This window comes from Aquabacterium sp. (genome assembly GCF_029946005.1).
Taxonomy (GTDB): Bacteria; Pseudomonadota; Gammaproteobacteria; order Burkholderiales; family Burkholderiaceae_C; genus Aquabacterium.
The window spans coordinates 1-48,982 of record NZ_JAQSDR010000011.1 but is presented as its reverse complement, the minus strand read 5'-3'; the positions used below and the strand labels follow the sequence as shown (position 1 = coordinate 48,982).

Below are 48,982 nucleotides of genomic sequence, written 5' to 3'. Positions count from 1 at the left end.
GCCGCTACGCGGTGGACCGCCACCATAGGAGCCCCGCCCGCCTCCGACTCATCCCCGCCCCGCGATGCCCAGACAAAGCAACCCGCCCACCGCAAGCCACCACCAGCCGCAGGCCCTACCGAACCGCAAAGTGCCGCACCAATCCCGTCAACAGTACCTCGATGAGGGTGCTCAAGTGCCGCTCATTGGGCACCTCGGGGAACCAAGGATCATCCGGCCCCATCACCAGCTGACGCGCCGTGAACCCGTGGATCCCCTCCCAGTAGATCTGCGTCATCAGGTCAACGTCGGTGTCCACGCTGGACACCTCGCCCGTGGCCGCCCATTGCGCGAACAAGGTGCGCGAAAAGGCATACGGGTCTTCGGCCGGATCGCCATGCTGAACTTGGGCCACTTCATTGGCCGCGTGCGGGCGCTTTTGCATGAACACAAAGGCGTACTCGTCCGGGTGCTTGAGGCCGAAGTCCACATAGGCACGGCCCATGGCGCGGAGGCGGTCCAGCGGCTTGCTGTGCGCTTCGCTGGCGCGGCGCATGGCGTTGGTCAGCTCCAGCAGGTCTTCGCCCATGGCCTGCGAGATCAGCATGGCCTTGTCCTCGAACAGCGAATAAACCACCGTCGTGGAATAACCCGCCAGCTCGGCCACCTTGCGCAACGAGATCTCGCCCAGGCCGCCTTTCTTGATCAGCTTGCGGACCACCTTGATGATGCTTTTGCGGCGCTGTTCGGCCTCACGTTGCTTGCGCAGCTCCTTCACGCTCTGGGTCACGAATGCGGTCTCCGTTTTTGTTGATGGGGCTTGTTCAGCTTTTTAGCACCAGATCATCACCATCACGCGCAGCGGCACCCACCTTCACCAGCTGTTGCGCAAACCGCTCGCTCAGCATGGCCGGATCGTGCGGGTAGTGGTCGTGCACCACCGTGTTGAAGATCTGGCTTTGCTGGATCAGCTGGGCAATGTCGGCCAGGCTCAGGCGCTGATGGGCCATCAGCTTGAACGCCAGCAAGGCCTTGATGGCGTTGTCAGCGTTTCGCTTGGGGTCGTCCATCAGCCACTGGATGCGCGAATGGGCCGTTTGCAGAGCGGCATCGACCTCAGTGAAAGGCGCGCCATGGCCAGGGATGACCAGCCTGGGCGACAGCTGCGCGATCAGGTCCAGCGTGGCTTGCTGGCGGGCAAAGCCGGGCTCGCCCACCAGCTCCGAGAAGATGATGCCAAAGCCTTTTTCCCACAGGGCATCGGCCGAGATCAGGATGCCCCAGGCCTCGCACCACAGCATCACCATGTCGTGATCGTGCCCGGCGGCGGGCAGCACCTGCCACTCATGCGCGCCCAGCCGGAGGGTGCCGGGCACGGTGAGCACCGCGTCATGGAGGAAGCGTTCGCAGTGCTGGCCGGTGGGGGTGTAGCTCAGGCGAACTTCATCCCACATGATCACGGCATCTTGCAGGCCGGGCGGGATGATGATCTGGCAAGCGGGGAAATGCGCTTTCAACACGGCATTGCCACCTGCATGGTCGGAATGCAGGTGGGTGTTGATGATGCGCTGCAAGGGCTGGCCCCGCAGGGCGGCCTGGATCAGCGCCAGGGTCTGGGCGCTCTCGCTGCCATAGCCGGTGTCCACCACCGTGGGCAGCTCGGGATCGTGAAAAACGATGTGGTTGGACGACAGCCAACCGCGTTCCAACACCTGGATGCCATCCGGCAGTTGCATGTCCATTCACCCCAGCCCTGCCATGTGCAGTGGGGGCGATCTTACGGCAGGGCGGCGCCTGCCGTGGGCAAGCCGATTCAGGCAGCGCGGCGGGCGCGGGCGCGGGCGCTGGTCATGCGGGGCACCGACTTGGGCGCTTGCAGTTGCTCCCAGTACGCCACGGCCTTGCCCACCCACTCACGGTAGGCGGGTTCTTCAGGGGCGTAGTAGGGGATGCCGCGCGCGGCAAAGGCTTCAAGCTCTTCGGCCACCGCGTGCGGGGCCTCGACCACCTCCAGCTCCAGGGCGTGCAGGGCATGCACGCGCTGGATGGGTTCGGGCGCCATCAATTGGGCGCGCAGGGTTTGAGCGGTCGTCTTTTGGCCCATGAGCCTTCTCCGTGAGTGGTTTCACTTCGGATAACGGCTCAGACCCCCTTCAGGTTGAGCCCGGCTTACTTGAAAACCACCTGCACCGTGGAATCCGGCACGGCTTGGGCGGCAAAGTCCTTGTAAGCCTGGGCGTGGGCTGGGGTGCAGACGTTGCCCACCGTGCGGTCGTCAAACACGCGTTTGACGGTCAACACCTGCTCCTTGAACTGGTAGGTGGCGCTGTACGACAGCTTGTCGCTGTCCAGCTTGACGTCCTTGGGCAACTGGTCGATGCGCATATTGGCCGGCAACTGATAGCGGTATTCCTCGATCGAATGGCCGCTGGAGCAGGCGGTTTCCACCGCTTCGTCCACCACCTGGCTGGCGGCCGCCACGTAGTCGGCCACCGGGCTTTCGCTGTAGAACATGGGCGTGATGGTGAAGCTGCCGGGCCCGGGCAGTTTCACCCATTGGTCAACCTTGAACTGCGTGCGGTAACCATAGGTGTCGCGCAAGGCACGGGCGTTGTCCTTGACCATGCTGCCACTGCCCTTTTGGCCACCAGACTCGAAGAAGGTCTTGACCATGTCGGCCGACTGCACCTGCGTCAGCTGGCGCAAACGCATGCGGGCGTTCACCGCGAACAAGCCGCGCAGGGCCACGTCCACCGTGCCCGAGGCCGAGCCATCGGCCTGCACGATCACCTCGGTCTTCATGACCTGCTGGTTGAAGCCCACCGGCGACACGGGCGTCTTCAGGCCATCCTTGTGGCCATCGGCCAGCAGCACGGGCTTGCCTTCATCGGCAAAGGGCAACATGCCGAAGGGCACGCTGTCTGCGGTGGTATCCAGGTACAGGTCCAGGCTGGGGATGTGGTTGATGACCTGGTTGACCAGAGACGCCACCGGCACCTTGGGCAAGCTGTAAGCCGTGCCCGCGTTGATCAGGGCCTGGGTGCTGGCAATGCCTTTGGCCTTCAACAGGGCTTGCAACAAGGTCGCGTGGTCCTTGCAGTCACCGGTGCGCTTGTCCAGGATCGCGTCCACGTCGTGGGGCACCACCGAGCCCAGACGCAGGCACGGCCCGGTGTTGCCGATGTTCAGGGTCACCCAGTCGTACAGGGCCTTGGCCACCTCGCGGGGCGCTTGCTTGACGTCCTGCGTGATCTGCTCGGCCAGTTGCCGAACCTTGGGCGTCACAATAGCCTTGGCTTGGGCGGGCACGCCATAGGCCTTGGCCAGGTCGCCCTGGTTGCGGAAGGTGGAGAACAGCACCCCGGCCTCTTCTTCCAGCTCGTGGCCCGACAGCTTGGGCGGCGCGCTCTTGAGGGGTTGCGGGTTGTCCCAGGCCCATTCAACCACCTTGCGGCCCGCCTTCTCGGCACGCTTGACCTCACGGAAGCCACGCGCCTGGTCTTGTGACCACATGCTGGCAGGCACGTCGATCTTGATCCTCACATCATCGTAAGCATCGGTCTTGGGAAAGCTCTCGTTGATCGAGAACTGGCCGGCGAACAAGGGCTTGCTGGTGGTCACGCGGTAGGCCAGCACCACGGTGTCGCCCACCGCCACGTCAGGAAACACAATGCTCAGGTCCTGCAGGCCTGACGTGGTGTCGGGTGCGTCCTTGAAGCCGGCTTTGGGCACCTTCAGGCGTCGGCCATCGGCCTTGCGTGTGTAGGCCTCGGTCACGGTGACCTTTTGCAGCTGGCGGTCGTAGGACACGGAGGTGCGGCTGGCCCCGGCCACCATCTCAGGCTTCAACACGGCCATGGACCACGCGCGGTCTTCGCGGTGGGAGCCATCCGGGTTGACGGTGTAGTTGGCGGCATAGTGCGTCACGCGCGAGGCCAGGGATGGCGTTTGTGCCGTGTCGGCCGCCCAAGTGGCGCCAGACCAGGTCAGTGCGACCACCAGGGCCATGGCTTGCAAATGATTGGATTTCAAAGTGTTTTCCGTTGGAGCCCATGCAAGCCCGCAATCTAACCGAATGCCTTGGGGCTTGAATGCGGTGTTTACCTTTCGTCACGTCAACGCGGGGGGTCTGGAGCGCGTTGAATCAACATCCTCAATCATCCCAAAGACCCCCACATGACCAAGACCCTCGCCCTCGCTGCCGTGCTGACCGCCTTCGCCGCCAGCTCATTCGCCCAACCTGCCGCCCCGGCTTCGGCCCCCGCAGTGGCCGCCAGCGGCGCGGTTGCCAAGAAGCACGATGGCAAAGCCCACAAACACGAAGTGCCCGCGCGTGCCGCCTCGGCCGCGGCGTCAAAATAAAACAGGGGCAACCCCAAGCCGCTGCGGCAAAGCGCCAATGCAAGCCTGTTTTTGCAAAAATCTGTGAAGATACTGGCACCGGGCGAGACCCGGTCCTCGACACGGCGCTTGGCCGCGTTTGAGACAACATGACCGACTGTAGGAGACCGACATGAAAAAACTGTTCGCTTTGGCGCTGGCCGCTTGTGCCATCACCCCCGTGATGGCGCAAACCAACGTGGGGGTGTCCATCGGCATCAACCAACCCGGGGTGTACGGCCGGATCGACATTGGCAATGGCGGTTATGGTCAGCCTCAACTGGTCTACCCCCAGCCGGTGATCATCGCGCCGCCCGCCGTGGTCTATGAGCGCCGCCCCATCTACCTGTACGTGCCACCAGCGCACCAGCAAAACTGGCGTCGCTATTGCGGCCGCTACCAGGCTTGCGGCCAGCCGGTTTACTTCGTGCAAGAACAATGGGTGCGCAACCGCTGGCAGCATGAGCACCCCGGCAACGGCCGTCCTGGCTGGAACAACCGTGACGACCGCCATGATCATGACCATGACCGAGGGGGCAAGAAGGACAAGGGTCACGGCAATGGCCATGGCAACGGTCACGGCAAACATGGCCGTGACTGAGGTCAGAGCATCTCTTCAGGCGCAAAGGGCGAGAGCAGCTTGATGCCAAACTTGAGCCAGGCTTTGGCCTCTGGTTCGCTCTGATCCAGCAAAGCGGGATCGGGTGGCGTGGTGTTCCATTGCACCCGCTGCCCATCGCCCAAGGAGAGGTGGTAGCTGCCCCGGCTCACCTCGTCAAACAGCAGGGCCAGTTGTTGCGCGATCTCCGGGCTGTGCATCAGCACGCCCATCTCTGAATTGAGTTTGGCCGAGCGTGGGTCCAAGTTCATGGACCCGACCAAGGCACGCTGCCGATCCATGACCACCACCTTGGCATGCAATGACGCGTGCGAGGATCCAAACGAACCCAGCTTGGCCTGCCGGGCATTCAGCAGGGGCCGCAACTCGTGCAGCTCCACGCCCATGGCCAGCAACTGCGTCCGATAGCGGGCATAGCCAATGTGCACGGCAGGCGCGTCGGTCGTGGCCAGTGAATTGGTCAGCACGCGCACCTTCACCCCCCGATCCCGCAAGCCCTTGAACAGCTCCAGCCCCCGCACACCTGGTACGAAGTAAGGCGAGATCACGATCAGCTCCTCACGGGCCGAGCGGATGAGGCGGTCCACATCGTCGGCAATGGCTTCGGCGTTGGTGGGTTGGCCCTCGCTCTGGATCTTGGAGGGCTTGTCGGCCAACACCGTGGCCCGCGCCCACACCAGTTTCAAGCGGCCCTGCTTCAGGTCGCGGGCAAAGTCCGTGTCGGGGATCACCACCGGGGCCACAGTCGGCTTGCTGGCGGCATCGGCCTGGGAGGCGGGCCCGGTCAAGGTGGATGGGTCCACCAAGGCGGTGACCGGGTAGGCCATGGGGTCGTTCCAGAATCGGTCGAACGTGGCCGACAAGGCGCGCACCGCGGGGCCCGCCACGATCATGTCGATGTCCAGGAAGTTGCTGTCCTTGCTTTGCACGAAGTAGGCATCGCCCAGGTTGCGCCCCCCCGTGATGGCCAGGGTGTTGTCGGCCACAAACATCTTGTTGTGCATGCGGTGGTTGATGCGGCTCATGTCGGTGATGGACGCCAGCAAGCGGCTGATGGTGCCGATCCGTCCCGCCGGGAAGGGGTTGAACAGGCGCACCTCGATGTTGGGATGGGCCGTCAGGCGCAGCAGGCCTTGGTCCTGCCCGGCCGTGTTCAGGTCGTCGAGCAACAAGCGCACGTGCACGCCCCGATCGGCGGCCGCGCGCACCCGCTGCATCAGGCTGCGCGAAGACCCATCGCTGTGGATCAGGTAGTACTGCAGGTCGAGTGTATGGCGGGCGTTGTCGGCCAGGGCGGCCAGCGAGCCCAAGGCGTCATCGCCCGACGCCAGCAGGCGCAGGCCCGACACGTCGGGACCAGGGGCGCTCGCACTTGTCAGGCGGCCCAGTTCGGTCGCTTTGTAGTCGGCCAAGGCGTGGGCGTCGGGGCGGGGCACTGGCTCGGGCAAACTGGCACAGGCCGTGGTCAAGGTGGCCAAGCTCAGCACCCAAAGCAGGCGGCGTGCCCATCGGGCAATGCTGCAAGGCACCGCGTTGGCGTCAATCAGCATGAATGAGGTCATGGGGGATCAAGGGACATGTTGAACGGCCAGCGTAGCAGAACGGCCCGACACGTGCGCTCAGGTGAGGGTGCTTCACTGGCACAATTTCCGGCATGACGATTCCTTTGCTGCTGCTGGAAGACGACCCGGCCATTGCCCGCACCGTGGCCTATGCGCTAGAACGTGAAGGCTTCACGGTTGACCACGTGGGGCTGGTGCGCGAAGCCATGCACAAGCTGGCCAATCCGCAACACCCTTACGCGGCGGCCATCCTCGATGTGGGCCTGCCCGATGGCAGTGGCCTGGACCTGTGCCGCGACCTGCGGCGTGATGCGGTCCGCAATGGCCGCCTGCCCATCGTCATGCTCACCGCGCGTGGTGAAGAGCTGGACCGCGTGCTGGGCCTGGAATTGGGCGCCGACGACTACCTGACCAAGCCTTTCAGCACGCGCGAGTTGTGCGCCCGCTTGCGTGCCTTGTTGCGCCGCACGGCACACACCCCCACGCCAGAACCCAAGCGCGACGAAGCCACCCTGGTTTGCGACGAAGCTGGCCAGCGCATCCGCCATGGCGACACCTGGTTGCCCCTGACCCGGCGCGAGCATGGCCTGCTGATGGCCTTGCTCAAGGTGCCCGGCCGCATCTGGTCGCGTGAGGCCCTGCTGGACGCCGTGTGGGGCCTGGACGCCGACAGCACCGACCGCACCGTGGACACCCACATCAAGACCTTGCGCGCCAAGTTGCGCGAGGCCTGCGGCGATGTCGAGCTGATCGTCACCCACCGTGGCCTGGGCTACGCCATCGACCCGGCGCGCCTGTGAAACTCGGCCTGCGCCTGCTGCTGGGCTTCTTCCTGATCACGGGCATCGCGGCCTTCTTCGTGATGCGCGTGTTCGTGGCCGAGGTGCGCCCCAGCGTCAGCGAGGTGATGGAAGACATGATGGTGGACACGGCCAACATCCTGGCCGAGCTGGCCGTGGATGACCTGGCCGCCTTGCCCGCTGGCGGCACGCTGGACCAAAGCCGCTTTGCCCTGCGCGTGAAGGACTACGCAGCCCGGCCAGTGGACGCGCGCATCCGGGGTCTGAGCAAGCAAACCATGGACTTTCGCATCTACCTGACCGACGTCAGCGGTCGCGTGGTGTTCGACACCGGCTTTCGCGACAACGTGCCACCCGCCACCGGCCAGGACTACTCGCAATGGCGCGATGTGACGCGCACCCTGCGCGGCGAGTACGGCGCCCGCTCCACGCGCCTGGTCTACAGCGACGATCAAAGCTCGGTGATGTACGTGGCCGCGCCCGTCAAGCAGGGCACGCGCATCGTCGGTGTGTTGACCGTGGCCAAACCCATGAGCACGGTGCAGCAGTTCATCCACCGGGCCGAGCGCGACATCCTGGTCAAAGGCTTCTGGCTGCTGGGCCTGTCGCTGGCCATTGGCGTGGCCGTCACCGGCTGGATCGTGTGGTCGGTGCGCCGCTTGCGCCACTACGCGCAGCATGTGCAGCTGGGTCAGCGGCAGCCGCCGCCTGAACTGCCGGGTGAACTGGGCGACCTGGCCCAGGCCATGGAGGCCATGCGCGATCGGCTCGATGGCCACGAGCATGTCGAGCAACTGGTGCGCGCCATGACGCACGAGTTGAAGAGCCCGCTGGCCGCCATCGGCGGTGCGGCCGAGCTGCTGCAGGAAGAGTTGCCCGCTGCCGACCGACACCTGTTTGCCCAGCAGATCCGCGACCAGGCCGACCGCCTGCACGTGCTCGTCGAGCGGCTGCTGGAGCTGTCCAAGCTCGAACACCGCCACAGCCTGGACCACCAGGTGATGCTGGACCTGGGTATGTGCGTTGAGCAGGCCATCCAAGCCGCCACAGCACGCCTGGAGCAACGCCAACTGGCCCTGGTCTGGCATCCGATGGACGGCCTGGCCCCCGTACGAGGCGAGCCCGATTTGCTCGCCATGGCCATCAGCAACCTGCTGGAAAACGCCGTGGACTTTTCAAGCCCCGGTGGCCGGGTCGAAGTCACGATGACGCGGGGCAAGGGCCACATCGAGCTGTCGGTGCGCGACCATGGCCCCGGTGTGCCCGACTACGCCCTGGCTCGCCTGGGCGAGCGCTTCTACTCCACACCCCGCCCCACCGCACCCGGCGAGACACCTCGCAAGGGATCGGGCCTGGGCCTGGCAGTGTGAAACCCTGTTTCATGCGATGTCATCCTCTTTGCTCAAACGCCACGCCTGCGCTTGGCCTGGGCGGCCCAAGGCGCCTGTCAGCCAAGCCCTCAAACCCATGGCGACACACCAGGTGGCTGCCATCAACACGCAGCAAGCCATCAGTGCGCCTCCAGCGGGCTCACGCTTAAACAGGTCCGCCCCAACAGCGGCACCACCAGGCACACACTGCCCAGCCCATCTGCCTGAACCTGATCCACGCCAGCCCCTTTGACGCGATAGCGCGCGTGCGCCCGGAGGCCCGACACCGTCACGCGTTGGACACCATCGCCCAGCCCGCCGTACAGCACCGCCTGCAGCGAGCCGGTGGACGCATCAGCGTGGGCCGAGGCCACCAACACATCGGGGTAGCGCAGGCCCTCCAGCCTGGGGCTGCGGCCTTCCTCGGCGCCAGCGGTGGCCAGTGGGGCGGTGATCAGTTGCCTGAAGCCATCGCGAGCACCCGCCAGCGCCATCAATTCGACCCCATGCGCCCACACCGACGCCTTGGCCCGGTGAATGACGCCATCCTTGAGCGTGCTCGGGCACTCGTCTTCCAAGGCGGCCAGGCAATGTGCGGCCACGGACTCGTCACCCAGTTCAGCGGCGGCCAAGGCCGTGGCGGTGTAAGCGCTGGCCCTTGAGAAGCCATAGTTCCCCGTATCGATGGGCCAGAACGCTCGGCGCCTGAAGCGGCCACCGCCATCGAACAAACGGCGCCTGAGCAGCAACCATTGGCGACGCGCCAGATCAGGCGCCAGCGCGTTCAAGAAATAGCAGGGCATGGCCAGCGGCATGGCACCGCCGATGGCCGGCAAGGCCAGACCAGTGCGGGCCGAACGGCAGGGCACATAGCGGCCCATGCCGTCCAGGAACTCCGCCTCCAGGTGGTGGCGAAATGCCATGGCATGGGCGCGCCACTCGCTCAGCCCGTGCTGGGCATCGTGGGCCAGCACAGCGCTGGCGCCCATCATGTTGCACAGGGGGTAGACCCAGTTGGGCTCGCAAGCGATCAGGTAGTAGGGCGATGGCTGGTAGGCCCGCGTCAGGCTGGCCGTCAGGGAAGCGAAGTCGTGCGCATAGCTGTGCCCCCGGGGATGGGTGAGGCGCAGCGCACCCTGCTTTGAAAACTCGGTGCAGCCAGTACTGGCCTGATACAAGGCCATCTGCAACGCGACAAAGCCCGTGTACATGATGTTCTCTCGGGCCACCGGGTCCGGGTCGCCACGCAGATTTCCCCAGCGATTTTCCAAGGCCCAATAGGCCCAGACCCGGTGGTGTGCCTGCTTGAGCAGCAGCTGGCGCTGGGCCTGCCTGGCGTAGCCCGTGAAGGCCGGTGTAAAACGCGCCTGCGTCAAGGCCAGGCCGTAGCCCAGAAAGTTGAGCTGGTAGCGCAAGGCGGCAGTCTGGAACTGGTCGCGCTGCTCGAAGCCCTCGAAGGCCTCATCCGCTTGCAGGGCCCGGTCCAGCGCGAAGCGCAGGCGCTGCAGGTGCGCCAACGACATTTCCGGCAGCTCACCCCGCCGTGGTGGGGGTGCCGTGAAGACCTGGCCGAGGCGCCCCCTTTGCTGGTCAAGGTAGCCGTTGTCGAGGCGCCTTTGTCGGCGTGCGAACGCGAACCAGGCCAGCATCGTCAACGCCAGCACCAAGGCCGCCCAGCCCATCGACGCATACACAACTTTGAGCAGCCCGCCCTGGATGGCGCCATGGCGCATGCTGGCGGCGCACACGGCCGAGGTGAGCCAAACCACTGGCGGGGCCAGCAGGTTGCCCGTGCCAAACCAGATCAGCAAGGAGAAAGCAAAGGCCCCGAGGCTGCACAAAGCCGCCAACCCATGCCCGATGCCGCTGCTGGTGCAAATGTCAGCATGCGCAAGGAAGCCTGCACCTGGCAACAACAGGCCCAGGCCGAAGATCTGCAGTGCATCTTGGCGGGCCAGCAGCAGCAAGGCCGAACCCAGCGCCACCAGCGTGAGGTATGCACCCAGCAAGCGCGCGAGTTGGCGCGTGGTGGCCGGGCCCCAGAGCCGCGTGCAAGGCGGCAGCAGCGCCCATTCATCATCAGCTTCAACCGCACCCATGCAAGCTCACCTCTTTGCAAACCAGCCCATCAATCAGTTCAGTCTGATGGGCTGGTGTGAGGTCTTGATGAGGTGTGTGAAGTGGGGGTGAAGTCTCTCGTTGAGCTCAGCTGGCCAGGCCGCGCCCGCCCCTGCGTTGGCCTGTGCCGTACTCATTGGGTTGCCGCACCGCCCGGTGCACGTCTTCGCAGGTCATGCCAATGCCCTGCAGAAACTGGTCACGCAATTGCAGCACGGTGTCCACCGAGTCGTCCGGCGCATCGATCAGGTAGCCCTGGATGCGCTCCATCTCTTCGATCTGACCTTCGCTGAAGGTGGGCTTGGCCCACAGCGGCAGCATGGCGCAAGCGGTGAAGCCCCAGGCCGAGGGACGGTGATGCACCTCCTGGGCCAACATCAGCTGGCTCAATTCTTCCAGGTCACTGGCGTCCAGGTCTTCGACCAGGCCATGTTCAATCACTTGGGCGGCCACCACCCGTGGCTCGGCCACGTCGATCACCACACGGCACATCAGCAGGTCGCCATGGGGGTTCAGGCGGTGTCGCCAGTGGCCCTGGTACAAGCAAGCGGGGGCAATCCGTTGATCGCTGTCTGACGATACATTGTCAAGCCAGTTCATGCGCCATCCTCCGTGAGATCGATCGGTTTCAGGAAGGTGCCCCTGCGGCATTGCAAGGGCCACTGATGACCATCATGCAGAAATCGGGCCCACTTTGGTGGCTCAAATTGGCATTGAAAACCCGATCCGGGGTTTTCCTGCAACGTGGCGGCACAAGTCCACGATCCGGCGATATGCTGTTGGGCCCCCGGGGGTTTCAGCCCTTGACGGATCCCTCGCCTGGCTCACAGCTCGCTGTGCTTCCTGCTGTTGCCGCGTGATTGCTCGACGGGATACCGCTGCGCATTGATCACCATCTTGCGGCGGGCCGCCTCCATCAGGTCAATGTTCAAGGCCGATGACAACTGCACCAGGTAGAGCAGCACATCGGCCATCTCGAAAGCCACGGCCTGGCGCTTGTCGGCGTCGAGTTGGCGGCTTTGTTCTTCGGTCAGCCACTGGAAGTGTTCAAGCAGTTCACTGGCTTCCACTGTCAAGGCCGAGGCCAGATTTTTCGGCGAATGAAACGGCCCCCAATCGCGGGCTTGCGCGAACTGGGTCAAGTCTTGGGCCAGTTGTTGGAGAGGGTCATTCATGGGTTCAGGCGATGTCCGTGAAAACGCCAGCACAGGCAGAATGCCGGTCACCCTCATTTTGCAGCCTATCCGTGATCCCCTTCCAAGCCTTGCTCGATGCCATCGCCACCCTCGAGCTGCCCGCCGAGGCCCAACGCGTCTTCCATGGCCGAGGCGGATTGTTCCCAGGCTGCGAGCAATGGTCGCTGGATTACTTCACGCCCGTCTGGCTGTTGACCAGCTTCCAACCGGTGAACGATGAAGAACTGGCCCCCATCCAGGCGGCCCTGGCGCAACGCTGGGGCCGGATCGCGCCAGGCCAGGCGTTCAATTTCGCGCTCCAGACCCGCGACGATGCTCGCGCAGAAACGCGCCTATTGTCAGGCGAGGTGCCCGATCCCCACGTGGTCAGCGCACAAGGCGCGCTTTATCGGGTGCACTTGCTCAGGGGCCTGAACCACGGTTTCTTCCTGGACATGGCCGAGGGTCGGCGCTGGGTCCACGAACACATCACGGCCCGCCCAGGCTTGAAGAAAGTGCTCAACCTGTTCGCCTACACCTGCGCCTTCTCGGTGGTGGCTTTGCAAGCCGGTGCCCGGCAGGTGATCAATGTGGACATGAGCGGCGGCGCCCTCTCCATCGGCAAGCAGAACCACCAGCTCAACGGCTTGAGCAGCGATGCCAGTTTTTTGCCGCACGACATCTTCAAGTCCTGGGGCACGATCAGCCGCCGGGGCCCTTACGACCTGATCATCCTGGACCCACCCAGTTATCAAAAAGGCAGCTTCGTGGCCGAGAAGGATTACGCCAAGCTCATGCGCCGACTGCCTGATTTGCTGGCACCGGATGGGCACGCCCTGCTGTGCCTGAACTCGCCCAGGCTTGGCGCGGCGTTCTTGCAAGAACAGATGGCAGCGCTGGCACCGGAGCTGGCCTTTGTGGAACGCGTGGCCAACCCGGCGGTGTACGCTGATGTGTCCAGCGATCGCGCCTTGAAGGTGCTGGTTTACAAGGCCCCCTCGCTGTGAAGATCTCCCAACGCGCCCAAGCCATCGCGCCCTTTTTGGCCATGGAGTTCGGCAAGCGCGCCGCCGCGCTCGAAGCTGCGGGCCACCGCGTGATCCGACTCAACCTGGGCGAGCCCGACTTTGGCGCGCCCCCCGCCGTGCGCGCCGAGCTGCAACGCGTCGCCGGCAGCCACACCCCCTTGCCCTACACCGGCGCCCTGGGCCTGCCCGCTTTGCGCGAGGCCATCGCCGGTTTCTACCAACAAGCGCATGGCGTGAACATCAGTCCCGAGCGCGTGGTCGTCACGGCCGGGGCCTCGGCTGCACTGCTGCTGCTCACGGCCGCGCTGGTGGACCCAGGCGACGAGGTGCTGGTGGGCGACCCGTCCTACCCCTGCAATCGGCAATTCTTGAACGGTTTTGGTGCCGATGTGCGCCTGGTGCCCACCGACGCGGCCTCGCGCTTCCAGCTGGACCTGGCCGCCGTGCAGCGCCACTGGAGCGAAAGCACACGCGGCCTGATGATCGCCACGCCGTCCAATCCCACGGGCACCTCGGTGCCGACCGCCGAACTCGTCGCCATCTGCGATTGGGCACGTCAGCACGGTGCCTGGCGCATCGTCGACGAGATCTACCTGAACCTGAGTGATGTGGATGCGGCCTCCGGGCAGGCCGCACAAACCGCGCTGGCCTTTGATGCGGGCGCTTGTGTGATCAACAGCTTTTCCAAGTACTTCGGCATGACGGGCTGGCGCCTGGGCTGGGCCGTGGTGCCCGACGAGTTGGCGCCCGCGATGGAGCGCCTGGCCCAGAACTACTACATCTGCGCGCCCACCCCAGCGCAGATGGCCGCGCTGGCCTGCTTCACGCCGGAGTCCATCGCGGTGTGCGAGGCGCGCAAGCAAGAGTTCGCCGAGCGGCGGGCGCTGGTGCTGCAAGGGCTTGAACAGATCGGCCTGCCCGTGCCCGTGCCGCCGGATGGCGCGTTCTATGTCTACATTGACGTGAGCGGCACCGGGCTGGATGCGATGCAGTTTTGCGAGCGCGCGCTGCAAGAAGCCCATGTGGCCTTGACCCCCGGGCATGACTTTGGCGTGAGTGGTGCGTCGCGCCACGTGCGCTTGTCGTACGCAGCTTCGCAGGCCGATCTGCACGAAGGCTTGCACAGGCTCAAGCGCTTCATGGCCACGGTTTAAGCTGGCAGCAAAGGCACCAGGAAGGCCCGGTCCACCGCCAGGTTCTCAGTCGCCAGCCGCTGAAAGTCCTGGGACACCGGCAGGTCCAGTTGGCCCTGCTGCACCGCGGCCCAGAATCGATGCGCGGCTTGGGCCGCCAAGGCCCAGACGTCGGGCTTGGCGCCAATGGTGCTGAGCTTGGGCACGATGGGCGTCAAGGCCGGGTCCACCCCGCCGCCGATCGACGCGTAACGCATGGGCAGGATGTCGTAGGCCGGTGCGATGCCGCTGTACTCGCCGTCTTCGCCCAGCAGCACCGAGATGTTTTCGAAGTGCCGATCGGTGTTGCCGATGAGCTCGCTGAAAGCCGCCATCACATCCACATGCAACACGTCCGCCGCCGACAGGTACCTGGCTTGCTGGCAGCGCGCGGCAAACTCCGACCAGGTGTCTCGCGCGCCAAAAAACTCGTCATCGATGGCGCCCGCAGACAGCATCCCAACGCGCCCGTGGGCCCCGATCCGGTCAAAGCGTTGAACCTCCAGGAAGACGTAATCGTTGGAGGCCAGCAGCTGGGTCTTGGACGCAGGCACGCCGACAGCGGCCAGTGACTGCAAGGCCAGGTGCTCGAAGGGCAACAGCTCCGCCATGCGGCTGCCGCGCCGGGCGAACTTCACAATGGCATGCCCCATGTCTTCCACCAGGCTGAGGAACTTGGGCTGCTCACCGCCCGCGCTGGAGCCATGGGCCGAATCCTTGAGCTGGTTCGCCATGTCCACATAGTGGGCCAGCTTCTGCGCCTGGGGCGTGGGCGCCAGATGGCGGAAATCCATCTCTCGCTGCAGCGAAGCGGTGCCGTAGACCAGGTTGCCCGCCAGGTTCAGCCCACGGGTGAAAAGGTAGGCAATGCGGTGGTCGTCGCCCCAGTCCTTCAGGCTCTCGGGGAACTGCGTGTCCAGGGCGGACGCGGCACGGGCCACTTGCCGCCCCAGGAAGCCGGAAGGCGATGAGAAGGCCATGTACGGCGGCAAACCTTCGTACAGGATGGTGGTCTTCGCGGGTGTTCGCTCCAGGGTTGCGCCCCCCGTCAGGAACTCGACCTCGGCAAAGGTCTCCATGGCGCCCGTGTTCGAAATCCTGAAAATCGTTTGACGCGGGTTGAGCCCCCCGGGCAGGTCGCGCAAGCGGCCGTATTTGGGGGTTCGGTCACCCGACACCCTGAAGGTGGTGAACAGGGCAGGAAAGGCTTGAATAGTTCGCGACAGGGTCGGCTGGCTGATGCCGAGCGCATTCACCAACTCTTGAGCCGAGCGGGGGCCGGAGCGCATGTGGCGCTCCAACTCCTTGATTCGCTGGGAATGGTCGTGCTCAGATCCTGAAACCATGGCCAATCTGAATATTCCGTGAATAGTTCATTTTATTTTACAGAGTAATTCTAGTTTTGACCATGCGGGGCACCGCTGGTGCCATGGCCCAGCATGGCCTTTTTCCTGGCATACAGTCCGTCAGCGCTTTTTTTCATCCCGCCATGACCCGTCAAATCAAACAAGCCCTGCTTTTGGTGTTGCTCTCGCTGCGCGACATGCTGGCCTCGGCCGGCCCGGTGCTGCTGCTGGCCTTGAGCCTGTTGGCGGGCACCTACTGGTGGCTCGACCCGCAACCCCCGCGCACCGTCACGCTCGCCACCGGGCCCGCGGGCAGCGCCTATGCCGAGTTCGGCCAACGCTACGCCCAGGCCCTGGCGCGCGACGGCATCCAGGTGAAGCTGTTGCCCACCGATGGCCCGGTGGGCAACCTGCAAGCCCTGCGCGAACGCCGTGCCGACGTGGCCTTCGTGCGTGGCGGCAGTGGCAACATGGGCGAGCGCGCCAACGCCGACATCATGTCGCTCGGCGCGCTGTTCTACGAACCGCTGTGGCTGTTCTACCGCCCCGCCGCACTCAACGGTGCGGCAAGCAACAACAAGGGCGCCAGCCAAGACACCCCACTCACCTCGCTGACCCAGTTGCGCGGCCTGCGCGTCAACATGGACCAGCCCGGCAGTGGCGTGCCCGACCTGATGCGCCGCCTGCTCGAAGCCAATGGCCTGACGCCTGATGCCGTCACCGCCAGCGAGATGGACCCGGACGCCGCCGCTCAGGCCCTGCAGGCGGGCCAACTCGACGTGCTGGTGCTGGTCACCGCGCCAGAATCCCCGGTCGTGCAGCGCCTGTTGAAGCAGCCCGGCATCGCGTTGGCCGACCTGCCCCAGGCGGATGCCTTGTCCCGGCGCCTGCCCTTCCTGCAAACGGTGACGCTGCCGCGCGGCATGGTGGACCTGGCCAGCGAGCTGCCGCCCCAGAGCATCGGCCTGCTCGCCGCCACCACGGCCTTGCTCACGCGCGAAGACACCCACCCCGCCTTGCGCCAGCTGTTCGCGCAATCGGCTCAAAGGATCCATGGCGGCGCAGGCTGGTTCAATGGCGTGCGAGATTTTCCAAACACCCGCACCAGCGAGCTGCCCGTCAGCCCCGAGGGCGACCGCGCCATCAACGGCACGCCGCCCTTCTATCAGCGCTACTTGCCCTTCTGGGCCAGTAACCTGCTCGAACGCATGTGGCTGGTCATCGGCGGCTTGATCGTGCTGCTGCTGCCCCTGTCACGCGTGGTGCCGCCGCTGTACACCTACCGCGTGCGCCAGCGCGTGTTCCGCTGGTATGCGCGCCTGCAGCAGGTGGAGGCACACATGGAAGATGGTGATGCCGACCCCACCGGGCTGCTCAACGAGCTGGACGAACTTGATCGCGTGGCGGCGCAGATCACGGTGCCGCTGGCGCATGCGGATGAGTTGTACGCCTTGCGGAACAACATTGAGCGGACGCGGAGACGGTTGTTGGGACGGGCGGGTGGCCGCATGGCGGATGCGGCCTAGCGTTCCCGCTGGTTGCAATCTTGCGCCGACGCCGAGGGCCGACCGCGTCTTGGGCTGGCAAAATTGACCCCCATGAAACCTCAGCAAACCCTGCAGATCATCGCCACGTCGGCCTCGGCCTTGCTTAGCCCAGAGCAAAAGCGCTTCAACAAACTCACCGAGCAGATCGACAAGGCTCGCGCCAAACTGGCCGCCTGGCACGCCAACTTGCCGCCGTTTTTGAGCGTTCGGCAAGAGCGCGTGCTGCCACTGGCGCGCACGCTCCAAGCCACGCAGGTCGGCTGGATTCGTGCGGTCGACCTGTTGCTTGACGAGAAAGGTTGGAAGAAGGCCGAGCGATCAACCTTGCAAGATGTTTTGTGTGAAGCCATTGACGCGGTGATCGGCCAGCTCGACGAGGACGAAGCGCAAGAGATGCGCACGCTGTACGACAAGCACGCCGACCACCTTTTTGAGGACGCGCAAGCCGAAGACCGCCAGGCCTTCATCGACATGGTGCAAGACATCGCGGGCATTGACCTGGGCGACGATGCGCAAGACCAGCCTGAAGAGGAGTTGATGGCCCGCATGCAAGAAAAATTGGCGGCGCGAGCTGCAGAGGCCGAGGCGATGGGCCACGGTGCGCAGCCCCAGGCCAAACTGAGCAAAGCGCAGGCCAAAAAACAGGCCGAGGCCGAGCTCACCAACCAGTCCCTGCGCGAGATCTACCGCAAGCTGGCCAGCGCCTTGCACCCCGACCGCGAGCCCGACGCCGACAAGCGCGAAGCCAAGACGGCCTTGATGCAGCGCGCCAACCAGGCCTATGCCAACAAAGACCTGATGGCGCTGCTGAGCCTGCAAATGGAGACCGCCCAGATCGACGCCAACAGCATGGCCAGCACCGCCCCGGCGCGGCTCAAGCTTTACAACAAAGCCCTGGCCGAGCAACTGGCGGACATCCAGTTCGAAACCCGCCGATTGGAAGAGGGCTTGCGCATGGACCTCGGCCTGCCGCCCCGCCTGCCCTTGCATCCCGACAAACTCATCAAGGTTGTCGACTTTCAAGTGGCGCAGTTGAGCCATGCGCAGATGGACTTTGAGCGCGATCTGCTGACCTTCAAAGACCGCGCGGCCACCAAGCGCTGGATCAAGCGAGAACAGGAGCGGTTCGGGATCGATGCCTTGTCGAACGATTGGTTTTGAGGCCTAGGCCCTCAACCGAGGCGGGCCAACTCGCCCTGCTTGGCCACCATCCCAATCGGCTGCAGCAGCCAGTCCAGTTCACCCTCGGTCAAGCGCGTGGCGCCCGCCAGGGCATCCCCGTGCAGGCCCTGGGCCAACGCCGCCTTGCGCTCTTGCATGGCCACAATGCGTTCTTCCAGGGTGCCCTGGGCCACCAGCTTGTAGACAAACACGGTGCTTTGCTGGCCCAGGCGGTGAGCCCGGTCGGTGGCCTGGTCTTCCGCCGCAGGGTTCCACCAGGGATCAACGTGAATGACGGTGTCGGCCTGCGGCAGGTTCAAGCCCACGCCGCCGGCCTTCAGGCTGATGAGGAACAAAGGCACTTCGCCCGACGTGAAGCGAGCCACGATGTCTTCACGCTTCTGGCTCTGCCCGGTCAGCTTGACCCAAGTCAGCGAAGTCTTGGCCAGCGCCTTTTCAATCAAGGTGAGCATCGAGGTGAACTGCGAGAACACCAGCACCCGCCTGCCGTCTTCGATCATGGCGGGCAGGTTCTCCATCAGCCAGTCCATCTTGGCCGAGGCCTTGACTTTCTTGGCGGCCTCCAGCGGCACCAATTGCGGGTCGCAGCACACCTGGCGCAGCTTGAGCAAGGCATCGAGCACGGCGATCTGTGAGCGGGCCAGGCCCTTGCTCTGCAGGGCTTCGCGCACCTTGGCCTCGGTGGCCACGCGGATCACTTCGTACAGATTGGCCTGCGCGGGCTGCAGTTCGATGTGCTCGATGGCCTCGATCTTGGGCGGCAGTTCGGTGGCCACCGCCGCCTTGGTTCGCCGCAGCATGAAGGGCTGCAGGCGCGCGCGCAGCAAGGCCAGGCGCTGGGTGTCGCCATGCTTTTCAATGGGCGTGCGGAACAGCTGCTTGAAGCGCGTCTCGTGGCCCAGGTAGCCGGGCATCAAGAAGTGGAACAAGCTCCAGACCTCGCCCAGGTGGTTCTCCATGGGCGTGCCCGTGAGGCACAGGCGCTGCTTAGCCCGCAACTCGATCACGATGGCGGCCAGTCGCGTTTTTGAGTTCTTGATGGCCTGGGCCTCGTCCAGCACCACGGTGGACCAGGTCTGCTTGGTGAGCACCTCTTCATCACGCAGCAACAAGGGGTAGGTGGTGATGACCACGTCGTGATCGGCCAATCGGGTGAAGGCGTTGTGGCGGTGCTGTCCATGCAGCACCAAGGCCGACAGCGTTGGCGCGAATCGCTGCAACTCGCTGCGCCAGTTGCCGACCAGGCTGGTGGGGGCCACGATCAGGGCCGGGGCAGTCAAGCGGCCCGCCTGCTTTTCAAGCAGCAAGTGGGCGATGGTCTGCAAGGTCTTGCCCAGGCCCATGTCGTCGGCCAACACACCACCCAGGCGGTGTTGCCGCAGCAGTTGCAACCAGCTCAGGCCTTGCTGTTGATACGGCCGCATTTGTGCCTGCAGGCCTTCGGGTGGGGCCACCATCGGCAAGCCATCAGGTTGCTTGAGCACCGACACCAGGCCCGCCAAGGAATTCGCGTCGCCTGCCGACAAACCGAGGGCCTGCTGCCCCGGCGCCGCTTCGACCGACGCCAGGCGCAGCGCTTCAAAGCGGTCCAGCTTGAGCGCATCGCCCGCCAGCGAGCGGCCACGCTCTTGCGTCAGCTCCATGAGTGCGCCCAGCCAGGGGCGCAACGGCTCGGTGGGCACGCGCCAGGGTTGGCCCGACTCGTCGGTCAACCAGGTGTGCAGGGGCCAAGGCTTGCCTTGTTGCGACTGCGCCTCCCAGTTCGACCAGCGGCCGATCAATTGGGGCAGCCAAGGCAACAAGTTGAAGCGCTGGCCATCGACTGAAAAACCCAGCGAGAGGCTGAACCAGTCGTTGTCGGCCTCGGTGGCATCGGGGTACTGCCCTTGCAGGGCCAAGTCCAGCACGCCATCGCGCATCAGGCCGGCTTGCAGCGCTTCGTCCACCTCGATGTGCCAGCCCGCTTCGCGCCACTCGGCAAAGTCATCGTCCAGCAAGGCCAGGTCACGCTCATGGGGCGAAGGCCGGTCACCCGGCTGGGCCTGCCACCACGTGGGCTGCGTTGGCACCAGGGCCCGATACCCGGCCGTCATCAGGTGCGCCATGGCATCGAATTCGGCCATCACGTCGCGCCAGAGGTGTACCTTGCCTTCAGGGGTGTCGATCGCCTGCAGGTCGGGATCATGTGCCACCCACACGCCCGAGATGCCATCGTAATCAAACGCCAGCTCGATCTGGAACACCGCCTCCTTGGGCTGCGGGTGAGCGTGGATGCTCAGGCACGGCGTGGGCGCCACGCCGCGAATGTCGCGCAGCACCTCACCTCGCACGGCCTCCGGCAAAGGTGGCAGCAGCTTGGCCAGGCGCAGGGACTGCTCGCGCATCCAGGCCTCCTGCATGGCTGGCACGGCCAGCCAGCGCTGCGCCGTCTTCACGTCCACCGCCTGCGCATCGACCCGCCCGCACACGCCCGCCTGCCGGTCGATGTAGAGCATCGGCTCGCCCATGAACAGCTCTGCCGACGGCGAGCCCAGATCGGGGGCCAGCTGCCACTGCGGCTCAGCCCCGTCAGCACCGCCCGTTGGCGACCAGGCCCAATCGAGCCGACAGGTTTCGCCCCACCGGATGCGTTGCAAGATCAGGCGGTCAGGGGTCAACAGCACCAGTTCACCCGCTCGGGCCGCTTGCTCCAGCACCACGGCACCGACTTCGTCACGCACAGCCTGCTGGGGCAAGACCGGTGCCGAGTCATTGGTACGCCAGACGGCGCCGGATGCCTGCCCCGCATGCCAGCGGCGCAACAGCTCGAAGACGCGGCCCTGGCCGTCGTAGGGGCTCAACGTTGAGCCTGCATAGATGCTCGGTTGGCTGACCTTGCCCAGCTCGCCCGGCTTGTTCTTGAGCCAACGCGCCTTGCCGGGCCACAGCGTGAGCCATCGGCCTGACCGGTTCGGCAAGTGGCAGACGTCCAGCACCACCAGATGATCGAACTCAGCTTGCGCGGCAAGGCGGGACAGGCTTGCCTGCTGCGATGGCGCTAGCGCCAAAGGCGGGGCCTCGGCCGCCAGTTGGCTTTCCGTTTGAGCCAGCCAGCGGTTCAATGGCTCGTGGACTGAAGGCTTGGCGTCAATCAGGCCGAGTGGCCACAGCGGCTCATCGCTGCTGAACCAGTCCTTGCCCAAGGCATCGACCAACACCGCCACGACATGTTTGCAGTTGAAACTCATGGGGCAGGTGCAGTCGCCTACCACCTTCCATCGGCTTTTGTCCGGGCGCCACAGGTGGATGTCCTGCTCGTAAGGCTCGGATTGGCTGCCTTCCGTCTCGCCACAAATCTGGAAGTCTGAATCAGGGGCGTCAGGCTCGGTCAGGATGTCCGACCACAGCACAGCCCCCGATCTGGCGTAGGCCTGCCCCCGCTGCCACGCGCTGAGGTTGAACAGATGGACCAGCTCAGTGGCACGGGGCAAGGAGACTTTGGTCGACATGGACAACATTCCGAAAAGCGTTTGGCGCGGTGATTATGGCGTGATGGCCAAAGGTTTTCCCGCGGCCCCCCAAGCCTGGCCCCTTGCGTCGTGGAAGGATAATCAAGGCACGTTCGCCAAGAAGCAATCCATGACCGAAAGCCAGATGCGCCAACCTGCCCGCCAGCCCTCCCTCATCAAGCGCATCCTCTGGCTCCTGGCCGGTCTGCTCTTTGGTTTGGCCTTGATCCTGGCTTGGCAAACCTGGCGTTTCCCTTCGCGGCAAATCCAGGTCGAGCCCCGGCCCGGCGTTGCGGTCGATGCCGAAGCGGCGGCGCGGCGTCTGAGCGCCGCCGTTCAGTTGCGCACCGTGTGGTCCGCCACCGATGCCAACGCGGCCGCCTTCGAAAGCTTGCGCCACCTCATCCAGCACATCTACCCCGGTGTGCACACCACCTTGATGCGGCAGATCATCGGCAAGCACGCCATGCTCTACACCTGGCCAGGCACGGATCCGAAGGCCAAACCCATCGCCTTGCTGGCCCACCAGGACGTCGTGTCCGTGGCGCCGGGCACGGACAAGGACTGGCAGGTGCCGCCCTTCTCGGGGGCGATCCAGGGCGGCTTCGTGTGGGGCCGCGGCGCCTGGGACGACAAGTCCAGCGTGATGGCCATCATGGAAGCGGTCGAATCCCTGGTTCAAGCCGGGTTCAAGCCGCGCCAGACCATCTACCTGCTCTTCAACGCCGATGAAGAAGTAGGCGGCGACGAGGGCGCCGCGCAGGTGGCCAAGCTGTGGCGCGAGCAAGGCATCAAGCTCGAATTTCTGCTCGACGAAGGCATGGTGATCACCCACGGCCTGGTGCCTGGCGTGAAGGCGCCGGTGGCTTTGGTGGGCATGTCTCAGAAGGGCTACCTCACGCTCAAGCTCACCGCCAAGGGCCAACCGGGCCACTCCAGCCAACCGCCCAAGCACCATGCGATTGGTGTGCTGGCCGAGGCCCTGCAGCGCCTGGAAGCGCACCCCATGCCCGGCCGCCTGGCAGGCCTGCCCCGCGAGATGATGGAATCCGTGGCGGCTGAAGCCAGCGGCCCCATGCGCGTGGTGCTGAGCAACCTGTGGCTGACGCGGACACTGGTCGAGCGCGAACTCGCCAAGACCCCCGCCGCCGACGCCATGCTGCGCACCACCGCCGTGCCCACCATCTTGAAAGCCGGTGAGCTTGAGAACGTGGTGCCTGGGCTGGCCACGGTGGTCATCAACTACCGGCTGCTGCCGGGCGACACCAGCCAGACCGTGATCCAGCATGTGCAGCAGGTAGTGGAAGGCCTGGACGTGAGCGTGGAGCGCCACCCCAAAGGCGCAGAGGCCGCCCCGGTTTCCAGCACCGATTCAAAGGGGTACCAGGCTTTGGCGCGCAGCTTGCGTGAGTTGCAGCCCGGCACGGTGGTGGCGCCGGGGCTGCTGATTGGCGGCACGGATTCGATTCACTTCACGGACCTGGCGGAGACCATCTTGCGGTTTCGGCCGATCCATGTGACGGCCCAGGATTTGGCGCGCATTCATGGCACGAATGAGCGGATTGGGGTGAAGGAGTATGGGGAGATGATTCAGTTTTATGAGCGGCTGCTGCGCCATGTCAACGAGCGTTGAATCAACCCAGCGCTAGAGATGCTCCTGAGCTTTCGAGGCTGCCTCGGCCCCAAATTCCCATGCCCATTGATGACTGCCAGACTCAACAGAAATGCGTGATGCATAGCGCCTGGCCAAAGTTGGGTTGAAATCGAAATCGATGGGCTGGATGCGATCAAACAATGAAGGCTGATGCCTGATCCAAGCTCCGAACCATTTGATGCGGCCTCTCAACGTGTCGACTGCAATTCGAAGATGTTCGGCAAGCTCTTCAGCGCTCCAGTCGAATCGATCCAGCAAGATGAAGTACGCCGAGGCTTGCGAATAGCTGTGCTGAATCAATGCCAAAGGATCATGGCATTCCTGTGTGAGCTGCAGGTGAATCGCTGGATCGAATTCCTCGGGTGCGGTCAGCAATCGCGCCAGCGCATGGATCGCGGCGTCAGGCTCCTCTTTGTCCCAATCCTTGTCCAGCTTGACGGCATACCGAATCTGCTTGTCGGCATACCGGAGCAGTTCGTTGTGCAACCAGCCAAGAACCTGTTCTTGATCGGTTTTATCCAGAAAATCCACAGGGAAGCCCCGGCGGCGGCCAATCTTGTCGGCGATCAGCCAAGCTTCGCTCATGGCGTCTTCGATGCTGTATTCACCTGAAGTGCGAGCGGCAATTCGACGAAGGTCTGCCCTTCGCCGCGCTAGAAACATGGTGAAGGAATTGCTGGACGACATGGCATTCTTTCAGCACAGACCGCATGCTCTAAGCTGCACGCGAAGTCAAGGCACTGGACCACAGCGCAATGACAAAACCGTGACGGCCAAAAGCGTTTCCCGCGCCCTCTAGAATCCTCCCCAGGCACCGGCAGGAAGAACAGGGAAGCAGCGCATGGCCACAAGCACCACCCCAGCCCTTTTTTTTCGCGGCCCCGCCACGCACTTCTTCCGCCCCCTGAACTGGCAAGACCGCGAAGCCTGCGCCGCCGTCCTGCGCCAATTGCATGAGCGCGTCCACGGCCCCGATGCCGACTACGCCGAGGCGCTCACCCGCGAACTGGTGCTGGACATCATCCAAGGCGTGATCGCCCAGCCCGCCTACCGCGAAGGCGCTCTGGCATCACTTGAAACCGTCGATGCGCAGGCCGAACGCGACTATGCCCTCGCGCTGCTGCGCAACCTCAAGGAACACGGCTGGCTGGAAGACTACAAGGATCCCATCGAGCTGCGGCCCACGCTCAAACTCACGCGCGCTGGCAAGGTGTTCTCCGAGTCCTTCGCCGAGCTGGACAACAACCGCCACAAGACGCGCCAGCGCAACATGCGTTCAGCCCGCAAGGCGCTCCAGGCTTTTCTGGAAAGCCGCGATGAAGACGAGTTGCTTGACGCCTACGAGTACGCCCACCACGTGGTCGAAGACCTGCAGGAGGACATCGAATACTTCCGCCAGCTCATGCAGGCCCTCACCCGCGAGGCCCTCACCAAAAAGCTCGCCTGGGATGAGTTCAACGACTTCCTCGAACGACGCTTCAGCAAAGAGATGTCAGTGCGCCTGGTGGCCGATTCGGTGGACCGGCACCGCAGCCAGATCATCGAGCTGCTGGACCACGTCCGGGCCTGGCCGCCCGAGGTGCTGCTCAAACTGGATGCGGCCTTGTGCCAGCGCGATGCCTGGCTCGAAGGCCGACTGGAAGGGCGCGGCGCCACGCTGTGGCTGTGCCAGCGCATCGAAGACCTCATCGATTCTGCCTGCGAGATCAAGCTGCCCATGCTGCGCAGCGAAATGCACAACTATGTGCGGCGCTTCACCAGCCTGCTGCGCCAGGCCTTGTCGCTCGACTACGGTGCCGAGTCGCCCATGGGCCTGACCCTGGCCGGGCTCAAAGCCGCCGATGCCGCGTCCCGAAGTATCTGGCTCGATGCGCTGGGCCAGCGCCTGGCCACCGCCGAGGTGCGCCTGCCCACCGCCGGTCTGCGCTGGACACAGCGTGACCGCCAGGAAGCGCAAGGCAGTGACCCAGCCTGGCAAATCCTCCCTGACAGCCGCCTCGACGCCGCCATGCGCCGCGCCGAGTCTGAAGCCTTTGTCATCAGCGAAAGTCGCCTGCTGGCCGCGCTCCAAGCTCAAGCCCAGACGCAAGGCAAGGGCAGGGCACTGCGCCTGTCCCAGCTCGCCACGGGCCATGCCGACGAGGTACTGACCACTCTGCATGCGGTGGGCGCAGCACGGTCCATGCAAGGCCGCAGCCATTGGCAGGTCCACAAGTTGCCCACGCGCTTCGAAACCAGCAGCTTCATCGCCGATGATTTCGAACTGCATCCACGCGATCCCAATCCTGCCACCCAGTGATGACGATGAACACCGAGCTGTCATTCCACACCCTGCTGGAAGCGCGCCTGGCCCAACGCGCCTCGGGCAGCGTCTCGCGCAAGCGTTTTGCCGAGGTCTGCAACCGGTTGCTGGCCAACGGCATCCTCTGGCGTGAACATTCCCGCCCCGAACAGGCGCTGTACGACGACGCCACCATCATCGAAGAGCTGCTGCGCGAGTGGTTCGACATGCTGGGCTTCGCGCTGGTGCACGACGTGGACGCCAACCTGATGCGGCTCTACCCACCCGGCGACGACCAGGACGATGACGACGGCGTCAAGCGCCTGCGTGCCCGCCTCTCGAAGGACGTCGTCGCCGCCGCCCTGGCCCTGCGCTTCCTCTACACCGAGGCACTCACGGGCAAGCGCGAACTGGTCAACCAGGAACTGGCCATCAGCCTCGAAGAGCTGTCGCAGACCCTGGTGTCGCTGCTTGGCATGACCTTGCCCTCGTCGATGGCCGATCGCGCGCAATTGCTGCGCGAGTTGCGAAAGCACCGCCTGATCCGCTTCAAGGATGCCGACGGCCTGGGCCACATGGACACGCTCGTGAGCGTGTTGCGCCCCATCCTGTCCTTCGTCAGCGACGAAGCCTTGCAAGACGTGCTCAAGCTGATGCACGCACGCACGCCGCCCACCGACCTCACCGGCTCCTGATCAAAATGCGCATCGCCCGTCTCGTCACCGTCAACTGGGGCACCATCGATTCACGCGATTGGCCACTGGCGGACGCCACCTTGCTCACGGGCGAATCCGGCTCGGGCAAGTCCACGCTGCTCGATGCCATACAGGCCGTGCTCACCGCCGCGCGCCAAGGCGTGTTCCACTTCAACGCGGGCCAGAACGAATCCACGCAAAGCCGCCGTGGCGGCAAAGAGCCCCGCACCCTCCACGCCTATGCCCTGGGCCAGTGCGGCAGCGATGTCTTCCTGCGCCAGCGGGCCACCTGCTACCTGGCCTTGGTGTTCGAGCCCTCGGCGGGCGAAGAGGCTCAAGGCTTCACCGCCTTGCTGGGCGTGGAAGCCCATGTTGACAATGGCCGCGCCGATGGCGGCAAGCCCGTTTTCTTCCTGGTCCGTGCAGGCTTGTCCTTGCCTCACCTGGTGACGATGCCCAGCAAGGCCGGGGATGTCACCGATGCCGCCCCGCCCCAACGTCCACGTGCACTGGGCCTGAAAGAGGTCTACGCCCAGCTCCAGGCACGCCTGGGCCTGACGCCCGACCAGCTCTCGCGCCACGAAGGCAAGGACCAGTACCTCCAGCACCTCTACGGGCACCTGCTGGGCAAGCGGTTCGTGCCCGAGGCCGATGCCACACGTTGCGCCCGCTCCGTGGTCAAGGCCATGGCCTACCGCGAGATCGGCAACGTCAACGATTTGGTGCGCGACGAGATCCTGGACGAGAGGGACTTCTCGCAAGAGGTGGCCAAGATGCGCCAGCTCATGCAGGAGATCGCCCGACTCAAGGCCGATGCCGAGCGCCTCAAACTCAACATCGACCGATTGCAGTTGGTGGACGATGCCGCAGACGATGTCATCCAGCTGCTGCGCCGCCATGTGGTGACGCTCAACGCCCACGCCCTTCGCTTGCAAAGCGAGTGCGATGCGGAACGGCAAACCGTCGAGACACGCCAGCAGCGCTTGATCAAACAATCGGCTGATTCGCAAGACCGCCTGAACCGCATCGACAACGAGCGCCAACTCACCAACGACGAGCTTGCGCTTGTGCAGGGCGAGCTGGCGCAAAGCAAGGTTGCGCAGGAAAAGCAGCGCCTGGACATCAGCGCCTCGCAATATGCGCAGCAGTTCTACAAGGAATGGCGGCATGTGCAAGAGGCCGCCGTCCAGATGGACAGGGTGCTGGGTCATGTGAACCAACTGTTGGCGCTGGACGTTGCGAACCTGCCTGACCTCCACACCGCCGTGGCGTACCTTGGGCCGATCGCCCGACAAGCCACCAAGCAGTGGCAACCTGCCCGGCAGCCCTTGCTGAGCGATGCCAAACTGAACGACGACCTGGCCGCGTTCGAGCTGGAGCCGCTGGACTTGGCCTTGAAGGCGCTGGAAGCCGCCCTGATCGGGGGCGATCAATCTGTCACGGCTGCCCTGATCGCCGCTGGCAGTCAGTTGCATGGCGACCAGCTCAGGCTCCAGGACGAGCAGACCGCCTTGCGCGTCGAGCAGACTCTACTGCTGCGCGGCCAACCGCCCACACCGCCCGACGTGCGCCAGGCCATGACCCTGCTTGAGGACGAGCTGCCCGCTTGCCGTCCACGCATCCTGGCAGCACTGGTCGAACCCAAGCCAGGCACCCCCTGGCAGGCGGCCATCGAAGGCTACATGGGCAAAGACCGCTTCGCGATCATCGTTGAGCCTGCCCACGAAGAAGACGCCATCAAGCTGATCAAGCGCCGCTTCAAACAGCGTTCGCCCAAGATCGTGCAAGGCAGCAGGGCCATGGAAGACACGCGGGACGTGGGCCTGCAAGCCCACAGCATCCTGCGCGAGGTGGTGTGCGAACACCAGGTCGCCAACGCCTACCTCAAGGCGCTGTACGGCCGCGTGCGCAAGGTCGAAACGGAAGCTGAATTGCGCCGGACACCGCAAGGCTTGATGCAACAGGGTCTGGGCAGCCGGTCCTATGGCATGTTCGCCTGCCTGGCCACTGACGATGACCTGATCTTCGGCACCGAAAGCCGACAGCGCCGCCTGGCCTGGGTCAATCGGCGCCTTGATGACTTGGTGCCCGAGTTGCAAGCACTCAAGGCGATGGCCGCGGATCTGCTGAAGGTCCGCGGATGGTTCACCCAAGTCGGTGCCGCCTCACTGGCCCGGGTGCTCACCGATGCGCTCGACACCCGCCTACGCCATACCGATGTGCAACAAGACCTTGCCCGACTGGACACCTCAAGCATCGATGGCCTGGAACAGCGGCGCACTGGCTTGCAGGATCGGCTCAATGACATCGCCACGCAATGGGACCAGGAGCAGCAAGCCGTCGGCGTACAGAACGATGAACTGAAACACCTTCACAAGCGCCTTGTGGAGCTTGAAGCACGCTTGCCGGATCTCGCCATCCAGGTCACCAATGCGCAGGTGTGGATCAGCCGCTTCGCCGCGGTGGCCGGCGAGGTCGCGACCGAAGTGCAACTGCAAGACGAAGCGCAAAGCCTGTGCGAGGCCGGCGAAACCAGCACCCACGCCCTGTACGGCCGCATCAGCAATGTCGGCGAGAATCTGCCGGACCGCCTCAAAGCCCTGCGCAACCACATCGCCACCTACCTGGCCGGCGCCCGCACCGACGAGGAGCGCTTCGGCTGGACAGAACCCCCGCGCAACCTCGACCAGATGGAGACCATCTTGCAAACGGCGTCCGCCGCGCAGCAGTCGGCCCGCGATCAGATCCGCCGCCAAGACAGCATCGGCCTGGCCGACAACGTTGCGCGGCTGGAAAAGGCAGAAGGCAATTTCAATCACGTCTTCACCAGCGACTTCTGTTTCACCGTGCGCCGCGATGTGAAGGACGGCTCCGTCACCTTGCGCAAGCTCAGCAGTGAACTCAAGTCCATCCAGTTTGGGGTGGATTCCTACGACGTGGTGCAAGACTGGGTGCCCCGCTTCAAGGCCTACTACGACTTCTTCGAAGCGCTGGACGGCGTGGTCGATCAACTCGAAAAAGAGAAGATCGCCATCTTCGACGCCCCCCAGCTGTCTGCCGAGCACCGCGCCACCGCGCAAGAGATCAAGCGCCTGTTGCTGTCGCAGGATCAGATCGCCGCCGAACGCGCGCTCAAAGAGCTGGCCGACTACCGCAACTACCGCCGCTATGACATCCACCGCATCGTGGGTGGGCACCGCACGCCCATGTCCACCTGGGGCACGGGCTCGGGGGGCGAGCTGGAGACGCCGTTCTACGTGATCCGTGCAGCGGTACTGGCGCATGCGCTGGGACATTTCGGCCGCCCCGCCGATGCACCCGCCTTGCGCGTGATGCTGTCTGACGAGGCCTTCTCCAAGATGGACGAAACCCGCTCGCGCGCCGTCCTCCAGTTCCTCTCAGAGAACATGGGGCTGCAGCTCATCGTGGCCATGCCCACGTCGAAATCCGGAGCCATCAAGCCAGAGTTTGGCAAGGAGTACACCTTCTCCAAGCTGGAGGCCGAAGCCGATGGCCAGACGGTCTACATCAGCGAGGTGCAGGAAAAGGACTTCAAGCCACCTCTGGTCGGAGCACGCCCAGGCCGCCCGCGCCAAGGCACGTACCGCGTTCGAGCTGGCCAATGCACCGTCCCCGTCATTTGATGGCCGACCAGGCACTCAGGACGCGACATGAGTCAACCCCAGCCTCACGCCATCTTGATCCGCCTGGCTCACGCCTTGCTGGGCAAGGCAGCGCGCAGTGAGGGCGACAGGGTCACCACGCTCCGGTTGGACGACGACAGGATCCTGCCTGAACTGATGCGGGCCAGCAGCCCCGATGAACTTGCGCACTTGGCCTTGTTGATCGACGAGCTGTGCGAGACCACCTGGGTGCGCTTGCAGATGCGCAAGGCGCAGCCATTCCAAACCTGGGCTGACCGGCAACCCACGCTGGTTCTGCTGAACGGGCCGACACTGGCTGAATGGTCTGGCTTTGCGCCAACGCCACCTCGCTGGAGCCGATTGCTGGTGGAAGCCCTGCGCGCCCCCGGCGTGCTGGAAGTGCCCGATGCCACTTGCTTGCTGCACTACCTTCTGCGCAACCCTTTGCCCTGGTTCGAACATCGCTCAGCCAACGAATGCGCGCGCGCGCTCAACGAGCTTGCCCGAGCATGTGCTGCTGGCCAAAGGCTGTACTTGCGAGAGCTGTCGGCCTTGCACTTCCGTGGCCACAGCAAAGTGCTGGATGCCCGCGAAGAACTGCTCAAGCTGCTGGGCGCTGCGCCAAATCAATTCATGGAAGCACCTGTGCAGACATTGATTGACCTTCCCTTGTCGGCACGTGCCGAGACAGGCTGGTTCAACGAGGTGATCTTCATCGAGAACCTGGTCAGTTTCGAACGCATGGCTCAGATGCGCCAACCGGCCTGGAACCAGGCTGCTTTGGTGTTCGCATCCGGCTTCAAAGGTACCGCCAAGCGGTTGCGACAACGCGATGGTTCCTCGCTGTACTGGCGAGGGTCCGTGTCGGCCGCACAGCGTGAGGTTTTCGAGCTGTGGTTGTATGAGGGGCTTTCCAACCCCGCAGCCATTCACGATGCTGGCAGCGCCTTCTTCGGAGATCTGGATTTCGCTGGATTGCTGATCCTGGCGCAACTTCGCCATATTTTTCCTGACTGCCAGGCATGGATTCCTGGCTACCAGGGTCTGTTGGACCAATTGATCGCCGGTCATGGACATTCGCCGAATGAAGCCAACAAACAAGGCCAGATCGATCCTGGCCACACAGGTTGTCATTTCACCGACAACATCTTGCTGCCTGCCCTGAGAAGCACGAATGCATGCGTCGATCAAGAGTTGTGGAGCGGCTTCTGCTTCAATCGCGACCTGTATATGTCGAATGTCGTGTAATTTTTCAACACATGGCCTTCAACACCCAAGCAACCCGTGGCCATTGGCATGGGGGTCGTTTGGGTGTCAGTGCAGTTCTGAAGGCGCGCCGCAGCATTTCTTGAATTTTTTGCCGCTTCCACAGGGGCAGGGTTCGTTGCGGCCGACCTTGGTGCTCACACGTTGGGCGTGTTGCCGCTCGTAGACGGCCTGCCGCAAGGGCAGCCAGAAGGCATGAATGTTCAGCAAACTGTTTTCGATTTCCTCGGCCAGCGCCTGTCGCTGCGCTGGGGTCCTGGTCAACTCATGCTGCTCTGGCGAAAAATCGGTTTCACCCAACAGGCCAATGGGCCGGTACCAGCGCTGGCCTTGCGGGTCGTCCAGCAAGGTTTGCCAAGCCGCGCGGTTGAGGTTCACGCCTTCAGTGAATCCATGGGCCCAGACCTCTGCATCTTCAAAGGGGCCTTCATCAAACTCAAACAGGTCCCAAAGCGGAACCAGCACAGGGGGCTGCTCCTCGAACCCTGACACGATGCTGTTGAAATGCCGCATGACCCAGCCCAACACCTGATTGAGTTGCGCCATGTCATCCACAGGCGGTGCCATCCCACTGTCTTGTCCCCACACTTTGGGCAGCCATTGACTTGGCTGCGCGGTGATTGGGCCGATCGCCAGGGCGTGCAGGTAGCCATCCAGCATGGCCAGCGTCATGCCCTCATCGGCCACGTCGTGCAGCAGGAATTGGTCAAGCTCGGCCAGCTCGGCTTCGGTCAGTGGCGCCATCGGATCGTCACTTGGGCCCATCGCATGGGGGTGCCGTTGCCCTGGCGCTTGCGCGGCTTGCGGGGCATCGGTCAAAAAGCTGTGAACGCCTTCGGCTTGAATGGCTTCAAAGGCCGCCACCAGGGCAGCCTCGTCTGATTCAAACGGCGCGTCCCACACCGTGGAGGTACCCAGCTCGTCTTCAATCTCCAATATCCATGGGGCGCCTTCGCTGCGGTAAATCTGAATTTGCAGGGTGTGCCCGTCGGCGCTGTAGGCCTGCGTTAGCGGCGAGTGGATGAGTTGGATGTCGTCGTCGGTCATGGCTTGGGCCGGTTCTTCAGGGTGGCTTCTAGCGCTTTCAGTTCGGCATCGTCTTGCGTGTCTGCTTGCATGGCCTCGTGGGCTTTGCGACGCTGGTCAAAGCCCTCGTAAAGCGCCTGGGTGCAGCTTTCCATCTGAGCATGGCTGATCGTGCCCGCGTGGGCGAGCACCGGGAAGCCATTGCTGCTGATGATCTGGTCCACGTTCTGGCGCCAGAAGCTCATGCGAATCTCCTGGCGGCTCTTGGTGCGCAATTCTGCCGTTTCCAGAAAGATGACGACCAGCCGGTTCAGCGTGTCGATCTCATCCGCGGTCAGGTAGTTTTTAGCGACCACGATGTCCTGCTTGCGCACCTGGGCGCCCTTCCAGTGCAGCAGGCCAAAGTGTGGGTCCGCGGGGTTGGCCCGCGCCGTGATGAGTTCGGCTGCGGTCTTCTGCGTCACGGCGTACAGCAGCAGGTTTTGCACCGTGGCAAAGAAGGTCTGCGTGGTTTGGTCGGTCTTGTCGTAGTCACTGCTCAGCGCAAACAGGTCGCGCACCTTTTGGTAGAAGCGCTTTTCCGAGGCCCGTATGTCCCGGATGCGGGCCAGCATCTCGTCGAAGTAGTCCGGGCGGCCGTCCGGGTTCTTCAACCGCTCATCGTCCATCACAAAGCCCTTGAGCAGGTACTCCTTGAGCGCGGTGGACGCCCAGCGGCGGAATTGCACGCCACGCGGCGAGCGCACCCGGTAGCCCACAGCCAGGATGGCGTCGAGGTTGTAGAGCGTGACAGGGCGCTGCACCTGACGGGCGCCCTCGGTTTGAACTGTCAAGGATTCCTTGACAGTTGCCACCGGGTCCAACTCCCCATCCTGGAAGATGTTCTTCAGGTGCAGCGAGATGTTCTGCTTGCTGGCGTCGAACAGCTCGGCAATTTCAAGCTGGGTCAGCCAGGCGGTCTCTTGCTCCGCCCGCAGCTTGATCTGGCTGCGACCGTCTTCGGTGGTGTAGAGAATCAGATCGTTCATGCCGCCACGGCATCTGCCAACGGGAACAACTGCTGCATCAGGCCCTTCTTGTGGGTCTTTAGGGTGCCGAGTTCTTGAGTGGCGGCGGTGATCAGGCTGTCGAGTGAGGTGAGGCAGTCGGCGATTCGTTGTTGTTCCGGCAGCGTTGGGATTGCAATGCGCAATTCCTTGAAAAACGGAAGCCCGATGGTCTTGATGGTGCTACCCGTGGCGATCCTTTCGAAAATGGGTTTCATCTCCTGGAGCAGGTAATACGTCATGTGGGATGTCAAAATTAATGAAAAATTAGGGACTATCACCAAACGACTTTTTCAAATTCTTTGTCATCAATGTGCCCAAACAATGACATGAAAAGTGAAAAGATCCTGTTTCCGCGTCTCAGTTAGTGAAAAAGTGGAGGCGCCAGAAAACCAGGCTCTATTGTCCGACGAATTCGGTAGCGCTGAGAAGTGCTTGGCCCACTTTTACCAGTCCAGTCAAGGCCAAGCTCAGGCACCTGGAGACTTAGCTCGAACTACCGATTTCTCGGTAGAAAGCCTTGGCCTTAGGTCCAGCAACCGCACCTCCAGGTGAAGGGGAAGCAGGCCAGACAGTTCGGCAACAACCTGGGCCCTCTCGGCCTCCAGCATTGCTCTCAACCCGTCGACGTCCAACCGAGCTTTGCTATCTGGATGGTCCCAGCCACCATCGCTCGCAACAGTGATGAGTAAACAGCCTGACCGGCACAGCTCTGATGCCATGTACTTTTTGACCAGTTGATCCCTTATGGTGTCTCGAAGGTCTCTGCCCGAGCGTTTGTCAGCGAGCTTCAGTTCAATGACTGCCTGCTGCTCCGATGCCGTCGCTCTCAGCCGAATATCCGTTTCCTTCTCATCTGCGGTCACGCTTTCCTGATCCACGATGTAGGAATGATTGGCGGCACGCGCAAGCTCGCGAGCAATCTCCCTGCGCATCACCTTCTCTTCCAAAATCAGCGCCCACGCTGCCCTTGGCGAGTAGTCTCTGAGCAGCAGTTCGTCGATGTCATCAAGCCGGTCTTTCAATACCTGGAACACCTCTTCACGAGTGACGGGTGGAGACTCTCGATAGCGATCTATGGCAACAGCCTGACTGTCTTGCATTGCAGCAGACTCCGCTTCCTCCGCAGCTTTCTCCATAGAGAGGTGCAAAGCTCTGTCGCGGAAGTGGCTAAACATTGGATCGTTCGCCATCTCTATTTTTGCGGCCCATCCATCCGAACCTCGAGCGTTCAAAAGTGTATGAACGAGCGCCCCTCGTCCACGCTCCGCATGATCTCGGAGTCCAGGCGTAAAGGAGCCCTCATGAACAGCGTCGCCAGACGGGGGGACGTATCGATATGCAAGCCGAACGAGCCTCAAGAGCAATGCTGGCGTGAATTCAACGTCACGGACCCCATCAGCACAATCAGACCGATCTCCAAACAAGAAGCTGAACCACTTGAGTGTTTGATCTTGTTCAAGTGGACCCAAATCATTCAACACTTTTTCTAACTGATCTACCCCTTCATCAGGATTCAGCCGTATCAGCACCGGAAGCCAAACCCACGCAAAGGCGGAGTTAACGTCATGGCCTAGCTGTTGTCTAGCGTCGGCCAATATGTTGGCCTTGCAGCCAGCATCCCCAGCTTTGAGCAAAAGGTCTACGACCCGCCGCAATCGATCTGCAACGGCAGTCGCATCCTCGCCTTCTCGAACTTCATGGGTGAAGCTTTCAAGCCAAGTCTGAATTCTTGGAAGGAAGATTCTTTTGATGTCCTCTGAGGAGTCCCTGATGCACTGCAGAAACATGCAATGGACATGCGTCTTAGCAACCTGCTTCAATTCATCGAGCAGTTCTGGGCCAAGCACTGCATCAACCGCGGCAGGATGTGCCAGAACAAGGGCTTCAAACCACGAGGGAAAACCGTTCAACTCCATTGGCACATAACGAGCCGCCAACTCCGCTTCGTCCCGGGACAACTTGCGGGCCCAATTCTTGTCCTCCGCCTCTGCCGCAATGGCAGCCAATCCAAGCTGCCATCGAATCAGATAGGTATCTTTTTCACCTTCGGTTCTCTCTGATCGAAGAGTTGGTCGATCACTCCTCCACATTGGCCCCATGGCGACACGCAGGTGGTCCGCTACGTCTTTGCTGAAGTACTTTTCAATGAATCGCCTGCTCCACCCCGAAGAGCGACTCTCTTCACCGGATCGACTCATCACTTGCCACAAGCTCCAGGCGGTATTTCCTGACTTATCGGGGCTGAACGCCATCTGAGGCTGACTAGCGACCTCTCTCCAAAATTGAATCCAACTTGCATGGTTCTTTGCCGCGCGACGTCTATCGTCCTCCCCTTGCTTACGGTGACGCTCTCTCATCTTTTCCCATTTGGGATCAACGGGCCGAGGTCGTATCTTTTCTTCAAGAGCGGCAGCAAGCTCTGGAACATCAGCAACCTTGACTGCGAGCTTTACCGCGTAATCGCGCCAATCGCCCTGGCCATCCCACACGCCATACAGCGCAGCCTCAAGCATCAACGCACGTTCCGCCTGAGGGCGTTTCGCATCGCTTAACGCCGTCAACACCCACGCTTTGTCAGCTTCGCTATTGAATGAGAAGGGCCCGCGCTGACTGAGTTCGTAGAAACGCTCTTCCACTTTATCCGTTGGATGAAAGCGTTGACAAAAGGCATCGTCCATCCAAAACGCCTTTTCTCTAGGCCAGGGCACGCCATCTGCCAAAGCCGCCCTTAGCTTCTTGATTCGCTCCTGATCACCACGAAGTTGCCGTTCTTGGCGCTCCAGTCGGAGGACAAGAACGCAGGCCCACAGGAGTTCATCTGTCATCTCGCCGTCTGCGATCTGCCGAAGGCATACGGAAGCAAGTGATAGGAGCAGATCCTGCCGCTCACTTGTGAACCGACACCACTCGGAATGCCATTTCAACTCTTCGCAAACCAGGCCAACCATGCCTTCGCGTAGTTCGCTCAAGTACTCTTTTGAGACCTTGGCAGACGCAATCAATGGCGACCAAAAATGATCGAGATAGTCAACGCTTCTGGGCGATCGATTGAGGCGACCAAGAACACGACACAAACGATCAACAGGAAGGTAGGAAGGAAAGAGCTTCGGAATCAACAACTCCGCAAGTTTGCTGGGCCACATGACCGGGTCTTGCGCGATGGAGCAGGTGATCTCTTCCAGCCGCGGATCACCCAATGTGACGAGCACATCAATTGCATCCATGCGTTCGCTTGAACCGGCATCCCGTGTCATCGCTACGGCATACGCGATGTCAGCCCCCGCTGGCATCGCGGCGGCTGCAATGATTTCCAGCAATAGCTCCCTGACTTCTGGACTGCTGATTCCCTTGTTCCAGAGCCGCAGCACCTCAGGCCCGAGTTCCGGAGCTGCAAATCGATGCACTTGCAAGCGTGGCACATGCATGCCGCGCCAATGTCCTTCACCGTAACGTCCGACATACGCCCTTAGCGCGCTGGCACGCATTTCAATCGTTAGCGATTCTGGGTCTCCATGATTGAGCAGCACCTCGGGTTCGCGCTCACAGACTTCGGCGTAAATCTCAGGTCGGCTGATGGACAGCCATGCGGCAACAGGACGCATGGATGGCCGCACAACCCTGTCCCCATACGGAGACTCAGCAAACAGCATGCGTTTGACTGCCTTTACAGACATGCCTCGGTCTAACAGTTCAGAAAAGCGATGCGCGGCCAAGTATTCAACGACTGACCTGTGATGGAAGCGAACTCGTCCATATCCAGCAAAGCCAAAAAGGGCCCGTTCAAGCAAAGTCTTTTGATCAGGGCCTGACCAGCCAGTCAAGATCACAGCAGGGTCGCTGGCCGTACCTGGTGCACCACCCCTATCGGCTTCTGCGCTGTGGCGAATCGTGAGCTTTCGCGTCAGTAACATCGCGAACGCCAAACGACTGGCGCCTTCCAATGCCTGTTCGTTTGTCAGGTGCGCCACCTCTCTGCCATTTGATCTGGGCTTCAACTTGACGCTGATGTTGTGCGCAACTTGCTCTCGGTGAGTTCGAATGCGGTGGTGATCTCGCCAATCAGCACACAGCTCAATCAAATCTTGAGGGCGCCTTGCAAATTCCTCAGCGTTGCGCTTTCGGATGTCCTCAAGCATTGCATCTGCGTCGGTTACCCCCTCCAGTTCAGCAAATGCTCGTATCTGCTCGTTTGATAGCGGCATGAGTGCCACGCAACGCCAATCAACTGGCCTATCTTTGTCTTCAGCTTTTGAGCGATGCATGGCAAGGTCAGCAAAAGCTTGTTCGCTGGCTTCAGCAACACTGAAATCGGGGACCGGAAGCAGCCGTTCCAACAGCGCTCGCTCAATTGGGATTGGACGCGAAGTGATAACCACCTTAAGGCGGCCGAGATGGCCATCAACAGCCCGTTTAAGACGTTTGAGTGCGTTTTCAAGATTGCCTAGCGTCAGCTTCAGTTCATCGATTGAGTCCAAAAATACGATGGCTACATCCGACTGAGACACACGCCAGGCGTCGAACCGTCGAAGCTCCTCAGGATCCAACAAATCGCATGGATCATTGCAAGACAGTTCTGCCAACTCAAAGAAAAAAGCCGGCTCGCCAGCGGCCCAGCGCTCATCGCGCTCAGCTCGACACTCATACGTCTTTCCTGCACCGGCTTCTGAAACGACGAGCACACGGGGTGACTGCAGCAAGTCGCTCCATCCCGTCTCGCTCTTTATCCCCATCTGGGCAAAGATGGCAGCCTGCTCGGCTGCATCCTCAACCCCTTCTTTGAGGTCGTGAAAGCTGCGGTGAATGCGTACCATTGTGTGACTCATATGCCATCAATGAATTGCCGTTGAGCCATAGCCCGTGCTGTGCGCAATCTACTCATCTTGCTTCGCCTTTGTCAGCGACTCACACGTGGCTTTCTTTTCTCAATGCCGCCTTGAGTTGCCGACTCAAGTTCGCTGACGGCCTCACGCACATGCTCCAACGCTCGTTGCACTGGAGATATCGCTTCCTCACCTCCTGCCAAGCTGGCTGCAACAGCACGCAAGCAATGATTCAGTACAGATGTGGGAGCACCAAGCTGTTCATTCTCATAGCGAGACAAGCAGGAGCGGTCAACCTTCAGCACTGCAGCGAACTGCTTCTGATTCAGTAAACCCCGAGCGGTCTTAATCAATTGACCTTGCGATGTGGGAAACGTTTTTGGGTCCATTAATTGCTATAACAGCACATAAATGCGACAATAGCACACAAAGCAATGCAGCGAACGATGGCCTAACATGCATTGCAAAGGAGAGTGAATGGCACGCGCAGACCAAGTCAAAGCTCTTCTTCGTGCCTATGCGGGCAACGAAGAAGCGCAGTTCATTTCGGTAGCACTACAGGTGGCGGCCGAGGAAGCTCAGCGCGGGCACGTCAAGCTTGCTGCGGAGCTACGCGATCTCATTGAGTCTGCACGCGCGCCTTCATCGCCGAGGTCAAAGGCGAGAGCGTTGCCATTGGCACAGCCACGCGGAGAGTTGGCCGAGCTATTGACTGCGCAGTACCCTCAGCAACACTTAAGCCAAATGGTTCTCTCTGCGGAGGTAGAGCAAAAATTGGCAAGGGTCTTACGAGAACAACGTCAACATGAGCGGCTGAGTGGCCATGGCCTTATGCCCCGTCGCAAGCTTTTATTGGTAGGTCCACCAGGGACAGGTAAAACGCTTACGGCCAGCGTATTGGCAACTGAGCTTCGACTACCTCTCTTTGTCGCACGCTTCGATAGCCTGATCACAAAGTTCATGGGCGAAAGCTCATCAAAACTTCGCCTGGTGTTCGATGCATTGAAAGCGACACGCGGCGTTTACCTATTTGACGAATTCGATTCCTTAGGACTGCAGCGAGGTAGTCAGCATGATGTCGCTGAGATGCGGCGCACCCTGAACATGTTTCTGCAACTCATTGAGCAGGACACTTCCGACAGCCTTATCGTGGCAGCAACGAACCACGGCACCTCGCTCGACACAGCCTTGTTTCGACGTTTTGATGACGTCATACGCTATAGCACGCCAGACGATGCTCAAATCGAAGTCCTACTTCGCAATAGCCTGGCGCTACTTGCTCAGCCATCACTCGATTACCCTCAACTTGCGCAGCACGGACGCGGGCTTTCACATTCAGACATTGTCCGGGCCTGTGAAGACGCCATGAAAGATGCGGTGCTTGAACATGAAGATCACGTCAATGCGCAAAGCGTAATAGCGCATTTGAAAGAGCGATCATCTAGCCAGCTCCAACTCATCTAATACGACGAGAAGTTACCAGAAGCAACATTCTTAGGCTAGAGTGGCAAAATCAAAAACAGATTGGCCACAGGGATGACAGAACCTCTCGACCACTTGCTCGTCGCCGGGTACAAGGAAAGCCAAGACTTCAAATCGACGCTGTCAGTTAGAAAGTCTCCGCCGCCACAAAGGGAGCGCCAAACACATGGGCAAAAACTCTTAACCCAACTCGCTAATTTGACGGCCGAGGCGCAGAGCCTCGCCAAGCGCCGAGCAGAACTTCAACTTCCCGCAAGCAGCGGGATGACCATCGCAATTGAAGTCTCCCCACCAGGAGCAATTGACTATTCCAAACAGCTGGAATGGAAAAGAGATGGCATTGAGGTACTGAGCGTTGCCGACGCAGGGGGTACCGAGATTGTCGCGCTCCACGTTCCTGAAGGTAGCCTAGCGGCCTTCGAGACTCGAGTAAGAGATTACCTAACCAAAGACGTCCAAGCACGAAAACCGGGGCAACCAGACAAACCTAAAAATGCCGCGTTGGTGAATGCAATCGAGTCATTTCGCAAAGCCGCGTTTGATGAACTTTGGACAGACGATGTCATCGCACCACCAAAAGCAGACCTGCTTGAGTGGGTTCAGATATGGTTGCGATTTAGCACCGGAACACCTCGTGCTTTGCGAGACGCCTTCGCCGAATCGGCAACGCGGTTTGGCATCGAGATAGAACAAGGGTATGTCAGCTTTCCCGGAAGAATAGTTGTTGCAGCACGTAGTACACGAGCATCTTTGGAACAGGCCCTAGAACTATTGGACTTGGTTGCTGAAATTCGCGGAGTTGCTCCGACTGCAGAGTTCTATCTCTCCAACCTCAGGCCTCATGAGCAGGCTGAATGGATTCAGGATCTTCACGCTCGGTCAACGTATGCTCCTGCGGAAGATGCGGCCTATATCACCCTTTTGGATACTGGCGTCAACCAAGGCCACCCTTTGTTAGCCTCGCTTTTAGATCAAGCTGACTTGCATGCTGTCGAAGACCATTGGGGATCAACGGATCACGCAGGGCATGGGACAGAGATGGCTGGCCTGGCATCACATGGTGACCTGACTAGCCCACTGGCCTCGAGCGCCTTGAACTTAATTCCGCACCGTCTTGAGTCAGTAAAAATTCTTCCTCCGACGGGACAAAATGCCGCACATCTCTATGGATGGGTCACGACTCAAGCGGTCAGTAAGGTTGAAGAAATCCAACCTGATCGTCGACGCACGTTCGCGATGATGACCACATCAATAGGGGCGACAGCAGGCTTACCAACTGAGTGGTCAGCAGCCATTGACGGCTTAGCATTTGGCCTGAACGCCGCCACGAGTTACTTTCATGGCGCATCCTTACCCGAGCAACACGAGCAATTGTTGACAAGGCGGCTCGTAATCCTCGCGGCCGGCAATGTCCCATGGCAGCATTGGACAAACTACCCTGCGCAAAATGATCTGTCGCCTGTGGAGAATCCCGGGCAAGCTTGGAACGCGCTTACTGTCGGGGCATGCACCAGCATGATCACCATCGACCAAGCCAAATGGCCGTCACTGGCCGCGATTGGAAGGACGGGACTTTTATCTCCAGCATCGACAACCTCGCTTCTATGGAGGCGAACTTGGCCCTTCAAGCCGGACGTCGTGGCTGAAGGCGGCAACGGCTCTCTCGATAGCAGAATGGCCGCGTCCGTCACAGTTGGACCGGAGAGCCTTCGCCTGCTCACCACTTCACACGACATCACCAAAACGCTGCTAGCCGAAACCGGTGATACCAGTGCAGCGGCCGCTGAAGTGGCCCGCGTCTGTGGTCATTTACAGGCACGCTATCCAGATTACTGGCCAGAGACGGTTCGAGCCTTGGTGATCCACGGCGCTCGCTTTACGCCGCAAATGCGTGCACACCTTCCGCTTGTACCCCTCAAAGCGCACAAAGAGGCATTGCTAAGGCGGTATGGCTATGGTCGCGTTGAATTAGAAAGTTCATTGAACTCCACACGCCAGCAACCGACGCTTGTATTGCAAGAAACGATTGCCCCTTACACAAAGGAAGATGGCAGCATCAAGCTCAAAGAATTGAACATGCATGAGCTTCCATGGCCACAAACACAGCTGTTAGAGGCCGGTGGTGCATCAGTTGCCCTGCGAGTCACGCTATCGTATTTTGTTGAACCCAACCCAAGTCATCGAGGTTGGCAAAGCAAGTTTCGCTATCAATCACACGGCTTGAGGTTTGCCGTTAAAGGATCTATTGAAACGGAAGATCGCTTTCGGCAAAGAATTAACAAGCTTGAACGAGAAGAACTGGAGCCAGACGAACAGGAGTCAATGAGTGACCCGGATAGGGAGCATTGGTTTCTAGGCTCGCAATTGCGAGCACGCGGATCCGTTCATTCCGATGTGTGGATTGGCAACGCAGCGCAGCTAGCGGCCAAGTCCCACATTGCGATCTTCCCGGTCGGCGGTTGGTGGAAAGACTGGAAAGAAAGTCAGAGGCAATCCGTCACAGTCCGGTATTCCTTGGTAGTCACTCTAGAAATACTGGAAGACGTTGATGTCGATCTGTACACGCCTATAGCAAACCTAATCGGTATCCCGATTCCTGTTAGCACCTGATTACGTAAGACATGCAGCGAATAGGTCACTCATACTTCTGAAGCAAGGTAGCTTTGAAGATGGGCACCCGCACGGGTGCCCATCCAACGGTGCCCTCAATGCATTCACAGCAATGGCATGCTGAACTTCATATCACGCGATCCCCATAACAAACGTCTTTGCCTTACAGGAAGAGTGAATCCCATACCCGAGTTGGCATAGGACGCGAACTCCGCATCAATTTGCGTTTTGGGAATGTGCGTTGCAGCTATGTAGTGATTAAGAATTGCATTGACATCTTCCAACGGAAGGATGTCCTTCGCGACATGACGTTCAGGACTGGCGACGGAGTCATTCACATGCCACTTGGTAGCGACACCACGCTGCAGCAAATTTCTAAAGACAGCCCACTCATACAGCAAAACACCGTTGCGCTCAATGCAGTTCAAAGCGGGCATCGTATGCACAACGACATAGTGCCCATCTCGCCGAAGCCTTTCTTCTGTGAGGCCCATCTTTGGAAATTTTCCCCTGACTTGGTCCAAGACAGATTGCTCCCCCAGCCTATCTCGCAAAGCTGCAATCTGCGCTACACCTGAGGTCAACGGGCTGTTCTTGTGAGTCAGCGCGCGCAGTTCATCTCCAATGGTTGCGAATCGGCTTTCTCGCTTGTATTTAGACTGTACAAAGAAAAACTTGCCTCTCGCTTTATCAAAAATAATCAAATCACAATCGAGCTTAGGTGCGCCATTCTCTGCCGGACGTTTAAATCCACTTGCCACAACGTAGTCTTCAGAAGCCGTTGATCTGATGTAGTCGAGCATGTAGACCTCCTCAAACCATTCCCCCAATCGCCTGGAATCGTCACTGCTCAAAGCAACGTCACTAGCCATGTTCATCGCGTGAGACAAGGCTACATTTCCCATCAAGATATCCCCGTCAGAGTTGATAACAACGCTTTTATCTTGGGGGCGACTCTTCTGCTGCCTATCAATAATCTCGCGCAGGATCTCCTCGTCAAGGCCGATACGCAAAAAACACTCTTCTGAGTTGCGCAATACATGCTCATTGGCAATTCGCACAATTTCTAGCGCAACGAACCATCGGCAGAGTGCGCGGGCTTTCCGAACAGCCCCAGACAGTTCGGGCGGCACCACGGCCCGATGCCCAATGAAAAAAAACTTGTCCAGGAACAGTGCTTCAAGCAAGTGCCATAGGCGTCCAGGAATTTTCTCGATGATGCTCTCGCCATGCCGGGAACTAGACCCAAGCTCATCAACAACTTGCTTAAGCGAGAGGTGCAACGACACCAAGCTATTGCTCTCCAAGCTTGTCGCCCAGAGTCTTTGAGTCATCGCTGCATGCCCCTCATTGGTTAGCCGAAATGACAGTTCCTTCCGCGATGATTTCACCGAGTACAGCCCGGTCAAGCACAGGAAGATCGCATCATGCACAGCGAGGCAGCGCACAGCAATGACCGCCTCCTTGTTAGTTAGCGCTCTTACGGAGCCAGTGCTTTCTGTTGATTCATGCAGCGCATCGCGAACCAGCTCTTCAAGCAAAATCACATGCTGCTGGAACAGCAATGCTGATTGCTCTAGCAACAATGATGGATGGGCGGCATTGAACAAACCTGTTACTGGTTCTAGTACGTCTTTCACAAGACCAACAAGCGAGCCTAGATGCTTCCCTCCCTTAAGCGTTTCCCATACGACACCAATCCTGCGGTAGACCTCCGATGCTTGATTTGATAGGTGCGCCTCAACCAACTCGCAGCTTTGCGAGGTGTAGGGTGAACGAATGAAATGCAATAGAACTTTCAACCTGGCTGGATCGAATAAAATTTCATCAGGCAGCCTTGCAAGCATAAAGTTCCTTCCCAAAGTTATTGCGACCAGCTTGTCATAAACAAGCTTGATGTTTGACCCCCCGATTGGATATTAGTCACTCACGTTTGAGTTCAAGATCGTTGCCGAAAACATCAATACGCCGGAAAAAATACTGCCGACATCCATCCACCGTCGGACCACTAACCGGCTTGGCAGCCATTTCAACAAGCAAAGCCTTTGGCGAGCGCCCCCAAGCTTTTGCCAGCGCGGCAAGAGCTACAAAGTCATTTTGGAATTGGCCAACACTAGCAAGGGGCACTCTCCATCCGATGCGCACCTCTTTCCGAGCTTGCAGCAACCCAGCCTTCACCAAGCTATAGGCCACCTCCTGTTTAAGCCCCAACTTTTTCGCCGCTTGATCTACGGTGAGGGCATCGTCTTTCGTCGCCCGGCAGGAACTCAGCCAATTTTTGGCATCTTGCTTACCCACACTCGCCATGCCTATGGGTACCTCTGTCTTTGATGGGCCATGCACCTTCAGCACGCCGAACAACACAGCCCGCACAAGCTCAACGCTCTCGCCTGACCGCAGGCAGCCATACTTCAATAGGTCATGAACGGTGGTGCACGCGGGGCCGCTTGGAAGGCCGCTCACGACATAAAGGCGTTCAACCTCCTTCTTAGGAATCAACCAGGCCGCACGCTTTTTCTGCGTTGATCGAGATACAGCAGGCGCGATGACATCCGCCGCAATCAATTCCCGGAGTCTTCGCTCTGGCAATGCGAGATCTTGGGAAGCCTCTTCCAATGTCATCACGCCATCTGCCAACGCCTTCAATTTAACAACCGCATCGACGTGCAAAGTGTGAGCTTGCCGTCCAGACGACATTTGGACAGTCACAAATGCTTGTTGGCGCCTCGCCAGTTGCCGAGCAACGCCCTGATTTACTCCAATCGCCGATGCCGCCTGTGGAATCGTAATCCGAGGGTGCATTTCAACCGTACTTTTTCGAAGCAGCCCATTGCGCTTACTCAGCGTGCCTTGCCAGGCATCATGAAGGTAGTCTTCAAAGGCGTCTCGAATGAACTGATAGCAATCATCAGCAAGATCTTCATAGATCACCCTGTACAGAGGCGAAAAGGTCTGACGAACGCTCAGGCTTACCTTTGCTGATCCATGAAGATCACGCAGGACCGAATGAAAGCCTTTCGGCCATTCTTCGAAGAAAGCCGCAGCTCCCTGGATCAATGGCCTGGCCACCGACATCAGATGCAGGTGTGCGATTTGGCCTGGCCTGGTTGGTCTAGCGCCAACAGTGAAGGAGCCAAGGTAGTGAACCGCTCTGTGGAGCATTGCCACACTCAGATGAAGCCATGGACGGCCTTGCGCCGCAACCTGATGGCCTCCTTGAAGCGCCGCGGTAAGTAGGCAAATGGAATCGCTTGCATGCTCGATCTCCAATGACTGAATCATGGCCCCGCATTGACACCGAAGCATCGACGTGCCTGTCCATGTTCGTGATTCTCCGCAAAGGGAGCATGCATCTTGTAGCCATGCTCGATGTGTGGTGCAGACGCATGACAACTTCAGTTCCCAAGCCCCTTGCATGATTGCCTTCTCCCTCAAACACCGCGAGCACCATCGACATCGGCTTTGGTTGAAATCAACAACGGCAAGTCCATGCGGAACAGCTGTATAGCCCCAACCCTTGGAGAGTGGGCCAAACAGCCAACGGCGTTCCTTGTTTGTGAGAAGCAATCGATCGCACAACAAAGAAAATGGCGCCGCGTCTGCTGAAGCCAGGCTCGCGTAGAAGGACCTCAGGGTTGTATAGCCATTGGATTGGGCAACCCTGATCAAGTAGCCCCTGGTGGACTCTCCACAAACCGGTCTCGGTCTCAACGGAAAGAGATGTGGTTTAGGCGGTGGGACGCTCGTTTCGCTCATCGTCAGGCCATTCCAACGTCAAACGCATATCCAACAGCTCGTGAATGGCAAGCAGCAAGGTAGCGCTGGAGTCCGGCTGCTCTTCAATCAGGCGCGTATCAGGACTGCTGTTCAAAGCCAATTGGTAAGTAGTTGACAAGCTCATGCTAGACCGCACAATCTTTCCGCACTTCTCATCAATGCGTCGAGACAACCGACGCCGATATCTTTCAGCACGGGCACCAATCATGTGTACCGATTGGCTGGCGATCCGCCGGTCCCACTTGGTGGGGTCCCACACGCTGGTCGATATCGGTCCCAGTAGCCATTCATCGACCATGCGTACCGGTCGCTCCGATAGCAATGTCTGTCGCAGCAACCCCGCTAGCCATAGGCTTCTATAGCGAGCAAGCAAGCCCTTTGTAGGCCCCAACTTGTTCAAATCAAGTTCTCTGGGGCCCCGTCCGTTCAATAGCCATTGGCACAACTGAAGCTTTGCCTCGACGGCTGTGCTTGTGCGCATTGCCGCAATCGGCATCCCACACTGGCAGCGCCAATCTTTAGCTAAGGTGCCCCAACTGAGTGTTGCCGTGCAGTTCGAGCATTGCGAAATCAATTCGATTTCATGGCTAGGGCATGCATTAATGTGCGGCAGATCAAAGCGCAATAGATGGACGTCCATCTCTTCAACGCATCGACTGCAGAAGCGACCTCGGTTCCACCAATGAAACCATTTTGACACTCCAAATCGTCTGATCAATTCAAAGGCGTTTCGCTCAGAGCTAAGCAAACCAGCTATGCGGTCCATCCCGAACAAGTACTTGAAAGCCTGGCTTGAAAAATCTGAATGTTGCCCACGTCGCACAGCAATGCAAGCCGCCCTGATGTGTGGCGGAAGCTGGTGACCATTGGTGGTATAGAACCTCCAGCAGTACCCGTACAAACTCTCGCCAACCACTGGTTCAGGTCGGATTGCGTATTCGTGAAAACTCTTCCACTTACCCACGGCGCGTCCTTCCGTGACCCAACGTATCTGATAGTTGAAATGGCTCACCACCGCGATCAAGGCGACGGAACTCGAAATCTTGATGAAATGGATTCAACTTACCTTCTGCATGAACCCAGATCTCTTCGCGGAAAGCGCGTTCGAGTACCTCCGTATCAATGGTTTCGTAGTCAAGCTCCATTGATAGCTGCATGGCCGCAAACAACAGCTTCTTGATATAGGCCACGCGACCATCACTGGCATAGTAAAGACGCATACCCATTTCCTGAGGAGCATATGGACTGGCCGTCACAGGTGTATGAATCAAAGACGCCAGTGACAGGAATAGCTGAAGGCACTCGGTCTCCACGCTGTCGGTGTCGCTTTGGCCAAGTGCCAATTTGATTCGTCGAGAGAAGCGGCGACGCAGTTGCTCATTGGTTTGCAACAACTGCTCAAGCCGAGGCAGCCCCAGCATGACTGTAGGGATGCTAATTTCGTCGATCAGATGCTTGAACCAGTCGGCCACCATGTAGTGCATGCGGACATCACCCCGATCCTGCAGGTGTTGTGCCTCATCAAACAAGATCAACTCAACGCCGCAACCCTTTATCAAGGTAACGATGCGAGCTGTCTTATTGGTGATCGTGCCTCTCCCCCAATCAGGATCCCCCAGCGACCGCAAGATGCTCTCTGCATTGCCACCGACTGTCGCGGCCGGAGGGATGGTGACAACCAATACGCTGATGTGATCTCGCTCAGGCAGATGCGCAACCGGGTGCTGAGCAAGGAGCCATCGGCATAAGCTGCTCTTGCCAGTCCCTGCCTCGCCCAGAACAAGCATGTGCCGTGCAAGTCCTGATTCGCGAAACAAGTTGAGGTTGGACTCGATGGCTTCCTTCGCTGCGACAAAGGGTGGAAAGGGTATGTATTGCTCTTCGAATGCCCGCAGCTGTTCAGTTGCAGCCACGCTCATTTCTTGGGCTCCTTACCCATTTTGAAGGGCAGAATAATCTGGGGAGGCTGGACTTTCACATCCACGACCTTCTGATCTGGACGGTGACGACTCTGCTTTGCATCGTCTTTCTTGCTCAGCTGGGCATCTGGCTTGGTACTGCTCACGCCGCGGATCGCTCCAGATCGCTGACGAGCTTTCTGCGCGCGGCTATTCGCTAGTTTTTCAACCGCTTCGACAAGTTCTTCGCGCGCCCGCTGGACTGCAGCTTCATTGCAGATCCCCTTGCTGCTCTCACGCGCCAGCTCCCTTATCAAGGCGTTTTGCCTAGCGGTCAAACCTTTGGCAAACTCATATTTGAGCGCGCGTACAGAGACTGGATCTTCATCATCTGGTCCCCACACCTGTATCTCGCCCAAGTCCTCTGGATCGAATGCAACACGCACACAGACACCCGCCCCATAAGCTCGCAAGATGGGACTGAGCTCGTCGCCGCTATATCGAAGCCCGTTGAGTTCTATCCCATCGGCCCGAAGCTTGCGCTCTGTGATTTGGCCGATGCGGCGAAGCAGTAAATCTCGGTTGGCCGGCAACTCAGGTTCATGCAGCTTGACGCCCTCTTTCCACCGCTGCATCGGCGTGGTTCCAATCCCTCGATGGATCCTTTGCGCATAGACGTCAAGAATCCATTTCTCAAATATTTGTTTGAACTCTGCAAGCGTCAACAGGGCGTGTTTTTCTGGGTCGTAGTCACCACGCTGATAGAACCTCGCAAAGCTGGTACCAGGAAGTTGGTGCGCAAAGTGATGATTGATTGTCTTGAGAAAGCGCTCGACCACCCCTTTGAAGCGCGGTTGCCGCGCAGGGCAAAACTCAATTCTGATGCGCAGGTCCATCGCGATGCTTTCCAACGTTGTTCCAAGGAACTCAAGGCCGTTGTCAACGATGAGTGCTTCTGGAACGTAAGCGGTAAGCCTGCGGCGTTCTTCCCTTGCGCGAGGCTGCTCCCCAGAA

The 48,982-nt window shown here is 60.7% G+C and carries 35 protein-coding genes and 1 pseudogene; 15 read left to right on the top strand and 21 right to left on the bottom strand.

Going from position 1 to position 48,982, the window contains the following annotated elements:
- Positions 1 to 115: 115 nt before the first annotated feature.
- The 4 genes from PSV38_RS08190 to PSV38_RS08175 form a co-directional block, all read right to left on the bottom strand.
- A complete protein-coding gene (locus PSV38_RS08190) occupies positions 116 to 769 on the bottom strand; it encodes a WHG domain-containing protein (protein ID WP_300546456.1) in 654 nt (217 codons plus the stop codon).
- Positions 770 to 803: 34 nt separating this feature from the next.
- A complete protein-coding gene (locus PSV38_RS08185; RefSeq protein WP_300546454.1) occupies positions 804 to 1,721 on the bottom strand; it encodes an MBL fold metallo-hydrolase in 918 nt (305 codons plus the stop codon).
- A gap of 71 nt (positions 1,722 to 1,792) precedes the next feature.
- The gene (locus PSV38_RS08180) at positions 1,793 to 2,083 is read right to left on the bottom strand and encodes a hypothetical protein (RefSeq protein WP_300546452.1); all 291 of its coding nucleotides are present in this window, start codon (positions 2,081 to 2,083) and stop codon (positions 1,793 to 1,795) included.
- 65 nt (positions 2,084 to 2,148) lie between these two features.
- Positions 2,149 to 4,011 (bottom strand): DUF3857 and transglutaminase domain-containing protein, encoded by a 1,863-nt coding sequence (locus PSV38_RS08175; protein ID WP_300546450.1) that lies wholly within the window; start codon positions 4,009 to 4,011, stop codon positions 2,149 to 2,151.
- A 144-nt stretch (positions 4,012 to 4,155) separates the two neighbouring features.
- On the opposite strand from PSV38_RS08175, the gene PSV38_RS08170 reads away from it, so the two are divergent.
- Entirely contained in the window at positions 4,156 to 4,341 is a 186-nt protein-coding gene (locus tag PSV38_RS08170; protein WP_300546449.1) for a hypothetical protein, read from the top strand.
- Between the two features lie 151 nt (positions 4,342 to 4,492).
- Entirely contained in the window at positions 4,493 to 4,960 is a 468-nt protein-coding gene (locus PSV38_RS08165) for a hypothetical protein (RefSeq protein ID WP_300546448.1), read from the top strand.
- Between the two features lie 2 nt (positions 4,961 to 4,962).
- Here the strand turns inward: PSV38_RS08165 and PSV38_RS08160 are convergent, their stop codons facing one another.
- Positions 4,963 to 6,540 (bottom strand): phosphatidylserine/phosphatidylglycerophosphate/cardiolipin synthase family protein, encoded by a 1,578-nt coding sequence (locus PSV38_RS08160; protein WP_300546447.1) that lies wholly within the window; start codon positions 6,538 to 6,540, stop codon positions 4,963 to 4,965.
- A gap of 92 nt (positions 6,541 to 6,632) precedes the next feature.
- Here PSV38_RS08160 and creB point away from each other — a divergent pair, with 92 nt between their 5' ends.
- Positions 6,633 to 7,340, top strand: a complete 708-nt coding sequence (gene creB / locus PSV38_RS08155; protein WP_300546446.1) for a two-component system response regulator CreB — start codon at positions 6,633 to 6,635, stop codon at positions 7,338 to 7,340.
- On the top strand, positions 7,337 to 8,710 hold the full coding sequence (gene creC, locus PSV38_RS08150) for a two-component system sensor histidine kinase CreC (RefSeq protein WP_300546444.1): 1,374 nt from the start codon (positions 7,337 to 7,339) through the stop codon (positions 8,708 to 8,710). The genes creB and creC overlap by 4 nt, the downstream gene beginning before the upstream one ends.
- Positions 8,711 to 8,850: 140 nt before the next feature.
- On the opposite strand, the gene PSV38_RS08145 is transcribed toward creC, so the two are convergent.
- The 3 genes from PSV38_RS08145 to PSV38_RS08135 all read right to left on the bottom strand — a co-directional run bounded on the left by PSV38_RS08145 (position 8,851) and on the right by PSV38_RS08135 (position 12,003).
- Positions 8,851 to 10,809: a hypothetical protein gene (locus tag PSV38_RS08145; protein ID WP_300546442.1), complete on the bottom strand. Its 1,959-nt coding sequence runs from the start codon at positions 10,807 to 10,809 to the stop codon at positions 8,851 to 8,853.
- A 106-nt stretch (positions 10,810 to 10,915) separates the two neighbouring features.
- Positions 10,916 to 11,428, bottom strand: coding sequence for a hypothetical protein (locus PSV38_RS08140; RefSeq protein ID WP_300546440.1), 513 nt, complete (start codon positions 11,426 to 11,428; stop codon positions 10,916 to 10,918).
- A 224-nt stretch (positions 11,429 to 11,652) separates the two neighbouring features.
- Positions 11,653 to 12,003 carry a nucleotide pyrophosphohydrolase gene (locus PSV38_RS08135; protein ID WP_300546439.1) on the bottom strand — a complete coding sequence of 117 codons (351 nt, stop codon included), beginning with the start codon at positions 12,001 to 12,003 and terminating at the stop codon, positions 11,653 to 11,655.
- 71 nt (positions 12,004 to 12,074) lie between these two features.
- Between PSV38_RS08135 and PSV38_RS08130 the strand changes: the two genes are divergently transcribed.
- Both PSV38_RS08130 and PSV38_RS08125 read left to right on the top strand, forming a co-directional pair.
- A complete protein-coding gene (locus tag PSV38_RS08130) occupies positions 12,075 to 13,010 on the top strand; it encodes a class I SAM-dependent methyltransferase (RefSeq protein ID WP_300546437.1) in 936 nt (311 codons plus the stop codon).
- Positions 13,007 to 14,185, top strand: coding sequence for an aminotransferase class I/II-fold pyridoxal phosphate-dependent enzyme (locus tag PSV38_RS08125; protein ID WP_300546435.1), 1,179 nt, complete (start codon positions 13,007 to 13,009; stop codon positions 14,183 to 14,185). Before PSV38_RS08130 ends, PSV38_RS08125 begins: the two co-directional genes overlap by 4 nt.
- Here the strand turns inward: PSV38_RS08125 and PSV38_RS08120 are convergent.
- On the bottom strand, positions 14,182 to 15,549 hold the full coding sequence (locus PSV38_RS08120) for a HipA domain-containing protein (protein WP_300546434.1): 1,368 nt from the start codon (positions 15,547 to 15,549) through the stop codon (positions 14,182 to 14,184). The genes PSV38_RS08125 and PSV38_RS08120 overlap by 4 nt on opposite strands.
- Positions 15,550 to 15,692: 143 nt before the next feature.
- On the opposite strand from PSV38_RS08120, the gene PSV38_RS08115 reads away from it, so the two are divergent.
- Complete coding sequence (locus PSV38_RS08115) at positions 15,693 to 17,075, top strand: TAXI family TRAP transporter solute-binding subunit (protein WP_300546433.1); 1,383 nt, start codon at positions 15,693 to 15,695, stop codon at positions 17,073 to 17,075.
- A gap of 72 nt (positions 17,076 to 17,147) precedes the next feature.
- Positions 17,148 to 18,257, top strand: coding sequence for a J domain-containing protein (locus PSV38_RS08110; RefSeq protein WP_300546432.1), 1,110 nt, complete (start codon positions 17,148 to 17,150; stop codon positions 18,255 to 18,257).
- A gap of 11 nt (positions 18,258 to 18,268) precedes the next feature.
- On the opposite strand, the gene PSV38_RS08105 is transcribed toward PSV38_RS08110, so the two are convergent.
- The gene (locus PSV38_RS08105) at positions 18,269 to 21,766 is read right to left on the bottom strand and encodes a DEAD/DEAH box helicase (protein ID WP_300546431.1); all 3,498 of its coding nucleotides are present in this window, start codon (positions 21,764 to 21,766) and stop codon (positions 18,269 to 18,271) included.
- Positions 21,767 to 21,896: 130 nt separating this feature from the next.
- Between PSV38_RS08105 and PSV38_RS08100 the strand changes: the two genes are divergently transcribed.
- Positions 21,897 to 23,399: a M20 family peptidase gene (locus tag PSV38_RS08100; RefSeq protein WP_300546430.1), complete on the top strand. Its 1,503-nt coding sequence runs from the start codon at positions 21,897 to 21,899 to the stop codon at positions 23,397 to 23,399.
- Positions 23,400 to 23,411: 12 nt separating this feature from the next.
- On the opposite strand, the gene PSV38_RS08095 is transcribed toward PSV38_RS08100, so the two are convergent.
- Entirely contained in the window at positions 23,412 to 24,107 is a 696-nt protein-coding gene (locus PSV38_RS08095) for a hypothetical protein (protein ID WP_300546429.1), read from the bottom strand.
- 154 nt (positions 24,108 to 24,261) lie between these two features.
- Between PSV38_RS08095 and PSV38_RS08090 the strand changes: the two genes are divergently transcribed.
- From PSV38_RS08090 to PSV38_RS08075, 4 genes are read left to right on the top strand one after another with little or no spacing between them, the layout of a single operon-like run.
- Positions 24,262 to 25,719 (top strand): Wadjet anti-phage system protein JetA family protein, encoded by a 1,458-nt coding sequence (locus tag PSV38_RS08090; RefSeq protein WP_300546428.1) that lies wholly within the window; start codon positions 24,262 to 24,264, stop codon positions 25,717 to 25,719.
- Positions 25,719 to 26,396, top strand: coding sequence for a DUF4194 domain-containing protein (locus PSV38_RS08085; RefSeq protein ID WP_300546427.1), 678 nt, complete (start codon positions 25,719 to 25,721; stop codon positions 26,394 to 26,396). The genes PSV38_RS08090 and PSV38_RS08085 overlap by 1 nt, the downstream gene beginning before the upstream one ends.
- A 5-nt stretch (positions 26,397 to 26,401) precedes the next feature.
- Positions 26,402 to 30,040, top strand: a complete 3,639-nt coding sequence (locus PSV38_RS08080) for an ATP-binding protein (protein ID WP_300546426.1) — start codon at positions 26,402 to 26,404, stop codon at positions 30,038 to 30,040.
- A 27-nt stretch (positions 30,041 to 30,067) separates the two neighbouring features.
- On the top strand, positions 30,068 to 31,288 hold the full coding sequence (locus PSV38_RS08075; RefSeq protein ID WP_300546425.1) for a hypothetical protein: 1,221 nt from the start codon (positions 30,068 to 30,070) through the stop codon (positions 31,286 to 31,288).
- A 66-nt stretch (positions 31,289 to 31,354) separates the two neighbouring features.
- Here PSV38_RS08075 and PSV38_RS08070 read toward each other — a convergent pair whose 3' ends face one another.
- The 4 genes from PSV38_RS08070 to PSV38_RS08055 all read right to left on the bottom strand — a co-directional run bounded on the left by PSV38_RS08070 (position 31,355) and on the right by PSV38_RS08055 (position 38,192).
- A complete protein-coding gene (locus tag PSV38_RS08070; protein ID WP_300546424.1) occupies positions 31,355 to 32,353 on the bottom strand; it encodes a UPF0149 family protein in 999 nt (332 codons plus the stop codon).
- Positions 32,350 to 33,360, bottom strand: a complete 1,011-nt coding sequence (locus PSV38_RS08065; RefSeq protein WP_300546423.1) for a virulence RhuM family protein — start codon at positions 33,358 to 33,360, stop codon at positions 32,350 to 32,352. Before PSV38_RS08065 ends, PSV38_RS08070 begins: the two co-directional genes overlap by 4 nt.
- Complete coding sequence (locus PSV38_RS08060) at positions 33,357 to 33,659, bottom strand: restriction endonuclease subunit S (protein ID WP_300546422.1); 303 nt, start codon at positions 33,657 to 33,659, stop codon at positions 33,357 to 33,359. Before PSV38_RS08060 ends, PSV38_RS08065 begins: the two co-directional genes overlap by 4 nt.
- 189 nt (positions 33,660 to 33,848) lie before the next feature.
- Positions 33,849 to 38,192 carry an ATP-binding protein gene (locus tag PSV38_RS08055; protein WP_300546421.1) on the bottom strand — a complete coding sequence of 1,448 codons (4,344 nt, stop codon included), beginning with the start codon at positions 38,190 to 38,192 and terminating at the stop codon, positions 33,849 to 33,851.
- 486 nt (positions 38,193 to 38,678) lie between these two features.
- Between PSV38_RS08055 and PSV38_RS08050 the strand changes: the two genes are divergently transcribed.
- Both PSV38_RS08050 and PSV38_RS08045 read left to right on the top strand, forming a co-directional pair.
- Positions 38,679 to 39,665, top strand: a complete 987-nt coding sequence (locus PSV38_RS08050) for an ATP-binding protein (protein ID WP_300546420.1) — start codon at positions 38,679 to 38,681, stop codon at positions 39,663 to 39,665.
- Positions 39,666 to 39,737: 72 nt separating this feature from the next.
- Complete coding sequence (locus PSV38_RS08045) at positions 39,738 to 42,293, top strand: S8 family peptidase (RefSeq protein ID WP_300546419.1); 2,556 nt, start codon at positions 39,738 to 39,740, stop codon at positions 42,291 to 42,293.
- Positions 42,294 to 42,397: 104 nt separating this feature from the next.
- On the opposite strand, the gene PSV38_RS08040 is transcribed toward PSV38_RS08045, so the two are convergent.
- The 6 genes and pseudogenes from PSV38_RS08040 to PSV38_RS08025 form a co-directional block, all read right to left on the bottom strand.
- Positions 42,398 to 44,140, bottom strand: coding sequence for a hypothetical protein (locus PSV38_RS08040; RefSeq protein ID WP_300546418.1), 1,743 nt, complete (start codon positions 44,138 to 44,140; stop codon positions 42,398 to 42,400).
- 76 nt (positions 44,141 to 44,216) lie between these two features.
- The gene (locus PSV38_RS08035) at positions 44,217 to 45,575 is read right to left on the bottom strand and encodes a helix-turn-helix domain-containing protein (RefSeq protein WP_300546417.1); all 1,359 of its coding nucleotides are present in this window, start codon (positions 45,573 to 45,575) and stop codon (positions 44,217 to 44,219) included.
- Between the two features lie 87 nt (positions 45,576 to 45,662).
- Positions 45,663 to 46,049 (bottom strand): annotated as a pseudogene (locus PSV38_RS20440) (TniQ family protein); the annotation flags it as partial.
- Entirely contained in the window at positions 46,021 to 47,034 is a 1,014-nt protein-coding gene (locus PSV38_RS20435) for a TniQ family protein (protein WP_366526650.1), read from the bottom strand. The pseudogene PSV38_RS20440 and the gene PSV38_RS20435, both read right to left, overlap by 29 nt.
- Entirely contained in the window at positions 47,027 to 47,989 is a 963-nt protein-coding gene (locus tag PSV38_RS08030; protein ID WP_300546416.1) for a TniB family NTP-binding protein, read from the bottom strand. The genes PSV38_RS20435 and PSV38_RS08030 overlap by 8 nt, the downstream gene beginning before the upstream one ends.
- Positions 47,986 to 48,982 (bottom strand): Mu transposase C-terminal domain-containing protein (locus PSV38_RS08025; protein WP_300546415.1); only part of this gene is annotated, 997 nt, incomplete at its 5' end. The genes PSV38_RS08025 and PSV38_RS08030, both read right to left, overlap by 4 nt.

Bases quoted from the DNA above. Each gene is read 5' to 3' on its own strand.
- PSV38_RS08185 (WP_300546454.1), bottom strand. From the start codon at position 1,721: ATGGACATGCAACTGCCGGATGGCATCCAGGTGTTGGAACGCGGTTGG.
- PSV38_RS08180 (WP_300546452.1), bottom strand. From the start codon at position 2,083: ATGGGCCAAAAGACGACCGCTCAAACCCTGCGCGCCCAATTGATGGCG.
- PSV38_RS08170 (WP_300546449.1), top strand. From the start codon at position 4,156: ATGACCAAGACCCTCGCCCTCGCTGCCGTGCTGACCGCCTTCGCCGCC.
- PSV38_RS08165 (WP_300546448.1), top strand. From the start codon at position 4,493: ATGAAAAAACTGTTCGCTTTGGCGCTGGCCGCTTGTGCCATCACCCCC.
- PSV38_RS08160 (WP_300546447.1), bottom strand. From the start codon at position 6,540: ATGACCTCATTCATGCTGATTGACGCCAACGCGGTGCCTTGCAGCATT.
- creB (WP_300546446.1), top strand. From the start codon at position 6,633: ATGACGATTCCTTTGCTGCTGCTGGAAGACGACCCGGCCATTGCCCGC.
- PSV38_RS08145 (WP_300546442.1), bottom strand. From the start codon at position 10,809: ATGGGTGCGGTTGAAGCTGATGATGAATGGGCGCTGCTGCCGCCTTGC.
- PSV38_RS08140 (WP_300546440.1), bottom strand. From the start codon at position 11,428: ATGAACTGGCTTGACAATGTATCGTCAGACAGCGATCAACGGATTGCC.
- PSV38_RS08135 (WP_300546439.1), bottom strand. From the start codon at position 12,003: ATGAATGACCCTCTCCAACAACTGGCCCAAGACTTGACCCAGTTCGCG.
- PSV38_RS08120 (WP_300546434.1), bottom strand. From the start codon at position 15,549: ATGGTTTCAGGATCTGAGCACGACCATTCCCAGCGAATCAAGGAGTTG.
- PSV38_RS08115 (WP_300546433.1), top strand. From the start codon at position 15,693: ATGACCCGTCAAATCAAACAAGCCCTGCTTTTGGTGTTGCTCTCGCTG.
- PSV38_RS08110 (WP_300546432.1), top strand. From the start codon at position 17,148: ATGAAACCTCAGCAAACCCTGCAGATCATCGCCACGTCGGCCTCGGCC.
- PSV38_RS08105 (WP_300546431.1), bottom strand. From the start codon at position 21,766: ATGTCGACCAAAGTCTCCTTGCCCCGTGCCACTGAGCTGGTCCATCTG.
- PSV38_RS08100 (WP_300546430.1), top strand. From the start codon at position 21,897: ATGACCGAAAGCCAGATGCGCCAACCTGCCCGCCAGCCCTCCCTCATC.
- PSV38_RS08095 (WP_300546429.1), bottom strand. From the start codon at position 24,107: ATGTCGTCCAGCAATTCCTTCACCATGTTTCTAGCGCGGCGAAGGGCA.
- PSV38_RS08090 (WP_300546428.1), top strand. From the start codon at position 24,262: ATGGCCACAAGCACCACCCCAGCCCTTTTTTTTCGCGGCCCCGCCACG.
- PSV38_RS08085 (WP_300546427.1), top strand. From the start codon at position 25,719: ATGACGATGAACACCGAGCTGTCATTCCACACCCTGCTGGAAGCGCGC.
- PSV38_RS08080 (WP_300546426.1), top strand. From the start codon at position 26,402: ATGCGCATCGCCCGTCTCGTCACCGTCAACTGGGGCACCATCGATTCA.
- PSV38_RS08075 (WP_300546425.1), top strand. From the start codon at position 30,068: ATGAGTCAACCCCAGCCTCACGCCATCTTGATCCGCCTGGCTCACGCC.
- PSV38_RS08070 (WP_300546424.1), bottom strand. From the start codon at position 32,353: ATGACCGACGACGACATCCAACTCATCCACTCGCCGCTAACGCAGGCC.
- PSV38_RS08065 (WP_300546423.1), bottom strand. From the start codon at position 33,360: ATGAACGATCTGATTCTCTACACCACCGAAGACGGTCGCAGCCAGATC.
- PSV38_RS08055 (WP_300546421.1), bottom strand. From the start codon at position 38,192: ATGGTACGCATTCACCGCAGCTTTCACGACCTCAAAGAAGGGGTTGAG.
- PSV38_RS08050 (WP_300546420.1), top strand. From the start codon at position 38,679: ATGGCACGCGCAGACCAAGTCAAAGCTCTTCTTCGTGCCTATGCGGGC.
- PSV38_RS08045 (WP_300546419.1), top strand. From the start codon at position 39,738: ATGACAGAACCTCTCGACCACTTGCTCGTCGCCGGGTACAAGGAAAGC.
- PSV38_RS08040 (WP_300546418.1), bottom strand. From the start codon at position 44,140: ATGCTTGCAAGGCTGCCTGATGAAATTTTATTCGATCCAGCCAGGTTG.
- PSV38_RS08035 (WP_300546417.1), bottom strand. From the start codon at position 45,575: ATGATTCAGTCATTGGAGATCGAGCATGCAAGCGATTCCATTTGCCTA.
- PSV38_RS08030 (WP_300546416.1), bottom strand. From the start codon at position 47,989: ATGAGCGTGGCTGCAACTGAACAGCTGCGGGCATTCGAAGAGCAATAC.